61 protein-coding genes and 1 pseudogene are annotated in these 54,740 nt (G+C 66.3%); 28 read left to right on the top strand and 34 right to left on the bottom strand.

The window, feature by feature from the left end; genetic code table 11:
- Positions 1–193 precede the first annotated feature (193 nt).
- Positions 194–481 (top strand): HU family DNA-binding protein, encoded by a 288-nt coding sequence (locus B9Y86_RS13910; protein WP_044443721.1) that lies wholly within the window; start codon positions 194–196, stop codon positions 479–481.
- Between the two features lie 57 nt (positions 482–538).
- On the opposite strand, the gene B9Y86_RS13905 is transcribed toward B9Y86_RS13910, so the two are convergent.
- A complete protein-coding gene (locus B9Y86_RS13905) occupies positions 539–1,354 on the bottom strand; it encodes a TetR/AcrR family transcriptional regulator (protein WP_085487078.1) in 816 nt (271 codons plus the stop codon).
- Between the two features lie 104 nt (positions 1,355–1,458).
- Here B9Y86_RS13905 and B9Y86_RS13900 point away from each other — a divergent pair, with 104 nt between their 5' ends.
- The gene (locus B9Y86_RS13900) at positions 1,459–3,417 is read left to right on the top strand and encodes a bifunctional copper resistance protein CopD/cytochrome c oxidase assembly protein (RefSeq protein ID WP_244894769.1); all 1,959 of its coding nucleotides are present in this window, start codon (positions 1,459–1,461) and stop codon (positions 3,415–3,417) included.
- Here the strand turns inward: B9Y86_RS13900 and B9Y86_RS13895 are convergent.
- The gene (locus B9Y86_RS13895; protein WP_085487076.1) at positions 3,414–4,478 is read right to left on the bottom strand and encodes a hypothetical protein; all 1,065 of its coding nucleotides are present in this window, start codon (positions 4,476–4,478) and stop codon (positions 3,414–3,416) included. The genes B9Y86_RS13900 and B9Y86_RS13895 overlap by 4 nt on opposite strands.
- Before the next feature lie 104 nt (positions 4,479–4,582).
- Between B9Y86_RS13895 and B9Y86_RS13890 the strand changes: the two genes are divergently transcribed.
- Entirely contained in the window at positions 4,583–5,854 is a 1,272-nt protein-coding gene (locus B9Y86_RS13890; RefSeq protein WP_085487074.1) for an ATP-dependent DNA helicase, read from the top strand.
- A 133-nt stretch (positions 5,855–5,987) separates the two neighbouring features.
- Positions 5,988–7,019 carry a hypothetical protein gene (locus B9Y86_RS13885; RefSeq protein WP_139824914.1) on the top strand — a complete coding sequence of 344 codons (1,032 nt, stop codon included), beginning with the start codon at positions 5,988–5,990 and terminating at the stop codon, positions 7,017–7,019.
- Between the two features lie 217 nt (positions 7,020–7,236).
- Here the strand turns inward: B9Y86_RS13885 and B9Y86_RS13880 are convergent, their stop codons facing one another.
- From B9Y86_RS13880 to B9Y86_RS13850, 7 genes are all read right to left on the bottom strand, one after another.
- Complete coding sequence (locus B9Y86_RS13880; RefSeq protein WP_085487070.1) at positions 7,237–8,376, bottom strand: cysteine desulfurase family protein; 1,140 nt, start codon at positions 8,374–8,376, stop codon at positions 7,237–7,239.
- Positions 8,377–8,472: 96 nt separating this feature from the next.
- Positions 8,473–9,327 carry a carboxylating nicotinate-nucleotide diphosphorylase gene (gene nadC / locus B9Y86_RS13875; RefSeq protein WP_085487562.1) on the bottom strand — a complete coding sequence of 285 codons (855 nt, stop codon included), beginning with the start codon at positions 9,325–9,327 and terminating at the stop codon, positions 8,473–8,475.
- A gap of 4 nt (positions 9,328–9,331) precedes the next feature.
- Positions 9,332–10,999 (bottom strand): L-aspartate oxidase, encoded by a 1,668-nt coding sequence (gene nadB / locus B9Y86_RS13870; protein WP_085487068.1) that lies wholly within the window; start codon positions 10,997–10,999, stop codon positions 9,332–9,334.
- A 1-nt stretch (position 11,000) separates the two neighbouring features.
- The gene (gene nadA / locus B9Y86_RS13865; RefSeq protein ID WP_085487560.1) at positions 11,001–12,317 is read right to left on the bottom strand and encodes a quinolinate synthase NadA; all 1,317 of its coding nucleotides are present in this window, start codon (positions 12,315–12,317) and stop codon (positions 11,001–11,003) included.
- Positions 12,318–12,394: 77 nt separating this feature from the next.
- Positions 12,395–13,072 (bottom strand): NUDIX hydrolase, encoded by a 678-nt coding sequence (locus B9Y86_RS13860; protein ID WP_139824913.1) that lies wholly within the window; start codon positions 13,070–13,072, stop codon positions 12,395–12,397.
- Between the two features lie 94 nt (positions 13,073–13,166).
- Complete coding sequence (locus B9Y86_RS13855; RefSeq protein WP_139824912.1) at positions 13,167–13,607, bottom strand: hypothetical protein; 441 nt, start codon at positions 13,605–13,607, stop codon at positions 13,167–13,169.
- An 89-nt stretch (positions 13,608–13,696) separates the two neighbouring features.
- Positions 13,697–14,350 carry a biliverdin-producing heme oxygenase gene (locus B9Y86_RS13850; protein ID WP_176223381.1) on the bottom strand — a complete coding sequence of 218 codons (654 nt, stop codon included), beginning with the start codon at positions 14,348–14,350 and terminating at the stop codon, positions 13,697–13,699.
- Between the two features lie 222 nt (positions 14,351–14,572).
- Here B9Y86_RS13850 and B9Y86_RS13845 point away from each other — a divergent pair, with 222 nt between their 5' ends.
- The 5 genes from B9Y86_RS13845 (at position 14,573) to B9Y86_RS13825 (ending at position 19,103) form a co-directional block, all read left to right on the top strand.
- Positions 14,573–15,691, top strand: coding sequence for a CaiB/BaiF CoA transferase family protein (locus B9Y86_RS13845; RefSeq protein ID WP_085487062.1), 1,119 nt, complete (start codon positions 14,573–14,575; stop codon positions 15,689–15,691).
- Entirely contained in the window at positions 15,688–16,890 is a 1,203-nt protein-coding gene (locus B9Y86_RS13840; protein ID WP_085487060.1) for an acyl-CoA dehydrogenase family protein, read from the top strand. Before B9Y86_RS13845 ends, B9Y86_RS13840 begins: the two co-directional genes overlap by 4 nt.
- 80 nt (positions 16,891–16,970) lie before the next feature.
- Positions 16,971–17,489 carry a hypothetical protein gene (locus B9Y86_RS13835; RefSeq protein WP_139824911.1) on the top strand — a complete coding sequence of 173 codons (519 nt, stop codon included), beginning with the start codon at positions 16,971–16,973 and terminating at the stop codon, positions 17,487–17,489.
- 5 nt (positions 17,490–17,494) lie between these two features.
- Entirely contained in the window at positions 17,495–18,298 is an 804-nt protein-coding gene (locus B9Y86_RS13830) for a hypothetical protein (protein WP_085487056.1), read from the top strand.
- Between the two features lie 4 nt (positions 18,299–18,302).
- Positions 18,303–19,103 (top strand): LysM peptidoglycan-binding domain-containing protein, encoded by an 801-nt coding sequence (locus tag B9Y86_RS13825; protein WP_085487054.1) that lies wholly within the window; start codon positions 18,303–18,305, stop codon positions 19,101–19,103.
- Between the two features lie 26 nt (positions 19,104–19,129).
- Here B9Y86_RS13825 and B9Y86_RS13820 read toward each other — a convergent pair whose 3' ends face one another.
- Positions 19,130–19,429 carry a DUF2470 domain-containing protein gene (locus tag B9Y86_RS13820; protein WP_085487052.1) on the bottom strand — a complete coding sequence of 100 codons (300 nt, stop codon included), beginning with the start codon at positions 19,427–19,429 and terminating at the stop codon, positions 19,130–19,132.
- 99 nt (positions 19,430–19,528) lie between these two features.
- Between B9Y86_RS13820 and B9Y86_RS13815 the strand changes: the two genes are divergently transcribed.
- Positions 19,529–20,050, top strand: coding sequence for a DinB family protein (locus B9Y86_RS13815; RefSeq protein ID WP_085487050.1), 522 nt, complete (start codon positions 19,529–19,531; stop codon positions 20,048–20,050).
- A gap of 74 nt (positions 20,051–20,124) precedes the next feature.
- On the opposite strand, the gene B9Y86_RS13810 is transcribed toward B9Y86_RS13815, so the two are convergent.
- A complete protein-coding gene (locus B9Y86_RS13810; RefSeq protein ID WP_085487048.1) occupies positions 20,125–20,961 on the bottom strand; it encodes an SDR family NAD(P)-dependent oxidoreductase in 837 nt (278 codons plus the stop codon).
- 118 nt (positions 20,962–21,079) lie between these two features.
- Between B9Y86_RS13810 and B9Y86_RS13805 the strand changes: the two genes are divergently transcribed.
- Positions 21,080–21,688, top strand: coding sequence for a TetR family transcriptional regulator (locus tag B9Y86_RS13805; RefSeq protein WP_176223367.1), 609 nt, complete (start codon positions 21,080–21,082; stop codon positions 21,686–21,688).
- 6 nt (positions 21,689–21,694) lie between these two features.
- Here B9Y86_RS13805 and B9Y86_RS13800 read toward each other — a convergent pair whose 3' ends face one another.
- The 6 genes from B9Y86_RS13800 to B9Y86_RS13775 all read right to left on the bottom strand — a co-directional run bounded on the left by B9Y86_RS13800 (position 21,695) and on the right by B9Y86_RS13775 (position 26,978).
- Positions 21,695–22,300: a response regulator transcription factor gene (locus B9Y86_RS13800; RefSeq protein WP_085487044.1), complete on the bottom strand. Its 606-nt coding sequence runs from the start codon at positions 22,298–22,300 to the stop codon at positions 21,695–21,697.
- Complete coding sequence (locus B9Y86_RS13795) at positions 22,297–23,520, bottom strand: sensor histidine kinase (protein ID WP_085487042.1); 1,224 nt, start codon at positions 23,518–23,520, stop codon at positions 22,297–22,299. The genes B9Y86_RS13800 and B9Y86_RS13795 overlap by 4 nt, the downstream gene beginning before the upstream one ends.
- Before the next feature lie 61 nt (positions 23,521–23,581).
- On the bottom strand, positions 23,582–24,436 hold the full coding sequence (locus B9Y86_RS13790) for an ABC transporter permease (protein WP_085487040.1): 855 nt from the start codon (positions 24,434–24,436) through the stop codon (positions 23,582–23,584).
- Complete coding sequence (locus B9Y86_RS13785; RefSeq protein WP_085487038.1) at positions 24,433–25,335, bottom strand: ABC transporter ATP-binding protein; 903 nt, start codon at positions 25,333–25,335, stop codon at positions 24,433–24,435. Before B9Y86_RS13785 ends, B9Y86_RS13790 begins: the two co-directional genes overlap by 4 nt.
- Positions 25,336–25,442: 107 nt before the next feature.
- The gene (locus B9Y86_RS13780; protein WP_085487036.1) at positions 25,443–26,090 is read right to left on the bottom strand and encodes a dienelactone hydrolase family protein; all 648 of its coding nucleotides are present in this window, start codon (positions 26,088–26,090) and stop codon (positions 25,443–25,445) included.
- A 186-nt stretch (positions 26,091–26,276) separates the two neighbouring features.
- Entirely contained in the window at positions 26,277–26,978 is a 702-nt protein-coding gene (locus B9Y86_RS13775) for a hypothetical protein (RefSeq protein WP_085487034.1), read from the bottom strand.
- A 196-nt stretch (positions 26,979–27,174) separates the two neighbouring features.
- On the opposite strand from B9Y86_RS13775, the gene B9Y86_RS13770 reads away from it, so the two are divergent.
- Genes B9Y86_RS13770 through B9Y86_RS13760 form a run of 3 tightly spaced genes read left to right on the top strand, consistent with a single transcriptional unit; the run spans position 27,175 to position 28,747 of the window.
- Positions 27,175–27,849, top strand: coding sequence for a nucleoside/nucleotide kinase family protein (locus B9Y86_RS13770; protein ID WP_244894768.1), 675 nt, complete (start codon positions 27,175–27,177; stop codon positions 27,847–27,849).
- Positions 27,846–28,247, top strand: coding sequence for a ribosomal maturation YjgA family protein (locus B9Y86_RS13765; protein ID WP_176223366.1), 402 nt, complete (start codon positions 27,846–27,848; stop codon positions 28,245–28,247). Before B9Y86_RS13770 ends, B9Y86_RS13765 begins: the two co-directional genes overlap by 4 nt.
- Positions 28,248–28,258: 11 nt before the next feature.
- A complete protein-coding gene (locus B9Y86_RS13760) occupies positions 28,259–28,747 on the top strand; it encodes an SRPBCC family protein (RefSeq protein ID WP_085487030.1) in 489 nt (162 codons plus the stop codon).
- A gap of 99 nt (positions 28,748–28,846) precedes the next feature.
- Here B9Y86_RS13760 and B9Y86_RS17835 read toward each other — a convergent pair whose 3' ends face one another.
- The 3 genes from B9Y86_RS17835 to B9Y86_RS13745 form a co-directional block, all read right to left on the bottom strand.
- On the bottom strand, positions 28,847–30,376 hold the full coding sequence (locus B9Y86_RS17835; protein WP_085487028.1) for a chaplin family protein: 1,530 nt from the start codon (positions 30,374–30,376) through the stop codon (positions 28,847–28,849).
- Between the two features lie 110 nt (positions 30,377–30,486).
- On the bottom strand, positions 30,487–31,485 hold the full coding sequence (locus B9Y86_RS13750) for a hypothetical protein (protein WP_085487026.1): 999 nt from the start codon (positions 31,483–31,485) through the stop codon (positions 30,487–30,489).
- Between the two features lie 256 nt (positions 31,486–31,741).
- A complete protein-coding gene (locus B9Y86_RS13745) occupies positions 31,742–32,386 on the bottom strand; it encodes an RBBP9/YdeN family alpha/beta hydrolase (RefSeq protein ID WP_085487024.1) in 645 nt (214 codons plus the stop codon).
- A 105-nt stretch (positions 32,387–32,491) separates the two neighbouring features.
- Here B9Y86_RS13745 and B9Y86_RS13740 point away from each other — a divergent pair, with 105 nt between their 5' ends.
- Positions 32,492–33,568, top strand: coding sequence for a Gfo/Idh/MocA family protein (locus B9Y86_RS13740; RefSeq protein ID WP_085487022.1), 1,077 nt, complete (start codon positions 32,492–32,494; stop codon positions 33,566–33,568).
- Between the two features lie 31 nt (positions 33,569–33,599).
- Here B9Y86_RS13740 and B9Y86_RS13735 read toward each other — a convergent pair whose 3' ends face one another.
- Positions 33,600–33,920 (bottom strand): DUF3072 domain-containing protein, encoded by a 321-nt coding sequence (locus B9Y86_RS13735; protein ID WP_085487556.1) that lies wholly within the window; start codon positions 33,918–33,920, stop codon positions 33,600–33,602.
- A 165-nt stretch (positions 33,921–34,085) separates the two neighbouring features.
- Here B9Y86_RS13735 and B9Y86_RS13730 point away from each other — a divergent pair, with 165 nt between their 5' ends.
- Positions 34,086–34,742, top strand: a complete 657-nt coding sequence (locus tag B9Y86_RS13730; RefSeq protein WP_085487020.1) for a TetR/AcrR family transcriptional regulator — start codon at positions 34,086–34,088, stop codon at positions 34,740–34,742.
- A gap of 11 nt (positions 34,743–34,753) precedes the next feature.
- Here the strand turns inward: B9Y86_RS13730 and B9Y86_RS13725 are convergent, their stop codons facing one another.
- The 5 genes from B9Y86_RS13725 to B9Y86_RS13705 all read right to left on the bottom strand — a co-directional run bounded on the left by B9Y86_RS13725 (position 34,754) and on the right by B9Y86_RS13705 (position 38,781).
- Complete coding sequence (locus B9Y86_RS13725) at positions 34,754–34,960, bottom strand: hypothetical protein (RefSeq protein ID WP_139824910.1); 207 nt, start codon at positions 34,958–34,960, stop codon at positions 34,754–34,756.
- 107 nt (positions 34,961–35,067) lie between these two features.
- Positions 35,068–36,723: a RecQ family ATP-dependent DNA helicase gene (locus B9Y86_RS13720; RefSeq protein ID WP_085487016.1), complete on the bottom strand. Its 1,656-nt coding sequence runs from the start codon at positions 36,721–36,723 to the stop codon at positions 35,068–35,070.
- A gap of 92 nt (positions 36,724–36,815) precedes the next feature.
- Positions 36,816–37,166, bottom strand: a complete 351-nt coding sequence (locus B9Y86_RS13715) for a DUF2834 domain-containing protein (RefSeq protein WP_085487014.1) — start codon at positions 37,164–37,166, stop codon at positions 36,816–36,818.
- Entirely contained in the window at positions 37,163–38,158 is a 996-nt protein-coding gene (locus tag B9Y86_RS13710; RefSeq protein ID WP_244894767.1) for a hypothetical protein, read from the bottom strand. Before B9Y86_RS13710 ends, B9Y86_RS13715 begins: the two co-directional genes overlap by 4 nt.
- Positions 38,158–38,781, bottom strand: coding sequence for a MerR family transcriptional regulator (locus B9Y86_RS13705; RefSeq protein ID WP_085487012.1), 624 nt, complete (start codon positions 38,779–38,781; stop codon positions 38,158–38,160). Before B9Y86_RS13705 ends, B9Y86_RS13710 begins: the two co-directional genes overlap by 1 nt.
- 87 nt (positions 38,782–38,868) lie before the next feature.
- Between B9Y86_RS13705 and B9Y86_RS13700 the strand changes: the two genes are divergently transcribed.
- Positions 38,869–40,368: a SulP family inorganic anion transporter gene (locus B9Y86_RS13700; RefSeq protein ID WP_085487010.1), complete on the top strand. Its 1,500-nt coding sequence runs from the start codon at positions 38,869–38,871 to the stop codon at positions 40,366–40,368.
- Between the two features lie 9 nt (positions 40,369–40,377).
- A complete protein-coding gene (locus tag B9Y86_RS13695; RefSeq protein WP_085487008.1) occupies positions 40,378–41,355 on the top strand; it encodes an NAD(P)H-quinone oxidoreductase in 978 nt (325 codons plus the stop codon).
- Positions 41,356–41,364: 9 nt separating this feature from the next.
- Here the strand turns inward: B9Y86_RS13695 and B9Y86_RS13690 are convergent, their stop codons facing one another.
- From B9Y86_RS13690 to B9Y86_RS13675, 4 genes are read right to left on the bottom strand one after another with little or no spacing between them, the layout of a single operon-like run.
- Complete coding sequence (locus B9Y86_RS13690; RefSeq protein WP_085487006.1) at positions 41,365–42,048, bottom strand: cyclodeaminase/cyclohydrolase family protein; 684 nt, start codon at positions 42,046–42,048, stop codon at positions 41,365–41,367.
- Positions 42,049–42,076: 28 nt separating this feature from the next.
- The gene (locus tag B9Y86_RS13685; RefSeq protein ID WP_085487004.1) at positions 42,077–42,343 is read right to left on the bottom strand and encodes a hypothetical protein; all 267 of its coding nucleotides are present in this window, start codon (positions 42,341–42,343) and stop codon (positions 42,077–42,079) included.
- Between the two features lie 56 nt (positions 42,344–42,399).
- Positions 42,400–42,990 carry a hypothetical protein gene (locus tag B9Y86_RS13680; RefSeq protein WP_085487002.1) on the bottom strand — a complete coding sequence of 197 codons (591 nt, stop codon included), beginning with the start codon at positions 42,988–42,990 and terminating at the stop codon, positions 42,400–42,402.
- A gap of 52 nt (positions 42,991–43,042) precedes the next feature.
- A complete protein-coding gene (locus B9Y86_RS13675; RefSeq protein ID WP_085487554.1) occupies positions 43,043–44,119 on the bottom strand; it encodes an alpha/beta hydrolase in 1,077 nt (358 codons plus the stop codon).
- Positions 44,120–44,200: 81 nt separating this feature from the next.
- Between B9Y86_RS13675 and B9Y86_RS13670 the strand changes: the two genes are divergently transcribed.
- From B9Y86_RS13670 to B9Y86_RS13650, 5 genes are all read left to right on the top strand, one after another.
- Entirely contained in the window at positions 44,201–44,731 is a 531-nt protein-coding gene (locus B9Y86_RS13670; protein WP_085487000.1) for a hypothetical protein, read from the top strand.
- Positions 44,732–44,762: 31 nt separating this feature from the next.
- The gene (locus B9Y86_RS17590; protein ID WP_085486998.1) at positions 44,763–45,383 is read left to right on the top strand and encodes a PH domain-containing protein; all 621 of its coding nucleotides are present in this window, start codon (positions 44,763–44,765) and stop codon (positions 45,381–45,383) included.
- Between the two features lie 96 nt (positions 45,384–45,479).
- A complete protein-coding gene (locus B9Y86_RS17585) occupies positions 45,480–46,049 on the top strand; it encodes a hypothetical protein (RefSeq protein WP_176223365.1) in 570 nt (189 codons plus the stop codon).
- A 36-nt stretch (positions 46,050–46,085) separates the two neighbouring features.
- The gene (locus tag B9Y86_RS13655) at positions 46,086–46,610 is read left to right on the top strand and encodes a hypothetical protein (RefSeq protein ID WP_085486996.1); all 525 of its coding nucleotides are present in this window, start codon (positions 46,086–46,088) and stop codon (positions 46,608–46,610) included.
- On the top strand, positions 46,607–47,353 hold the full coding sequence (locus tag B9Y86_RS13650; RefSeq protein ID WP_228515853.1) for an SDR family NAD(P)-dependent oxidoreductase: 747 nt from the start codon (positions 46,607–46,609) through the stop codon (positions 47,351–47,353). Before B9Y86_RS13655 ends, B9Y86_RS13650 begins: the two co-directional genes overlap by 4 nt.
- 64 nt (positions 47,354–47,417) lie before the next feature.
- On the opposite strand, the gene B9Y86_RS13645 is transcribed toward B9Y86_RS13650, so the two are convergent.
- Entirely contained in the window at positions 47,418–47,888 is a 471-nt protein-coding gene (locus B9Y86_RS13645) for an Lrp/AsnC family transcriptional regulator (RefSeq protein WP_085486994.1), read from the bottom strand.
- Between the two features lie 98 nt (positions 47,889–47,986).
- Here B9Y86_RS13645 and B9Y86_RS13640 point away from each other — a divergent pair, with 98 nt between their 5' ends.
- Positions 47,987–48,643 (top strand): YitT family protein, encoded by a 657-nt coding sequence (locus tag B9Y86_RS13640; RefSeq protein WP_410372042.1) that lies wholly within the window; start codon positions 47,987–47,989, stop codon positions 48,641–48,643.
- 26 nt (positions 48,644–48,669) lie between these two features.
- On the opposite strand, the gene B9Y86_RS13635 is transcribed toward B9Y86_RS13640, so the two are convergent.
- Entirely contained in the window at positions 48,670–49,746 is a 1,077-nt protein-coding gene (locus B9Y86_RS13635; protein ID WP_085486990.1) for an NYN domain-containing protein, read from the bottom strand.
- 137 nt (positions 49,747–49,883) lie between these two features.
- The gene (locus B9Y86_RS13630; protein WP_085486988.1) at positions 49,884–50,306 is read right to left on the bottom strand and encodes a VOC family protein; all 423 of its coding nucleotides are present in this window, start codon (positions 50,304–50,306) and stop codon (positions 49,884–49,886) included.
- An 86-nt stretch (positions 50,307–50,392) separates the two neighbouring features.
- Here B9Y86_RS13630 and B9Y86_RS13625 point away from each other — a divergent pair, with 86 nt between their 5' ends.
- Positions 50,393–52,540 carry an acyltransferase family protein gene (locus tag B9Y86_RS13625; RefSeq protein WP_244894766.1) on the top strand — a complete coding sequence of 716 codons (2,148 nt, stop codon included), beginning with the start codon at positions 50,393–50,395 and terminating at the stop codon, positions 52,538–52,540.
- A gap of 59 nt (positions 52,541–52,599) precedes the next feature.
- Entirely contained in the window at positions 52,600–53,196 is a 597-nt protein-coding gene (locus B9Y86_RS13620; protein WP_085486986.1) for a DUF998 domain-containing protein, read from the top strand.
- A gap of 14 nt (positions 53,197–53,210) precedes the next feature.
- Here B9Y86_RS13620 and B9Y86_RS13615 read toward each other — a convergent pair whose 3' ends face one another.
- Positions 53,211–53,618 carry an arsenate reductase ArsC gene (locus tag B9Y86_RS13615; protein WP_085486984.1) on the bottom strand — a complete coding sequence of 136 codons (408 nt, stop codon included), beginning with the start codon at positions 53,616–53,618 and terminating at the stop codon, positions 53,211–53,213.
- 113 nt (positions 53,619–53,731) lie between these two features.
- Here B9Y86_RS13615 and B9Y86_RS13610 point away from each other — a divergent pair, with 113 nt between their 5' ends.
- Together B9Y86_RS13610 and B9Y86_RS13605 are read left to right on the top strand one after the other, a co-directional pair.
- The gene (locus B9Y86_RS13610; protein WP_085486982.1) at positions 53,732–54,109 is read left to right on the top strand and encodes a PLDc N-terminal domain-containing protein; all 378 of its coding nucleotides are present in this window, start codon (positions 53,732–53,734) and stop codon (positions 54,107–54,109) included.
- Positions 54,110–54,327: 218 nt separating this feature from the next.
- A pseudogene (locus B9Y86_RS13605) lies at positions 54,328–54,740 on the top strand (hypothetical protein); the annotation flags it as partial.

The raw sequence follows: 54,740 nt of genomic DNA, 5'->3' as shown, positions 1-54,740 counted from the left end.
GCCCATCGGGTCGGCATCCTTTTTCACGTTTCACAGGTCACGCAGAGCCTCAGAGGCGCGGTAATCCGCGAAATCCCGCCGATCTCTGATACATTCGTCACGGTCAACAGACCAGACGTGTGGCCTACTGAAGGTTTCCACCGTTTCGTTTCTAGAGCTGCTTCACGCAGCACAAGGTCCGAGGAGGACACCCATGGCTGATAAGTCACTCAACAAGACCGAGCTCGTCGCCCAGGTCGCCGCTGCATCCGGCCAGACGCAGTCCGCTGTCAACGAGGTTCTCGACGCCCTCTTCGCGACGCTCGCGGAGTCGGTCGGCAACGACGTCAAGGTCACCATCCCGGGATGGCTCGCTGTCGAGCGCACCTCGCGTGCAGCCCGCGCCGGTCGCAACCCGCAGACGGGTGAGGCCATCCAGATCGCCGCCGGTCACTCGGTCAAGATCTCCGCTGGCTCGAAGCTCAAGGCTGCCGCCAAGTAGTCTTTTCGATTCTTCATCCTCAGGGGTGCCCGCTTCATGCGGGCGCCCCTGAGGTGGTTAACGGGCGAGCGGGCGGCGGGGGCGCATCGGCGTGCGAGGTGCGACGCCGGTTGCTACGCCAGCGGGTGCCGCGCCAGCGGGTGCTGCACCGGATGCCCGCGCCGGCGACGCGGGTGTGCGCCTGACCGCGGGGGCCAGTGGCTGTCGCGACGGTTCACCCGGCTGCCGCCGCGGTGCGAAGCTCTCCACGCGGGCGACGGCTGCGTCGAGTGCCGATTCGAGGGGCGCGGTCTGCTCGTGGAGGCGACTGATCAGCAGCCCGCCCTGCAGTGCGGCGAGCAGACCGACCGCGAGGCTTCGTGGGTCGGCGTCGTCGCGCAGCGCTCCCGCGGCGCGCATGGCTTCGAGGCCGTTCTCGACCGGGGTGAGCCAGAGGCCGAAACCCTCGACCAGCCCGGCCCGGGCATCCGGATCGGTGTCGATGAGCTCGCTGGCGAGCGAACCGAGCGGCGACCAGCCATGCGAGGCGCGATCGCGAGCCTGAGCAACGACGGCATCGCGCCACGTACGCAACGACTCGATACTGTCGAGCGAGTCGAGGTGTGGTTGCTGCTCGGCGACGGCGACGGCCGCTTCATGGGCCACGACCGCGCGCACGAGCTCTTTCTTGTCAGAGAAGTAGTGGTAGAGCTGCGATGCGCTGACCTTGGCGTCGGCACGGACGTCGTCGATGCTGGTGCCGGCGGCGCCGCGAGCCCGGATGCGTGCGGCAGCCGCCTGGATGATCCGGAGCCGGGTTGCCGCCCCCTTCGCTGTGAGCGCTGGGCGGTTCGTCGCGGCTGTGTCCGTGGGTGGCAACGTGTCAGTGCTCATGGGTGACGAGTGTAGGTCGAGTGGAATACAGCATCCATTTGCCACGCCGCGTGCGCGCAGCCTGAACGGGCGGGGCGCCCAGGAATGCCGCGTAAAGTTGACGGGTGCCGAGAGTAGTCCGAATCGTTGGTCCCGCCGTGCTTCTCGCGGTCGGTTTCGTGATGCTGCTCGTCGGCCTGCGTATCGCCGGCGGTGCGGATGCGCAGCTGCTGCAAGATCCCGGCCCGGTCGTGCGCTACGGCATTCCGGTCACGAAGATGATCGTGAACCTCGGGGCCGCGGGCGTTCTCGGCGCGCTTGTGCTCGCCGTCTTCGCCCTGCGTTCCGACAAGCCGGAGTTCAACCGGGCCCTCGATGTGGCAGCGGGGTCGGCAGCCCTACTCACGGTGGCCTCCGCGGCAACAGGGTTTCTCACCTTCATGCAGCTCACGGTCAAGTCGGTGCGGTTCGACAACTCCTACGGCGACCTGCTGGGTCAGTTCTTGACTCAGGTCGAGATCGGCCAGGCGTGGCTCATCACGACGCTGATCGCTGCAGCCGTCACGGTGCTGTGCTTCGCCGTGCGCAACGTCACGGCCCTCGTCTTCGTGGGTGTGCTCGCGGTGGTCATGCTCGTGCCCATGGCGCAGCAGGGCCACGCGGCAGGAACGACCGGGCACGATGCCGCGATCACCGCGCTCGGGCTGCACCTCGTCTTCGCCGCGGTCTGGCTCGGTGGTCTCCTCGTGCTGGTGATCATCTCGCCACAGCTCGACAACGACCGCATGCTGTCGGTCATCTCCCGGTATTCGACCGTGGCGCTGATCGCGTTCATCGTGGTCGCGGCATCCGGTTATGTCAGCGCCGAGTTGCGCATCGGCAGCCTCGATCGGCTACTCACTCCATACGGACTGCTCGTTCTCATCAAGGTTGGTGCGCTGATCGCGCTCGGCATCTTCGGCGCCGCCTATCGTCGCTCGCTCATCGCTCGTCTCGCCGAGTCGGGTCGGCGCTACTTCTTCTGGAAGATCGCTGTCGTCGAGTTGGCGTTCATGGGCATCGCCTCTGGCGCCGCGGCGGCTCTCGGTCGTTCGGCGCCCCCGGTAGACCAGACGATCCCCGCCGTGCAGACTCCAGCGCAGATCCTCACGGGCGAGCAGCTGCCTCCCGAACTCGAACTGTCGAGATACTTCACCGAGTGGAACTTCGATCTGCTCTGGATTCTTCTCTGCGGCTTCGGCATCGTCTTCTACCTGGCCGGCGTTCGTCGTCTGCATAAGCGCGGAGACACCTGGCCGATCCATCGGAGTGTGCTCTGGGTCGCCGGTATGCTGCTGCTGTTCTATGTGACGAACGGCGGCGTGAACGTCTACGAGAAGTACCTCTTCAGCGTGCACATGCTCGGACATATGACGTTGAGCATGATGGTGCCGCTGCTGCTCGTTCCGGCGGCTCCGATCACCCTCATCATGCGCGCCGTCGCCAAGCGGCAAGACGGCACGCGCGGCGGTCGCGAGTGGGTTCTGCTTGCGGTGCACTCCAAGATCGGCTCGTTCCTCGCGAACCCGATCGTCGCCGCCCTGCTCTTCGCCGGCAGCCTCTGGCTCTTCTACTATTCGCCGCTGTTCCGGTGGGCGACCGTCGATCACATCGGCCACGAGTGGATGATCGCCCACTTCCTCGTGACCGGGTACCTGCTTGTTCAGGCGCTCATCGGCGTCGACCCCGTGCCCTACCGCTTCCCCTATCCGTTCAGGCTGTTGCTCCTCCTCGCGGTCATGGCCTTCCACGCGTTCTTCGGACTCGCGATGATGACCGGCAACGGGCTTCTGCTCGCCGACTGGTACGGCGCCATGGGAAGGCCGTGGGGTCCGACCGCGATCGAAGACCAGCAGACGGGCGGTGGAATCGCATGGAGCGTGGGCGAGATCCCGACCGTGATTCTCGCGATCGCCGTCGCCATCCAGTGGAGCAAGCAGGACAAGAAAGAGACCACCCGCCGCGACCGCACGGCCGACCGCACGAACGAGGCTGAGCTCGGCGAGTACAACGCGATGCTCGAGCGCCTCAACTCTCGCCGCTAGTTCAGCTGCGCGACGTTCTGCGAGCGAGGGGTAAAAGTGATCTGGCCCGCGTCGTCGAGTGAGATCGCGTAGTTCAGCGAGAAAGGAACGTCCTCGCTCAACCCCGACACGGTGCCGTCGAACAGCGACTTCACCTGCACGTCGATGTGGGCCGTTCCTGTGTTGTCGGCCAGGAGCCACGATGAAGGACCCGCGACGACCTGGATCTGCGGATACGTGACGATCGACCAGCTCGGATCGCCGTCGATGCGATCGCTGATGCTCTTCGAGAACGGGCAGCCCACCGGGTACAGCACCTTCTGCGCGGCGCAGTCGTCGAGAAAATCGGTGAGCTGCTTGGTGACGGCCTGAGTGAAGAGATCATTGGGAACGGCCTTGACCATGCCGCTCTCCGTCTCGCCCGGAGAGGCGAGGGCCACCGCGACGGTATCGCTGGTGAGGTAGTGGGACTTGTGCGAAAGAACGACCAGCGATGGCACCAGCACGGTGAATCGCCCTCCGGCTCCGAAGGCGCCGGCGCCGGCGCCGAGATCGGATGAGTCGAGCTCGGCGCTTCCCACGGTCACGCTGGTCGTATTGGTCACCGCGAGCGAGAGCGTCGCCACGGGGGACTCTTTGAAGCGCCACTGGCTGAAGATGCCGAAATTCATGGAGTCGTGTTCGACCACGAACTCGCTCTGCGTTCGCGACGACTCACGACCTGCGCCTTCGAGCGTGTAGCTCGCGGTCACGCGATGAACGCCCGAGCCGAGATCGGTGTCGTCGGTGATGCGGATCTTGCTGATGGTTCCGAGCGTGTCTCGCTTCAGCAGAGCCGCGCCCGCGGAATCGGGCGTGAGGTCGCTGGGAAGCTCGACGCCGGGCATGGAGAGAGCGCCGTCGACGTCACGCGCCCCGAGCGTCTGCAGGTAGGTCGTGACGAATCCACTCGGGCCGAACACGGTGAGATTGAGTGCGACCACCCCGCCGCCGAAGACTCCGATGAGCAGCAGAAGCGAGCCGCACCAGGCAAGCGCGACCTGCCTCGATGAGATGCGCCTCTTCTGCACATGCACATCCATGGGGCCAGTCTAGGCAATGCCGCCGTGGGGCCCGCCGTGCCGGGTGACACGCCCGGTAGATTGGATGTCCTCCCCTCGTCGCCGTGTAGAGAAAGTCGTTCCGCGTGTCCCTTCCCGATCTGTCAGCCGAGCAGAAGCGCGTCTTCGATCTGATCGAGTCGACGAAGAAGCACGTGTTCGTCACGGGCCGCGCTGGCACAGGAAAATCCACGCTCCTCAATCACCTCAGCTGGAACACGGAGAAGCAGCTGGTGATCTCGGCTCCCACAGGGGTCGCGGCCCTCAATGTGGGCGGGCAGACCATCCACTCGCTGTTCCGTCTGCCGATCGGAGTCATCGCCGACTCCGACATCGAGCAGAACGGCGATGTGCGCAAGATGCTCAACACCATCGACACCCTTGTCATCGACGAGGTCTCGATGGTGAACGCCGATCTTATGGACGCCATCGACCGCTCGCTGCGCAAGGCCCGGCACAAGCCGACCGTTCCGTTCGGCGGGGTGCAGGTGGTGCTGTTCGGCGATCCCTACCAGCTGGCCCCGGTGCCGGGCGATTCCGACGAGCGCGCCTATTTCACCGATCACTATCGGTCGATGTGGTTCTTCGACGCGAAGGTGTGGAGCGAGGTGTCGCTCACGGTCGTCGAACTCACCGAGATACACCGACAGCACGACGACGACTTCAAGTTCATGCTCAACGCGGTGCGTCACGGCCAGGTGACGAAAGAGATAGCGGATGCGCTCAACGGTGCGGGTGCCCGAACTCCTCCCAGCGACGGCACGATCACCCTGGCCACGCGCAACGACGCCGTGAACCGCATCAATGCCGAGGCGTTGAAGCGACTGCCCGGCAAGGTTCGCACGGCGAATGCCGAGGTCTCGGGCGACTTCGGAGGCCGCAACTATCCGGCCGAGGAGGCGCTCGAGCTCAAGGTCGGCGCGCAGGTCATGTTCCTGCGCAACGACTCCGAGCAGCGCTGGGTAAACGGTTCGGTCGGTGTGGTCTCGAAGATCAGCAAGGCGGGCTCGATCTGGGTCGAGATCGATGGCGAGGTGCACGAGGTCGACCCGGTGAGCTGGGAGAAGCATCGCTACTCGTACTCGGCCGACGACAAGAAGCTCACGAAGAACGTCATCGGTGAGTTCACGCAGTTTCCGTTGCGCCTCGCCTGGGCCGTGACCATTCACAAGAGTCAGGGCAAGACCTACGATCAGGCCATCGTCGATCTGGGCCAGCGGGTGTTCAGTGCGGGGCAGACGTACGTGGCCCTGTCGAGGCTCACTTCGCTCGAGGGGCTCTACCTGACCAGGCCGCTGCGCCCTGCCGACATCTCGGTCGACCCTGCCGTCAAGCGCTTTATGTCGCGCGGTCAATAGGCCTCGAGAAGAGTCGACGAAACATAGAACGAATCGTCATGTTCTGATACTGTCTGTGAATCTGCTTAGAATGGCAGACTTTGTGTTCGATCCCCTCTGCGTGGGTCGTCAAATCACTCAGGGGGATTCACCAGTGCGTAAATCGCGCCTTCGGGCAAGGCTGGCCGCAAGCATCGCGGTGTTCACCGTCGGTCTCGTGTCGATCGGGGTCGTCGCCACTCCAGCATCGGCGGCAGACGGCCGCGCACTTCCTAACGGTTCGTCGCTGTACGCGATCTCGTGTTCTGTCGATCTCGCGCTCGCTTCCATCGACGGCGCGACGGCTGTCGCGAAGCGAGTGGGCGACGGCGCCCCCGAATTGGAAGCCGAGTGTGCGGAGCAGGGCGCCTGGAATCCAGTGACCTCGACCGCTTACTACTCGGCTCGGCGTGTGGAGCCGGCGATCCTCAGCACGATCGATCTGACGACTGGAGAATCGACTTCGGTCGGTATCTTCACGCTGAACGGCGAACGCAACGGCATCGATTCGATGGCCATCGGAAACGATGGTGCGGCGTATGCCATCCAAGACGACACGCTCTACTCGCTCGCCCTCGACAAGGCTGCGCTGACCAAGATCGGCACGTTCACCGCGCCCAACGCATCCGCCCTGCTCGGATTCTCGGTCGATCCCGCAACCGGCCTGTTCTATGCGGTCAATCCTCGGGGATACGTCTTCCAGATCGACGTCAAGGCAGCATCCGCGACGCCGGTCGGCCGTGTCGGTCTCCGCGGTATCTTCTCGCTGCAGATCGACACCGCGGGAGTTCTATGGATGCAGGTCGACTCCAGCGATGGCGACTCCGGCGAGCCGACCTCCCTCCTCGAGAGCGTGAGCCTCAGCGATCTGGCCGGCAGTGCGGTCTCGTCGGGCACGGTAGCCGATGCCGACGGACCTTTCTACACGACGTCGTTCCTCTTCGTGCCGGGTCCTGATGTGGCTGCTCCCCCGATCATCGATCCCGCTCCTCCGGTCCCGACGCCAGAAACCACGCCGACCCCGGCTCCGAAGCTCGCGAACAGCGGTATCGACGCAGCTCCGATCGCCGCGGGTGGAGCCCTCGTCGCCCTGCTCGGCGTCGCGCTGCTGGTTCCGACCATCCGTCGCCGTCGCACCGCGGCGTAACATCGCAAGACCGAACGGGGCCCCCGGCACTTCGCTGGGGGCCTCGTGGTTGTGGCGCAGACTGCGCTCCTATTCAGGACAAAACTCCCGAACATCGGCTTCTCGCACGCGGAACCCTCGTCGTTCCTGAGTCAGAGCGGCAGCTCGTGGAAAGCGGCGACGCTCGGTGGGTAGGCCGGCCACGGCCGTATCGAGACCGGATGCGCGCGGGCGAACGTCAGCGCAGCTGCCTCAGCGCGCGCACGGCCTCGACGGTCGCGGCGGCGGCAGCCTCCACGTCGGCGGCGGTCGTCGCGGTCGACAGGCTGAACCGAACGGCGGTCTGCGCATCCACCGGATCGACGCCCAGCGCGAGCAGCACGGGCGACGGCTCATCGCTGCCGGCGGCGCATGCCGAGCCGCTCGACGAGACGATGCCGCGCTCCTCGAGCCCGAGGAGCACTGCCTCGCCGCTCGTTCCCACAAACAGGAACGACGCGATCGACGGCAGTCTCTGCTCGCGTGACCCGGTCAGCCTCGCCGCGGGGAGCGCCGCCTCGATTCGAGCGATGAGGTCGTCGCGCAGCGTGGCGACCCGTTCGGATGCTTCGGTGCGGCCGTCCGCGGACAGCTCCGCCGCAAGGCCGAGCCCCACCGCCGCGGCCACGTTCTCGGTGCCCGACCGCCGCCCGCGCTCCTGCCCGCCGCCGTGCAGGAGCGGCTCGAGAACCAAGCGGGAGCGCGCGGCCAGAGCGCCCACGCCCTTCGGCGCACCCACTTTGTGACCCGAGATCGACACGGCGTCGGCACCGAGCGCATCCAGACTCACGTCGAGCCAGCCGGCGGCCTGCACGGCGTCGACGTGCATGACGGTGCCGGCTTGGTGCGCCAGTGCGCCGATTGCTGCTGTGTCTTGCACGGTGCCGATCTCGTTGTTCGCCGCCATCACGCTCACGAGTGTGGTGTCGTCGCGCAGCAGGCCGGCGAGAGCGGCGAGATCGACGCGACCCGCGGCATCCACCGGCACGAACGAGACCTCGAAACCGTGCACGCGGCGCAGAAAGTCGACCGACTCGAGCGTGGCCTCGTGCTCGATCGGGGTCGTCACGATGTGGCGCCCCCGGGGCTGGCCGAGTGCGATGCCCTTGACGGCGAGGTTGATGGCCTCGGTGCCGCCCGAGGTGAAGGTCACCTCGCTCGGGCGCGCGCCGAACCAGCCCGCGAGGCGAGCGCGGGCGTCGGCCAGAGCGCGAGAGGCGGAGTCGCCCAGGGCATGATGGCTCGACGGATTGCCGAACTCTCCCGTGAGGTACGGCCACATCGCCTGCAGCACTTCGGGCCTGACGGGCGAGCTGGCCGCATGGTCGAGGTAGATCACGCGGTCACCGCAGTTGTCGCCGTTGCGGACAGTAGTGACCGGTGTGCCGGTACATAGTGTCTGTAGCGGTACCTGCTGGCGCTCATCGGGGCTCGCTCACGCCTCGATAGAGAGGTCGAGGCCCAGATCGAGAGCGCGTGCGCTGTGGGTGAGCGCGCCGACCGAGATGATGTCGACTCCCGTCTCGGCGATCGCCCGCACGGTGTCGAGGTTCACTCCTCCGCTCGCCTCGACAAGCGCGCGCCCGGCCACGATCGCGATTCCCTCACGCAGCTCGTCGAGCGAGAAGTTGTCGAGCATGATCGTGTCGACCCCGCCCGCGAGCACGGGTTCGATCTGGTCGAGGCGGTCGACCTCGACCTCGAGGTGGGTGGTGTGCGAGATGCGGGCTCGGGCGCGAATGATCGCGTCGGTGAGCGAGATGCCGGATGCCGTGAGCACCGCCAGGTGATTGTCTTTCGCGAGCACGGCGTCGCTCAACGAGAAGCGGTGGTTGCCGCCCCCGCCGCTGCGCACGGCATGCCGCTCGAGGGCGCGAAGCCCCGGAGTCGTCTTGCGCGTGTCGACGATGCGGGCTCGGGTGCCCGCGACGGCCTCGACGTAGCGCGCGGTGACGGTGGCGATGCCGCTCATGCGCTGCACGAGGTTGAGGGCGACGCGCTCGCCGAGCAGAACTCCGCGCGCTGGGCCAGAAACGGTGGCGAGCACCGCGCCGGCTTCGAAGTGTTCGCCGTCGCCCTGCAGAACCGCGGTGGTGATCGACTCGTCGGCCTGGAACATCGTTCTCGAGAAGACCTCGCCGCCCGAGAGAACCCCCGCCTCGCGCGCGACCAGTTGAGCGCTGGCGGTAGCACCATCGGGAAGGAACGCGTCTGAGGTCGCGTCGCCCCACGGGGCGTCCTCGGCGAGAGCGGCGATGACCACGCGGTCGATCGCCTGGGGTGTGAGCAGCATGTCAGTGTCCTTGGGTCTGAAGCGTGGGTGCGGTGTCGGGTGAGGCACCGCCGGATGCGTTCGCGTCTGTCGCGCGTGAGATTCGTCGAGACGGCTCACGGTCAGCCGACGCGTCGGTCTGAGCGAAATCGCTGCGGGCGTGGGCGCCACGCGACTCGCGCCGAGCCTGCGCCGCATCGATGAGCGCCCGCGCAACGACGAGCAGATTCGCGGTCTCGATCTGCTGCCGGTCGTCGGTGGGTGTTGTGGATGCCTCGGACCAGACCCGCAGGCGGGCTGCGGCCGCGGCAAGCCCCGCGCCGGAACGAGTCAATCCGGCATAGCTCCACATGAGCGCCTGCAGCTCGCTGCGCTGGTCGAGTAGGCCGCCCGCGGCCGTACCGAGACCGACTCGCGGGTGGTCTCGATACGCCGGCTCCTTCGTCGCGCGGCTACTCGACCGGCGCAGATGGCTGTCGACTTCTCGCTGGTCGAGTAGGCCGCCCGCGGCCGTATCGAGACCACCCAGTGCAGCCGCCACGCGCCGCGCGAAGACAGCACCCTCGAGCAGACTGTTCGAGGCCAGACGGTTGGCCCCGTGAACTCCGGTGCACGCCGCCTCGCCCACAGCGAAGAGCCCGGCGTGCGAGGTGCGGCCGTCTAGATCGGTCGCGATTCCACCCATGTAATAGTGCGCTGCCGGAACAACCGGCACGAGTCCGCCGGCAAGGTCGAAGCCGGCTGCCGCGCACGCCGCCATGATCGTGGGAAAGCGGGCGGCGAGCGTGTCTCGGCCGATGCCCCGGGCATCCAGAGTCACAGGATCGCCATTCTGCTTCGCCATCTCGGCGGCGATCGCTCGGGCGACGACATCGCGCGGAGCGAGCTCGGCGTCGGGGTGCACGCCGAGCATAAAGCGCTCGCCGCGCTTGTTGCGAAGAACGGCGCCCTCGCCGCGCACGGCCTCGGAGACCAGGAAGTTGCCGGGAGCCGCGAGCGTGGTCGGGTGAAACTGGTAGAACTCCAGATCGGCGGTGGCCACGCCCGCACGCAGCGCTGCAGCCAGCCCGTCGCCCGTGGCGATCGCAGGATTGGTCGTGTGCGAATAGAGCTGCCCGGCGCCTCCGGTGGCGAGCACCACGGCGTCGGCGAACAGCACCTCGCGCCCGCCGTCAGCCCGCAGTACCTCGATGCCGACGACCCGCGCGTCGGCGAGCACGAGGTCGGTCAGCATCGTGTGCTCGCGGATGGCGACCCCGCTCGCTCGCACCGCCGTCACCAGTGCAGTCTCGATCGCAGCTCCCGTCGCGTCGCCGCCGGCGTGAAGCACTCGGGGCCGTGAGTGTGCCGCCTCGAGCGCGCGATCGGGTTCGGAGCTGCCCGGCCGGTGGTCGAACAGCACGCCCCATTCGATCAGGCTCTGGATGGCCGCCGCTCCCTCGTCGGCCAGCACGCGCGCGGCCGTCTCGTCGGTCAGCCCCGCGCCCGCCCTGATCGTGTCCTCGGCGTGCAGGGTGGCGCTGTCGTCGAGCGCGGTCGCGGCCGCGATGCCGCCCTGCGCATAGCGGGTGTTGCTCTCGGCGAGCTCGCCCTTCGTTACGAGAGTCACCTCGTGCCCGTGCTGCCGCGTGGCGTGCAGGGCGGTGGCCAGCCCGGCGATGCCGCTGCCCACGATGATCACGCGTGCCATGTCAGCGCACCGTGTCGGCAACAGGTGTCGATGCGGGCGGCCGGGCCGCGAGCATCCGTTCGAGAGCCACGGTCGAGTCGGCGATCACCTCTGCTGCAACCTGGATGCGATTGTGCACGACCCCGTCGACGAGGCCTTCGAGTACCCAGGCGAGGTAGCCCGGGTGGATGCGGTACATCGTGGAGCACGGGCAGATCACGTCGTCGAGGCAGAAGATCGTGTGCTGCGGGTACTCGGCGGCCAGGCGGTTCACGAGGTTGATCTCGGTTCCGATGGCGAAGGTCGATCCGGCGGGAGCGGCCTGGATCGCTTTGACGATGAAGTCGGTCGAGCCGGCAGAATCAGCCGCGTCGACGACGGCCATCGGGCACTCGGGGTGCACGATCACCTGAACGCCGGGGTGCTCGGCGCGTGCCTTCGTGATCTGCGCGGGCGTGAAGCGCTTGTGCACAGAGCAGAAGCCGTGCCACAGCACGACCTTCGCGTCGACGAGCTCGTCGGACGAGTTGCCGCCGAGCGGCTTGCGCGGGTTCCACATCGGCATGAGCTCGATAGGGATGCCCATCGCTTTTGCTGTGTTGCGACCGAGGTGCTGGTCGGGAAAGAACAACACCCGCTGCCCACGCTCGAACGCCCACTCCAGCACCGTGGCCGCGTTCGACGAGGTGCACACGATTCCGCCGTTGCGACCGCAGAACGCCTTGAGCGCGGCCGAGCTGTTCATGTAGGTGACCGGAATCACGGGAACCCGGCCATCGGCATCCGGCGCCGTGCCGTAGATCTCGGTGAGCTGCGCCCACGCCTCTTCGACCGAGTCGATGTCGGCCATGTCGGCCATCGAGCAGCCGGCGGCGAGGTTCGGCAGGATGACCGCTTGCGAGGGCTGCGACAGGATGTCGGCCGTCTCGGCCATGAAGTGCACGCCGCAGAAGACGATGGCCTCGGCATCGGGCTTGGCCTTGGCGGCGTTGGCCAGCTGAAAGGAGTCGCCCACGAAGTCGGCGTACTGCACGACCTCGTCACGCTGGTAGAAGTGGCCCAGCACGACCACCCGCTCGCCGAGCGTCGCCTTCGCGGCCCGGATGCGCGCATCCAGTTCGTCGGCGCTCGCGGTCGTGTACTCGACGGGCAGGCGGCCCTGTACGGGCGACCCGGTGGGGATGACGTCGGTCATGGATGCGCCGGGCCCGTAGTTCGGAACGCCCGCATCGAATGCCCAAGGCTGCAGGGCGAGTTCGGGCGTGCAGGTGCTGTTCGCTGCGGAGCCGGCTGCCTGTTCGCGGGTCAGGAGCTGGATGGTGGTGTCGACGGATGTCATGGTGGTCTTCTTCGTTCGCTGAGCCTGTCGAAGCGGGTTCACCGTTCCCCCTCGACAGGCTCGGGGAACGGCGTCTTCTACTGGAGGGGGCCGCTGTCGGCGAGGTCGATCGACCCGTCGTAGCGGTAGAGGCGAGCGGGGCGATGCCTCGCGCCGGTGACGAATTCGCCCGTGGGCACGACCGTCTTGCTCGACTCGATCGTGCGGCGGAAATTCGCCGGGTCGAGGGGTTTCTGCCTGACGGCCTCGTGCACCTCTCGCAGCTGGGCGAGGGTGAACGTGTCGCCGAGAAAGGCGTGCGCGATGCGGGAGTACTCCATCTTGGTGCGCAGCCGCCAGAGGGCGTAGTCGACGATCAGATTGTGATCGAAGGCCAGCTCGGGCAGCTCGTCGGTCGACAGCCAGGTCACGTTCTCGCCCACGGTCGCACGCGCGGCCTCGTCGCTCTCGACGAGCGCCCAGTAGACGATCGAGACGACCCGGGGGCCGGGGGAGCGACCGACCTTGCCGAATGCGTAGAGCTGCTCGAGGTACTTCGGGGTGAGACCGGTGGTCTCGAGAAGGTGACTGCGGGCCGCCTCCTCGAGGTCGTCATCGACTCTGAGTGGGCCGCCCGGCAGCGCCCATCGACCCTCGTGGGGTTCCCGGATGCGTCGGACGACCGGGATCCACACGGTGCTGATTCCTGTGGTCGGGTCGGAGCGCAGGGCGAAGATCACGGTGGATACCGCGAGGACCGCCTGTTGCTGGCTCATGCCGTGCCGTTCGTGAGTGACTTAGGGTGACGATGACTCTAAGTGCTGGAATCAGCTTAGTGTCACTCTGACCCGAACGCAAACGGCGCGAGAGCTACCGGAATGTGGAGAGGGACCTTTTGGCCATGAGGGGCGCTCGCACCAGTCTGACGATCCCCATGATGATGCGGAGGAGTCCGACGAGGATGAGGCCCGTGAACACGAAGAATCTTCCTCCGCTCGACGCCATGGATTCATCGACGATCGTCGCGATGATGCCGAAGAGAAACATGGCCGCCCCGACTCCCATGGTCACGAGCGCTTTTTTCGTGAGCGTTTTCGTCGCTGCGGCGAGAAGGATCGGGTTCGGAACCCAGAATTGCCATCCGGCTGGTGCGGGTCGAGCGTCCGGCACTCCGGGAGGGATCCAGTCGGCGGTGGGAGGCTGCCAACCGATGTTCTTGGCCTGCCACGAGACGAGCACCTCGTTCCACCCGGGCGGAGGGTTGAATACGCGTGGAAGTGTATTCGAATCAAGACCATAGGCGTCAGTCACGAAGTGAGCTTAGGCGGGTCGTCTGCTCAGTCCAAGTCTTTCGTGTCTCGGCCGTCATTCGGTGGCCGACAGTCTTGCGGGCAGCGGCGTCAGGCGGCCGCGGTCGCCTTGGCGTTGGCCAGATCGACGAACAGCTCGGTGTTGAAGCGGTACGCCACCAGGACCTCGTCGATCACGCGGTCGCGCTCGGCGTCGTCCCAGCCCGTCGCATCCAGCTGAGCGCGGTAGGTCTCTTTGAACTCCTTCGGCTTGGCGATGTCGCCGAAGAGGTAGAAGCCCACGCCATTGGTCTCGAAGCCGAACTGGCGCTGCATGAGAGTGCGAATGATCTGGCCCCCCGAGAGGTCACCGAGGTAGCGCGTGTAGTGGTGGGCGACGAAGCCGCCGTTCCAGGTCGCGGCCACCTCGTTGATGCGGGCCACGTAGCGCGCGGTCGTCGGCAGGGGAGTGATCTGCTCGCGCCAGTCTTCGCCGATCAAGAAGCGAAGGTCCTCTTCGATGGCGGGGAGGCGGGTGAGCTTCGAGGTGATGAAGGGCGCGGCGACCGGGTCGTTCTTCATGCGGTCGGCGGCGGCTTCTATCGCCTCGTAGATGAAGAAGTGCTGCGCGACGAGCGCGATGTAGTCGTCTCGGGTGCCCTTTCCGCTCATCAGGTCGCCCATGAAGTTGGCGCCCTCGCTCTCGCTGTGGCTTGTCCAGGTGCGCTCGCGCAGCGCTTGTGAGAAGGGGATGACGTTGCTCACCATGACGACTCCAAAAAAGAGGGATGCCCCAACCGTGAGGTTAGGTTGCCCTTACTTTATCTGACGCGCGGCTGTGGCCGCTATAGGGAGTTGAGGTTGCTTCGCCGACGACCTCGCGCCCGCCTCGGTTGCGGTAGATTCATCGACATCGGAATGTCGCATATCAACTCAGGGGCTGCAGGTGCCGATCCACACGACCACGGTCCATCTCCGCGGGGCCCGATGACGGCGGCGCTGAGCGGCATTCGGATCGTGGACTTCACGCGTGTGCTCGCCGGCCCCTACGCCACCATGATGCTCGCCGATTTCGGGGCGACGGTGACGAAGATCGAGCGGCCGGGCATCGGTGACGAGACGCGAGCGTGGGCACCGCCCGTCGACGCCTCGACCGGCGCCTCGACGTACTTCACCTCGGTGAACCGCAACAAGGGGTCACGGGTGGCCGATCTCGCTGACCCGATCGACCGGGCGGCGATCGTGGAGCTCATCCGGGACGCCGACGTGGTGGTCGAGAATTTCCGTGATGGCACGATGAAGCGGCTCGGCCTCGATTATGAGACTCTGCGGCAGAGCAACCCGGGTCTCGTCTACTGCTCGATCACCGGCTTCGGCGCCGCCGGGGGCGCGGGGCTACCCGGCTTCGACCTGCTCGTGCAGGCCGTCGGCGGGCTGATGAGCATCACCGGACAGCATCCGGATCAGCCGACCAAAGTCGGGGTGGCGGTCGTCGACGTGATCACGGGCCTGCATGCAACCACCGGTATTCTCACTGCCCTGTTCGCCCGAGCTGGCACCGGGCGCGGGCAACGCGTTGAAGTGAACCTGCTCTCGAGCCTGCTCTCTGCGCTCGTCAACCAGGCCTCGGGATATCTCGGGGCAGGCGTCGTGCCGCAGATCATCGGCAACGCGCATCCGAGCATCGCCCCCTACGAAGTCTTCCCGACGGCCGACCGGCCGCTCGTCGTGGCCGTCGGCACCGACGGACAGTTCCGCTCCTTCTGTGCGGCGCTCGGCGTGCCCGAGCTCGCCGCCGACGAGCGTTTCGCCGACAACGCCTCGAGGGTGGCCCACCGCGACGAGCTCGCGGTGTTCATCACTCGGCAGCTCGCCGGCCGTAGTGCCGAGGAGTGGTTTGCCCTCATGAGCGAGTACGACGTGCCGGCTGGTCCGATCAACACGATCGACCAGGCCTTCGAGTTCGCCGAAAAGCTCGGCCTTGACCCCGTAAGGCAGATCGACGGTGTGGCGCAGGTCGCCAACCCTATTCGCCTGAGCGAGACCCCCGCCGAATACCGCAGCGCACCACCAGCGCTGGGCCACCACGAGAAAGAAACCCGATGACCCACACGACGTCGCCCGATTCCTCCGTAAGCAACCCCGTTGAGGCACTCGCCAGCGTCTTCAGTATCGACTCTCTCCTCACATCTGATGAGCGGGAGTGGCAGCAGAAAGCCCGTGCATTCGCGCAGGAGCGCATAACGCCTGTCATCGAGGACGACTTCGAGAACAAGTACTTCCGACGCGAGCTCATCGCCGAGCTCGGGGCTACCGGATTCCTTGGTATGCACATCACGGGTTACGGCTGCGCCGGTGCGAGCGCAGTCAGCTACGGGGCCGTGTGCCTCGAACTCGAGGCGGCCGACAGCGGCTGGCGCACATTCGTCTCGGTGCAGGGCTCGCTCGCGATGAGTGCCATCGCGAAATTCGGCTCCGAGCAGCAGAAGAACGATTTGCTGCCCCGTATGGCCAGGGGAGAGGTGGTCGGTTGCTTCGCCCTCACCGAACCGGATGGTGGCAGCGACCCCGCCGGGATGCACACCACCGCCGTGCGTGACGGCGATGACTGGGTGATCTCCGGCGCCAAGCGATGGATCGGACTCGCGAGCGTGGCTGATATCGCGATCGTGTGGGCCCAGACGGAGGACGGTGTGCGCGGCTTCATCGTGCCGACCACGAGCGAGGGATTCACCGCCACGCCCATCGACGGCAAACTCGCCATGCGCGCATCGATCCAGTGTGACATCGAGCTCGACGGCGCTCGGGTGTCCGAAGCGATGCGTCTGCCGAAAGCCCTGGGTCTGCGCGGCCCATTCTCCTGCCTGAACGAGGCTCGCTACGGCATTATCTGGGGTGTTATGGGTGCTGCCCGCAGCTGCCTCGAGGCCGCGCTCGGCCGCTCGATCGAGCGCGAGGTGTTCGGCGGGCCGATCGGTCGGTTCCAGCTGACCCAGGACAAGCTGGCCGGAATGCTTCTGGAATATCAGAAGGGGGCGTTGCTGGCGCTGCACATCGGTCGGCAGAAAGACGCCGGTACCCTCGATCCGGCTCAGATCAGCGTGGGCAAGTTGAACAATGTGCGCGAGGCCATCGCGATCGCGGGCACCGCGCGATCCATTCTGGGCGGTGACGGCGTGACCAGTGAATTCCCGGTGATGCGGCACATGGCGAATCTCGAGGCGGTACGCACCTACGAAGGCACCGACGAGATCCACACGCTCGTAATCGGTCGGGCACTGACAGGGATCGCTGCCTTCAAGTAGACCCGAGTTGCGCTGCAGGTGAACCTCCCGTTCCCCCTCCGCGCGGCCACACCCCGTGAGGGCTCACCTAGGCTGGCGTTATGAATGGTCTGGCCACGGATGCCGCAGCCACGTTGCGGCAGCGAGAACGGCGTCGTTCGTCGAACGCGCGGCGCTGGGTTCCAGCCCTCCTGGTGCTTATGCTGGTGGTCTCCGGCTGCGCGACGGAGCCGCAGCCGGCCGTGCGCTCCGGCTCTGGCGAGATCCGGCACGAGCTCGCCCCGCTCACCGATCGCTTCCCGCAGCTGAGCGAGGCGGCAGAGGCGACATGGATGTCGGGGACGATGGGCGATGATCGTGCGCCCGGTCCGAGCACCTACTGGATCGACGCGATTGTCACCTTCGATGAGAACGGGTATGCCGCGCTCCGCTCCCAGTCGAGTCTGGAGTCGACTACCGAGCTACCAACGCTGGATTCCGGTCTTGACCCCTCGTTGCCCGCGGGGCCGTTCCTCCGCTCCGACACCTTCGACGCCGAGTTCTCTCAAGATGGCCGCCGCACGACCGTTTTCCTCGATGACGAGTCGCGGTCGCTAGTGCTCACGAGCTGGTTCGAGTAAAAGCGGTGCAGCACTTCGATTGGCATACACCGGCGCGTCGCGCTGCCGCCGAGGCCATGCACTTGCGGCTCGAGCACGACACCCAGACACTGCGCGGCTTCCGGCGTCGTGTGCGCACCGATCACAGATCGTCACTACAGGCCTCCGTCCTCGGAGTTCCCATGCTGGTGTTCGCCTTTATTGATCCGGTGGTCAACCTCGCGAATGCCCCGTTCGACGTGGTATGGAAGTGGTTCGTACCGTCACCCAATATCTGGGCGGCTGCGGCGGGTGTGGCGCTCATCGGTGTCACGGTAATTACGACACAGGTGCAGATCCGGCGCGATTTCGCGCTGTTCCGGCAGAGCGGATGGGTTGCGTACTCCGCCCCGACGGGGCTCGTGCGGCTCACCTCGGATGGCTCGAATTCGATCGAGTACGACCATCGGGTGGTGGGCGGAAGCGCTCGCTACTCGGAGCGGGATATGGGCGATCCGCTGGTCGTCCTGTCGGCCGCACAGATGCCCACTTCTTCGTTCATCGCGGCGGCGGATGCCGTGCGTTCGAGTGTGTTCCGTAGAACCCCCGGCGAGAGATCCCTTTATGACATAAGGCAGCAGACGTCACTACTGGATGCCGTGCCAGCTGAAGCATGGTTCCCTGACGCCAGTGGATGCTTCCTCGGGGTGACGAGGGAAGCGCCGTTGACGGTCGCGATCCCGCGGCGCCTGCGTGACGGAAGATGGCGCATCCGGATCGGGCGCATTCGATTCACGCCCGCCGAGAAGGAGGCTCTTCTGTCGCAGAGCCTCCCGACTGACTTAGGCTGACGGCGTGTGCTGGAAGAGACGCACCGGGGCCATCGCGGCGACCTCTGCGCTGCTGATGCTGTTGACCGCCTGCGTATCCTCGGCTCAGCCAGAGCCTGTCGCGACTCAGGGAGCCACCGTAGCGCCCGCTCAGAACGGCCCGACCTCTGCGCCGGCCGCTCGGATCGAGCCGGGAACGGAGGTGGGGTCTGCCGTTTTCGCCCCACGGTCGGGCGCGCAGGCCTCCGGCTCCTTCACCATCATCGCGAGCGAGGATCCGGGAACGTACGAGATCGTCACGCACGACCTCACCGCACCGCCGGGCAGCGTGCTCACTTTTCTGCCCTATACGATCGACGCCTCGCAGCCCTGCGCCGACAGCGGATTACGATTCTCGCTCGGTGACATCGATTCCATGGGGTCGGAACCGCATTATCTGCCGCCCGATCTCGGCCAAGGCGATCCGACCTTCTTCGGCTCGGCCGTGCTCACTCAGTTCAGCGAGGTCGATCGAGAACAGAACGACTGCGGCGCCACGGTGATCGCCGCCGCCCCCATCACGTGGACCCTGAGCCCCCGGCGGCCAGACCTCAAGGTGGCAGATTCCGGGGCGACAGCCGGTGCCTCGGGGGTCGTCGCGGTCGACGGCTCGGGCGCGGCAGTCAGCTACACGGTCGCTCGCGGAGACACCCTGAGCAACATCGCCGACAGATTCGGCATTTCAGTCGACGACATCTTCTACCTCAATCCGACTCGGCTTCGGGGTCCCCAGGACCCGACTGCGTACACGGGCGAGGTCCTGAACCTCTCTGTCGCAGATCGCTGAGGCGGCGGCTCCGCCTCACCGCAAATTCAGTGCGGGCGCGGCTCGACACCCAGGCGAGTGCACGCGGCGTCGTAGAGGGCGACGACCTCGCGGCGCACCTCGCCGCGCTCGGTGATCGGGCCGGCGGGCCACGCGATGCGAACCTCGCTCGTGACGCCCGCGGCGGTCGCATCCCAGGTCGCGACCGAGCCGTCGAAGCCCGTCATCACGGCGGCGGTCGCAGCGGGGTTCGCGAACGCCCGCACGATGAGCAGGTTGTCATCGGTGTGGTCGCCGTTCATGTGGTTCAGGATGGCGGACACGACGTCGGGGCTGAAGGTGCTCATCCGTCGAGCGTATATGCCCGACGCAGCTCGGCACGAAGTCGACGATGCCTGGCGCAAATGGCCTGGCGGGGCCGCTCGAGGCATCCATAAACTCGGCCCATGCCTATCGTTCCCGAGACCAAGAGCTGGACCTGGGTGCTCGACAAGCCGTGCCCCGAGTGCGGTTTCGACGCATCCACCACCGACGCTCGCGAGGTTGCCGAACTCGCCCGTCTGAACGCGGCCGCCTGGCCTGCCGTGCTTCGACGCGCCGACGTGCGAGAGCGACCGGATGGCGACACCTGGTCGCCCCTCGAGTACGCGGCGCATGTGCGCGACGTGTTCACGGTCATGCGTGGCCGTCTCGAGCTGATGCTCGTCGAGAACGATCCGCTGTTCGCCAACTGGGATCAGGACGCGACCGCCGTCGAGGAGCGCTACAACGAGCAGGACCCCGCGCTCGTGTCCACCCAGCTGATCGAGGCGGGTCACGCGATCGCCGACGCCTTCGACGCCGTTGGGTCGGATGCGTGGGGTCGGTCGGGCAGGCGCGGTGACGGGGCCAGCTTCTCGGTCGAGACGCTAGCGCAGTACTTCATCCATGATCCCGTGCATCACCTGCACGACGTGTCGAAGGGCTAGGGCGAACACTTCTCGTTCACCGATTCTGCGCCGTCGCCGATTCTGCGCCGTCGACGATTCTGCTCAGACGCCGATCACCCGATTCCGACGAGAGCCGCACTGCGTTGCCAGAGGCCCTCGACCAACGAGTCGTCGTGCACCTGCGGGTTGACCTTCGTGCTGTGCTTCTTCTCGTCGTAGTACTCGCCGGAGCGCCAGGTGACGTCGGGTTCGCCCTCGACGAACCAGGTCATGTTGTCGCCGCCCTTTTCGGAAGAGATCAGCAGCCTGCGAAGCGGAGTTCTGTAGACGAAACGCATGGCACTGCTGGTGTCAGAGGCGAAATTGGTCGCGACATTGCCCGGGTGAAACGCCACAGCCGAGATTCCCGTGTCGTGCAGACGTGCGTGCAGGCCGCGAGTGAAGAGGATGTTCGCGAGCTTCGCGTCGCCGTAGGCCTTGTTCGGGCTGAACTTCTTGTCGTTGTGCAGATCGTTGAGATCGATATTGCCGAACAGGCGATTGCCGACGCTCGAGGTGTTGATGATCGATGCCCGATCGGCTGCGCTCGCGCGCAGCTCGTCGAGCAGAAGGTGGGTGAGGAGAAACGGCGCGAGGTGATTGACCTGGAAGGTCTTCTCGTTGCCGTCGATCGTTCGGGAGCGGTCGCCGAAGAGCCCACCGGCGTTGTTTGCGAGAACGTCGAGCCCGCTTCCGTCGAGCTCGTCTCGCACCTCGTCGGCCAGTCGCCTGACATCGTCGAGGCGCGAGAAGTCTGCAACGAATGCCGTCGCCCCGGTCTCGCGTGCGACCGCTCGGGTCTTCTCCTCGGAGCGGCCGGCGATCAGGACGCGGTGGCCGTCTGCGCTGAGCTGGCGAGCGGATGCCGCGCCGATTCCGTCGGAGGCTCCGGTGATGAGCACTGTCTTCATGGTGTGCGACCTACTTTTCTTGTGCCTCGGGTGAGAGGGCTTTGGACGGCCCGATGAGACTCTACGCCTTAAGTGGCACTTGGTGTCAAGTGTGGCCCTCAGGGTTAGGATGAAACATATGACCACCGAAACTCCTGAGCCGATGCGTGATCGCACCCGGCGGCTGGCGCAGATGGAATTGACGAACGTCGCCCAAGAGCTGTTTCTCGAGCGAGGCTACGAGGACACGACCGTCGACCAGATCGCGGCGGCTGCGGGCATGTCGAGACGGACCTTCTTCCGCTACTTCCCCTCGAAGGACGACCTCGTGATCGGAAAGTACGATCTCTTCGGCGACCGCCTCGCCGACGCCTTCGATGCGCGGCCGCACGACGAGCCGGTCTGGCAATCCTTGCGTCGTACGTTCGACATCACGCTCGAATATGTGCAGGACGAGCGTCAGCGGGCGCGCAGCGACGCCATGGATCGCATCGTTGAATCCAGCGCTCAGCTCAACGCCCGATACCTGCAGAAGATGCAGCGAATCCAGGAGATCCTGGTTGGTCGGGTTGCAGATCGTCTCGCGTTGCACGGCCTCTCCACCGCCGGCGCGCAGCCCGCTGCGATCATCGGCGCCGCTTTCGCCTGCCTCCAGGCAGCCCGAAGCACCTGGCTCCAGTCTGAGCAGCAGCGCCCCTTCAGCGACTATCTCGACGAGGCGATGTCTGTCTTTCGCGTCATCGACTAGCGCCGGCTAGAGCCAGCCGTTCGACTCGGCGATGCGCGCCGCATCCGCTCGATTGCGCGCCCCGGTCTTGCCGATGACGGCCGACAGGTGGTTACGCACCGTGCCCTCGGAGAGATGCAGGATGCGCGCGACATCGGCGATAGATCCGCCGGTGCGGGCGGCCGCGAGTACGTCGGTCTCCCGTTCGGTGAGCGGCGAGTCGCCCTGCGCGAGCGACTCGGCGGCGAGCGACGGGTCGACGACGCGGAACCCGTTCGCGACACGACGAACGGCGTCGGCCAGCTGTGCTGACGGAGTGTCTTTGACGACGAAGCCCGAGGCGCCCGCCTGCATCGCCCGCACCAGGTAGCCCGGGCGGCCGAACGTCGTCACCATCAGCACTCGACAGTGCGGAACCGCCTCGCGGAGCTCGGCTGCTGCGGCGATGCCGTCGATGCCGGGCATCTCGATGTCGAGCAGAGCCACATCGGCGGCGGACGCCCTGGCGGCATCCACGACCTCGTCGCCGCGCCCCACCTCGGCCACCACCTCGATGTCTGTCTCGAGTGAGAGCAGCGCGGTGAGTGCACCGCGCACCAATGCCTGGTCATCGGCGATCAGCAGCCGGATCATGAGTGTGCGCCTGTCTTCTCAGTCGTCAGGGTTGCCTTGGCTGGCAGGCTCGCGGTGAGGGTGAAGCCGCCGAGCTCGCCCGTTCCGACTCGAAGAGATCCGCCGGCCGACTCGACGCGTTCGCGCAGACCCTGAAGACCTGTCGATGACGTCGATCCTGCGAGAGTGTGTGTTCCGGGCCCTCGACCATCGTCATCGATCGTCACGTCCTGCTCTGAGATGCGGATGCGGCAGTGCGATGCCCCCGCATGTCGGATGACGTTCGTCACGCCCTCGCGGATCACCCAGCCGACGAGCTCGCGGTGCTCCATCGGAACGGTCTCGGTCGACGACGGGAGCTCGGCTTCGACGCCCGCCGCGGCAAGCGCTCGCCGCACGGCCGCGAGTTCTCCACTCGCGGTGACACCGCGCACGCCCGACACGGTGGCTCGCACATCTGCCAGCGCACCGCGGGCGATCGTCTCGACATCCCCTATCTCCGCGCGTGCCCGCTGAGGGTCGGCATCGATCAGCCGCGCCGCCAGCTCGGACTTCACGGTGATGACGGTGAGGGAATGGCCGAGGATGTCGTGGATGTCTCGCGCCACCCGGCTGCGCTCGCGCTCGGCGGTCACCGCTTCGAGTTCTGCCTGGGTGGCACGCAGCTCGTTGATGACGGCGATGGTGCGAGCGAATGCTGCCATCATGAGCGGGATCGACAAGATGATGACCGGCTGAACCAGAACTGCCTCGGACCACGGCTGTGTCAACGCTCGAACAACGAGCGCGAGTACCGAGAGCGCGCCGATCGCCGTCGAGGTGAGCGTCCACGAGAAGACGCACATTCCGACGATGACGCCCGGATAGGTCCACAGCCCGACGGTGCCGGTGCCCAGCCAGGGCACGAAGACGAGGGTCAAGGCGAACATCGCCCCGCAGACCAGAAGCCGACCACGGGTCGAGAGCGTCCAGGCCACGGGTGCCGCTGCGAGAAAGCAGAGGCTGAATGCCACGACCAAGACGATGCCCGCGGTGCTTTCGAGGGCCGAGCCGGAGCGTCGCACGATGTCGGGGATGGTCGAGTAGACCCAGAACAACGAGAATGTCGCCCCGATGTACCAGCTGTACGCACGTGGCGACATCAGCGCCGAAGGCAGAACCGTCGTCGGATCCGGTCCCGCGCTCGCCGGACGGATCGGCCACCCGGGGCCGAACCGGCGCGGTTCCTCGATCTTCCTCACCCGCCCACCCTAGAGGCCTCGGGCGACGACTGGCCCGTGCACTCGACGAGCCGCGCCATCCTCATACCCGCTTGGTGTCGCGCCGGAAGAAGACGACCGTGCCGACGAGGAACACCGCGAACCACACGAGCGCGTTCGTCAGAGCGGCGAGGTCGAAGCCGGCGCCGGTCAGAGGGGCGCGGGCCAGTTCGCTGATGCCGTAGACCGGTGTGAAGGCGGCGATCGTCTGCATGAAGTCGGGCATGCTTGAGACGGGGTAGAACAGTCCGCCGATGAAGGCGAGCAGCACGATGGCGAGGCTCGTGACCTGCGCCGCGTTCTCGCCCGGAACGAGGTAGCCGACCATCAGCCCGAGGGTCGTGAACACCGCGCTGGCGAGCAGCCACCCCACGAGGCCCGTCGAGATCCACTGCGCAGCCGAGAGTTGGATGCCGCTGATCGCGCCCACCAGATAGGTCGCGGCCACCGCCACGAGCCCGAGCAGCATGCCGGCGATCATCTTGATGAGCACATTCACCAGCGGGTTCAGGGGCGTGAGCCGCAACTGCCTGCTCCACCCCTGGGCTCGTTCGACGGCGACGGATGCGCCGGTCTGGGTCGCCGACATCATGGCGCCGTACATCGCCATCGACACCATGATGAAGGCGGCGACAGACGGTCCGCCGTCGGCGATGGCCGTGTCGGTGAGAGGCACGTCGCGCATGGGGTAGCCGACGATGAAGAACATCATGACGGGGAAGATCAAGGTGAAGAGCAGTGTGCGGCGGTTGCGGAGCTTACGAGCGAGCTCGATGCGCAGGTAGGTCAGGGTGAAGCCTCCGAGTGGAGGAACACGTCGGTCGAGTTGAACGCGGCCGGCTGACGCCCGTTCGGTCTGGCCGGCGTTCACGGCGGTGGGAACGATGGGGGTTGTCATGCGGAGACTCCTTCTGAGGTGAGGGCGAGGAAGACGCTCTCGAGGTTCTGGCTCGTGATCTCGATATCGCGAGCCGCCGTGTACGTGAGCAGGTGTCGAGCGAGAGCATCCGAGTCGCTCGTATGCAGCGTGACGCGATCGCCCTGCACCGATACGTCGTCGACCGACGGCAGGGCCGAGAGTTCGGAGGCGTCGGCATCCGGCAGTGTCGCCCGCACGATGCGCCCTGAGACGAGGTTCTTGATCTCGGCGGTGGCGCCGTCTGCCACGATCGTGCCCCGGCTCATCAGCACGATCCGGTCGGCGTACTCGTCGGCCTCGTCGAGATAGTGCGTGGCGAAGAGCACGGTGCGGCCGCGGTCTGCGTCGGCGCGGATAGCGTTCCAGAAGGCTCGTCGCCCCTCGACATCCATGCCGGTCGTCGGTTCGTCGAGAATGAGCAGCCCTGGGTCGGAGAGCAATGCCATAGCGAAGCGCAGACGCTGCTGCTGGCCTCCGGAACACAGACCGACTCGGCGGGTGGCGATGTCGGTGATGCCCGCGCGATCGAGCACCTCGGCCACGGGCCTGGTGTCGGCGAAGAGGCTGGCGGTCAAGTCGAGCGTCTCTCGAACGGTGAGGTCCTTGAGCAGCCCGCCGGTCTGCAACACGGCCGAGACGAGGCCTCGCGAGATGGCGGCGCGCGGGGAGAGCCCGAAGACCTTCACATCACCGCCGTCGGGAGGTGTGAGGCCGAGCATCATGTCGATCGTCGTGGTCTTGCCGGCGCCGTTCGGTCCGAGGAAGGCAACGATCTCACCGGGTTGCACCGTGAGGTCGACGCCGGAGACGGCGCGTACGTCGCCGAAGCTCTTCACGAGCGCCGTCGCGTGGATGGCGGGGATAGAGGGAATGGTCATGGCTCCAGCCTGGCGGGGCGAGCCATCGTGTACGTCTGAGGACTGTCACCTTCGTCCTATGACATCCGTCACCCCTCGACGCGGTGTGGACAGTGCTGCGGTGAAAGTCAGTCGACCAATTGACCCTGCATGAAATACGTCGATCGAGCGAAAGCGAGCGCTGCGGCGTTCTTGTCGAGCACCGTCGAGATCGTCGCGTTCGCGAAGTAGGTCGACGTTCCGATGTAGTTGTGGCGGGTCACCGGCGTGCCCACCTCCTTGAGGCGACTGATGAAAAGGTCGGCCTCCAGGCCGGAGCCCCACTGATCGAACTCGGAGTAGTGCAGAGCGACGGGGCACGGAACAATGCCGCCTTCCGCGTCGTTCAAGCCGGCGTAGTACGCCACGACCGCGTCGACCGCACCCTCCTGAGCGCTGCGCAGAGCCAGTCGGCCGCCCATTCCCATGCCGATGATGCCGATTCGCGCCGCGCCGGAACTGCGACCGAGGGCGAGGGCGTCAGACAGCGTTGCGCTGGCGAAACCCTCGTCGAGGCGCGATCGAAGCACCTCCACGCCGTCGGCATCGACGGCCGCGACACCATTGAAGAGATCGGGTACGACGACGAAGAACCCCTGCTTCGACAGCGCGGTCGCGTAGGCCTCGAGATAGGGCAGCCGCCCGTAGTCATCGTGCACCAGCAGCACGGCGGGCAGGCCCTCTGTGCCGAAGACGAGGGGCCATCCGGGGGAGGGGATGTCGACGAGCTCTGTCACGAGGAATCCTTCTTTGGCTGCTGTCGAAGTCTAGCGAGCGAGTCCGTGCGTCTGCGGAGTCGATCGGTCGAGTACTGTTCGTCGGCAGCGACGGAGAGATACGCTCCGCTCGCAGAAAAGCCCCGGATCCGAGAGGGATACCGGGGCTTTTGTGTAACCGGGTGAGTGTACTGTGTCAGGTCAGCGTCACATGGGGGCGACGATGTCTTGTGACTTGTTCCATTCGGTTACCTCAAGGGTGGAATCGACCGACTGACCGTTTACCTCGGTGTGTCCGGCGGTCGCGAGGATGATGTAGTCCTTGGTCACCTCGAAAGTGGTTTTGATCGTCGCGCCCGACTGCTCGGTGGTGCCGGTCACGATGAAGACCTTCTGGCCCAGGCGTTCGCCGGTTCCGGTGACGGTGAACTCGCCCGTGAGAGCCGCGGCAGTGGCTGCCGGATCCTGGGAGTTCGCGCTAGCGGCAGCGGTGCTGAGGGCCGAGATGATGGGGTCGGTCGACTTCGGGTCGGCGACCTGCCACTCGCTGGTCGACGACTTGACCCAGGCGTCGTCACCGATAACGATCAGGGAGCCGGCGCTGGAGATGATCTCGACGGACTTGGTGGGAGGGTTGAAGCGCGCGGTCGATTGCAATCCAAACGAGGTCGACGTCGCGGCGTATCCTTTGGACTTTTTCATGCTGTCGGCGGCGCACACGCTCATGGCCTTGATGTCGACCGTGGCGCCCTCTGCCAATTCAGGGCAGTCGGACGACGGCGCGGCGGCTTCTTCGGAGCTGGCGTTTGACGGCTTCTCATCGGCAGGCTTGCTGGCCGGACCCGCGCATGCGGTGAGCATAATGGCGGCGGCGAGTGCGACGCCGATGCCCCATTTGTTGACGCGCATGGCGTCCCCTTTCGATCGATTGCCGATGAGTCTCACCTGCGCCCACCAATCATGCCAAGTCGATTAAGGTGCGGCCAAGTCGCCATTGAGACATGGATTCCCGATGATCTTCCGGGTCGATCGCACGATGACATCGCTGCCCTCGCAGCGAGCGACGTTGCGGCAGCGTGAGGAGGAGGTGCGTACGGTAGTCACCGTGACCAGACCCGCACCCATCGTTGTCTCCTCCGTTGATGCTCAGCTGACCGCACTCGTGAGGGAGCTTCCGCGCGGAACGAGCGGGCGCGTAATCGTCGGCATCTCCGGATCGCCAGGATCGGGCAAGTCGACGCTGGCGCGTGAACTCGTGCGAGCGATCGGACCGGGAGCCGCGTATCTGCCGATGGACGGTTTTCATCTCGCCGACGAGCAGCTCGCGCGACAAGGCCTCCTCGAGCGCAAGGGCGCGCCAGAGACCTTCGACGCGTTCGGGTACGCACGCCTCCTCGAAACTCTGCGTGCCAGGCCTCAGCACACGATCTACGCTCCGGACTTCGATCGCCGCCTCGAGCAGCCGCTTGCAGGGGCTCGCGCCATCGAACCGAGCGACGACGTCATCGTGACCGAGGGCAACTACCTGATGTTGCCGGGTGATGCCTGGAGTGCGGTGCGCCGGCAGCTCGACACCGCGTGGCACGTCGTCACCGAGTCGTCGCTCCGACAGCGAAGGCTCCTTGCCCGGCACGTGGCCTTCGGCAAAACGCCGGATGCGGCGGTCGAGTGGGTGCGGGCCGTCGACGAGCCGAACGCGCGGCTCATCGAGTCGCGAGAAGGCGCAGCCGATCGCATCCTCGATCTGACGGGGTGGGAGCCCGGCACCCATTCGCCGTGAAGCGACGCGTCACACTCGTCATCGCAGCCTGCGCCGTCGTCGCGACAGGGCTGTTCGTGCACGCCCTCGATGGTGAGGTGGCGGCATTCGTCTCAGACTCGTTGTACACGGTGCTCGTGTACCTGATCCTTCGCATGGTGTTCGTGCGGGCGCGGCTCGTGTGGCCCGCGCTCGCGGCATTCGCCTTCAGCGCGATGATCGAAGTGCTCCAGCTCTCCGGGCTGCCAGAGCAGTGGGGAAACGCGTTTCCGCCCGCGAGGCTGGTGCTGGGAGCATCGTTCTCAGCCATGGATCTCGTCGCGTACGCACTCGGTGCGCTCGTGATCGGGCTGGCAGATCTCGTGGTTCTTCGTACTGTCGAATCACGAGCGAGTCGATCTGCGCGTCCGCCCGCGTGACAGGATGAGGCATGCCCGTCGTTGAGTCCCGCTGCGTTGTTCCGGTCGATGTCGAGACAGCTTTCGCCATCTCTCAGACCACGGGCGAGATTCGCAAGCGCTGGGATCCGTTCATCAGAAAGCAGTACTTTCTGCACGGGGCCACAGCGCCGGCGAAGGGTGTGCACACCTACACGGTGCAGCGCTTCGGGTTTCGAATGGAGAGCGAGTACGTCTCGTACAAGCCGCCGTCGAACGTGGGCATGAAGATGACCAAGGGCTCGTGGTTCTTCGAGAAGCTCGGCGGCGGGTGGCGATTCGCTCCCGTCGACGGCGCTCCCGGCACCACGCTCGCCGTCTGGCGCTACAACTTCACGTGCCAACCGAAGTGGCTCGCGCCTCTCGCGGAACGCATCGGGGCCATCGTGCTGCAGCGTGACATCGATCGCCGTATCCGTGGTTTCGCCCGGGGGTGTGAAGACCCGGTGGTGCTGGCCGCCGTCGACGGTCACACTCCCTAGGAGCAGCTGCGTCACCGCGTGTGCTCGGATGCGCGCGCCTGAGCCGGGCGTCGCCTGCGAGGAGACGACGCCCGGCTCGGGCATGGCGGGCTGTGACTGCTAGACGCGAGCGCCCTTCTTGCGAGACACGATCGTCAGAGCGAGTCCGGCCAGCAGCAGCAGCGCGATCGCTCCGGCGAGCGGTGCAGCGGAGATGCCGGTGAGGGCGAGGCCCGATGCGGTGGTGCCGGCGGTGTAGCCCGAGGCCGAGTAACCCGCGGCGGTGACGCTACCGGCCGTGACCACGCTCGAGGTGGTCGTGGTCGGCGTAGCGGGGTCCGTCGGGTCGGTCGGAACCGTCGGGTCGGTCGGGTCCGTGGGGTCCGTCGGGTCGGTCGGTGTCGTCGGTCCGGTGGGGACGACGGTGGGGTCGCCGATCACCGTGATCGCGTTACCTCCCAGGTCGATCGGAAGATCGATCACCGGAACGATCTGCGTTCCGCCTCCGACGCTTCCGTCGCCGCCGGTCGTGTTCTCAGACGAGCCGTCGGTGCTGCCGCCGGTGACGTCCGATCCCGCGGTGGTCGGGTCGCCGACCAGCGTGATGGCGTTGCCGCCGGCGGTGATGGGTGCACCGATGACGGGAACGATCTGCGTTCCGCCGAGGATGCCGTCATTGCCGGAGGTGGTTGCGCCGGTGCCGGAGGTGCCGGATCCGGTTCCGCCCGTCGCCCCACCGGTGACGGCGGAGTCGGTGGACTCTGCATCGCCGATCAGGGTGATGGCGTTGCCGCCCACGGTGACAGGTGCTCCGACGTCGCCCACGACCTGGGTTCCGCCGAGAACGCTGTCGGTTCCGTCGGTGGATGCGCCGGACCCGGTTCCGCCGGTCGTGCCGCCGGTCGTCGTGGAGTCGGTGGACTCCGCGTCGCCGATCAGCGTGATCGCGTTGCCACCGACGGTGACGGGCGCTCCGACGACGGGAACGACCTGCGTTCCGCCGAGGATGCCGTCGTCGCCAGAGGTGGTGGCGCCGGTGCCGGCGGGAGCGTCGGGCGCCTCACCCGCTGCGCCTGCACCACTCGTGCTGTCGGTGCTGCTCGAGTCGCCGACCACGGTGATGGCGTTTCCACCGACGGTGATCGGAACATCGATGTTCACCAGACCCTGCGTTCCGCCGAGCAGCGAATCCGTTCCCGTCGTGGTGACGGGGGCGGGCTCGGCCGGCGCAGCCTCCGGAGCGGGTGCGGCCTCGGCTGCACCGGACTGCTCCGAGTCGCCGATCACGCTGATCGAGTTGCCCGACACATCGATCGGGATCGCCACATCCACGATCGCCTGGGTGCCGGATGCGATCCCGTCGTCGCCCGAGGTCGTCGCCTCTGCTGCGGGCTCCGGAGCCGGTGCCTGCTCGGCCGCCGGAGCGGCTGGAGCCGCCTCAGGAGCCGTCGACGTGGCATCCCCGAGGATGCTGATCGAGTTGCCCGAGAGGTCGACCGGAACCTCGAGGCCGATTCCGGCCTGGGTTCCCGAGAGCAGGCCGTCGTCGCCTGATGTGGTGTCTGCAGCGTTCGCTGCGGCTACGCCGAGGCACGAGAGGCCTCCGACGAAGAGGGTGAAGTACAGCCCTCTCTGAATGAACTTCTTCATGATGATTCAACTCCAAAAGATGGGTGAGACTGATGAGCTCCAGCCGCGCGGATGGCGGGGGAGATGGTTCGCTGGGTCTGCCCACAGAGATCGGGCAGGTGCGAACTCAGTCAGTCAGGAGTTGAACCGAGGTCGAATGTCGGTGAAGACGGAAGCGCGTCGTCAGATGCGAGGGCGCGAAGGGTGAGAGCCGCGTGGCCGAAGATCGCGCCGGTGACGGATTCGAGTGCTGCGGGCGCGCCAGAACCGGCTCCGCCGCCCATTCCCTGGCCGCCACTTCCCGACGGAGCGGGCAAGACCACGGGAGAACCCTCCGGATGCCCGGCCGGTGCAGGGGAACCCGGGGTCGGAGGCGTTGAAGAGCTGACGGAACCGGCCTGCCCCGCGGCGGGGAGACCTGATGTGTGACCGGATGCGGCTGCGCCCCGGAACGGCCCATGTGCCGCGCCGTCTGCCGGTGCCGAGGTGGCAGCGGCTGTGGAGGCTGCACTGGGTGCCTCAGCGAAGGCCGTCGGATCGGAGGCATCGGGGAGATCGAGGCCGGGAACCGCTGGGACGACGATGCCGGGACCGATCGGATCGGATGCCCCCGGGAGCGCTGGGGTGACGGCGACGACGGTGTCCGTGACCTGGCCGACAGTGGTGTCGACGAGGGTCACGACCGGCGCCGTAACGGCCGCTGTCGGGGTGGATCCCAGAATGTCGCCGACCACGGGAACCGCCGCGACGACGGGGTCGACGAGGTCGGTGACGGGCTGAACGATCTCGGATACGGGAGCCTCGGGCACTGCCTCGACGACAGGCACAACCACCTGCTCGACGACAGGCTGAACCACGGGCTGAACGACCTCGGCCACCGGCTCCGGAACGACGGACGTGACGCTCTCGACAACGGGAACAACGGGCTGGACAACCGTATCGACGACCTGGCTGACAGGCTGAGTGACCTCGGAGACGACGCCTCCGACGCCGTCGAGGAGCCCGCGGTCGGCGTGGGCCGGCGTAGCCGAAAGGAGAACTCCACCGACGACGAACCCCGCGCCGACGAGTCCGCCGAGCAAAAGAAGCCGCAGGCGATTGACGGGTCGGTGCTCTTCGATGGCATCCACGTCAATCACCCCCAAAGCGGCTGAGTACCCCCAATGTAGGCACGTCATTGCTGCCTCGTAAAGACGCTCGAATATTTCGGGTGGGCGAGCTTTCGTGACGAATCAGTGCGTTCCGTGGGGCTGAATCGTGTCGACTCTGCGTCGCGCACGCGCCTCGATCCCCACGTTTTCGGGGATCGAAAGTCCATCGAAAACTTAATTCGACACGCGAGTTAATAATGGTCGGATATGCGATCTACGAGCGCTCGATGCGTGGTCATCGCTCCGATGGCATGCCCACGATGCCGGTTTCTGTCGCAGTCGGTGGAGCGCCGCTTCGGATGCTCGTGCTCGGGTCGACGCACCACTCGAGCAGCGATGGCCACTCGCCGTATCCGGAGTCGACCGTGAAGTGACCCTGACCCGACAGGATCGTCGTCGGAATCTTGAGCGGCACACCGAACTCTGCTTTGGCCCCGTCAGGAGCGAACGGGTCATCATCACTCGCGATGAGAGTGGTGTGCCCGACATCGTGCGGCGAGAGGGTGAGTGGCAATGCTGCGAAGGCCGCGATCTCGTCGAAGCCCGCGACCACGTGACGTGACGGCGGTGCCACGAGGAGAACACGCGACACGTCGAGCGGAGAGTGTGGCCGCGCCCCCAGCCACAGCAGAGTCGACAGGCTGTGGGCGATGACGACCACGTCGTCGACGCGGCCGCTGTCGTGAAGCCGGCCCAGGGCATCCAGAATCGAGGCCGACCACGCGTCGACCCGCGGCGAGTGGGGCGACGGGAGCTGCGGGTACTCGACGAGAGTGCCCCGCTCGCGCAGAGCGAGAGCCGTGCGGTGCTGCCAATGCTCGGGCGGTCGCTCGTTCTGCCACCCGTGCAGAATGAGGAATGCGGTGCGTGACTCGGACATGCTGCCGATTCTCGTGGCGCGGGTCGCCCGTATACAGCGAGACGAGCGAGTGTTACTGCCGATTTCCTCTCGATTACCGCCAGTGCGTGCCGGTAGCCTCGAGGAATGTCGACCGTCACTCCCTTCTCTCGCCCCATTCGCACCGGAATCATCGGATTCGGCCTGTCAGGTCGCGTGTTCCACGCACCGTTCCTCGCCACCAACCCCGACTTCGAGGTGTCGCTGATCGTCACGTCGAATGCCGAGCGCGCCGCCGAGGCCGCGCAGCTGCATCCGGACGCCGTCATCGTCGACTCGGTCGACGAGCTGTTCGAGCGCGCGAGTCAGGGGCAGCTCGACCTCGTCGTGATCGGTTCGCCGTCTGGCACGCATGCCGAACTCGCCGACAGAGCCTTGGATGCCGGGGTCGCCGTCGTGGTCGACAAGCCCTTCGCCGTCACCAGTGCCGAGGGCCTCGCCCTCATCGAGAAGGCCGAGCGGCTCGGCCTTCCGTTCACCGTCTTTCAGAACCGTCGGTGGGATGGCGACTTCTTGACCCTGGCCTCGCTGCTCGAGGCCGGGCAGCTGGGCGAGGTGCGCCGATTCGAATCCCGCTTCGAATGGTGGAAGCCGGTGCAGGCGAAATCGTGGAAGGCGGAGGCGACCCCCGCGGAGGGAGGAGGCATTCTCTACGACCTCGGGGTTCACCTGATCGACCAGGCGCTGCAGCTCTTCGGTGATGTCGAAGGCGTGCACGCCGAGGTGCTCACTCGTCGAGAGGGTGGAGCGGCCGACGATGACACCACCGTGCTGCTCGAGCACCGCTCGGGAGTGCGCACCCAATTGTGGATGAACGGCATGGCGGCCCAGGTCGGCGCGCGCTTTCACGTGCTCGGCTCAGCCTCGGCGTACACGAGCTGGGGACTCGATCCGCAGGAGTCGCAGCTGCGTGACGGCGCGCTGCCCACCGACGACGGCTTCGGTGTCTATGGAGAAGACCGCTGGGGGCTCCTCGGCGTCGACGGCGAGGTCGTCGCTCTGCCCACGCAGGCGGGCAAGTACGCCACGTTCTACGAGTTGCTCGCGGAATCGCTGCTGCGCGGAGGGCCGCTGCCGGTTGAACCGCGCGATGCCATGCGATCGCTCGAGATCATCGAGCTGATACACACGGCCGTCGGTTCATACGGCGACGCGAACGAGTAGCTCGCCCGTGTGGGGCGAGCCCCTCTATCGTCTATTGGCCGCGGCCGGTGACCTTCTGCAGACGATCGATGTGCTCTGATGCCTCGGCCTTGGTGAGCGTGGCCGGAAGCTCTTCGCCGGCCTCGCGCGCGAGCGTGTCGAGGTAGCTCTTCTGCGGACCGGTCATCGGCTCGTCGCCGGTGACCCAGTCTTCGGGATCTTTCGCAGCGGAGGAGGCGTCGCCCTCGGGGCGAGGCGCGCCCAGTGTCTCGCTATCGCTGCCGGTGGCAGCGCTTTCGGGGGAGGAGTCGTTCTGAGTGACCGACGGCGTCGCCGGCTCGACGGACGCGTCGTTGTTCTGGATGTCTGACATGCTCACCACGCTACGGGTGACGGCCGACACGGGGTCGGGGGTGGCGCATCCGGCCTCGGCAGAGTAGCGCCGGCCGGCCGCGGCTACGCGAAGCTGCGGACAGGCTGAAAGTTCGGCGTGTCACCCCAATTTGAGGGTCAGTGAAACTGGGTAGTGTTATGCCTTATGCCTCATGAAACCGTCGATGTCGCGCGCGCCGCGCTGCGCCGCAGCCCGCGCCAAGATCGCAGTGCCCAGCGAATCGAATCCATCCTCGACGCCACAGCGGCCTTGATCGATGAGGTCGGCTACGGCAATGTATCTCCGACGCTCATCGCCAAGCGCGTGGGCATGTCCGGACCGGGCATCTACCGCTACTTCGACGGCATGACGGCCATCGCCGCCGCGCTCGCCACTCGCAACCTCACGCGTCTGATGCAGGTGTCTCATGATGCGCTCGAGAGCAGAGACGCCGAGTGGCAAGAACTGCTCGGCCGGGTCATCGCGGCATACTGCACTCTGTACGAGACGGAGCCGGGATTCCGCTGGCTGCGGCTGGGTGACGCTATCGACCGCAACCTCATCGACAACAACGACAGCAATCGAACGGTGCTCGCTCACCAGCTCGGAGAGTTGTTCTTCGAGCGCTTCGAGGTGTCGCGCAAGCGACCCGATCTCCTCAAACACGTCGAAGTGGTGATCGAGATCGTCGACACCCTCACCGCCAAGGCCTTCGAGACCGATCCGACGGGCGATCAGTTCTTTATCGACGAGTGCACGCGTCTGGCTATCGGATATCTCGAGGAGTACCTCGTTCGCACGCAGAGCTACCTCGACGACTGAATGTCGCCTGACTAGTCGGCCTCGGTCGACCCTGCTCCCGGTGAGCGCAGGTCGAGATCGTCGTCGCGGACCCCGTCGCTGGGCACCTGCTCCTCGACGGCTCCGAAGGAATGCGAGACCGCTTCGGCGGCCGCGACCCCTTCGGTCTCGACGCCGGGAACGATCTGCTCGCCCTCGTCGACCTCTTTCTTGTCGAACTCGCTCTGCTGGTCACTCATGCTGTCGTCCAATCCGGCAGGCCTCGGCCATGCCTAGAATCGTCGCCGTCTTCGACGGCGCATCCAGGCAAGCACGTCTGACTACCGGGCGCCAGCCCCTGGCGGGGTCAGACGGGAAGCACGGTCAGCAGCCGATTCTGCTGCACCGCCTCGACCGAGAGCACCTTGTAGCCCTCGTTGTCGAAGAAAACGGTGATGCGGTCGTCTTCGACGCGCATCACGACGCCGACGCCCCACTTCGTATGCTTCACGCGGGCATCGACGACGAAAGTCGCCGCCATGTCGTCGCGGTGCTCGCGCGCGAACTCCTCATAGGAGACTCCCGATGTGCACGTGTCGCAGTTGCCGCAGGGGCTCGGCAGATCTTCGCCGAAATAGCCCAGCAGAAAGATGCGGCGGCACTCGAGCGTCTCCGCATAGCCCCGAACCATCTGCACCCGGGACTTCTCGACGCGGTGCTGGGCCTCGGCACGCTGAGCCGCGATGCGAGCGGCCGTCGCGGGTGAGCGGCGACCGATGGCGGTGAGCCCCGCAGCTGTCGCGGTGAGAAGCGAGGCCTCCTCGAGCAGGTTGACCAGGCCGCGGCAGGTGCGCGCCGACAGATCGAGCCGACTCGCCAGGTCGGAGATCGAGATCGACGGTGACTTCTTGACCACCTCATAGAGGCGGGCGATCGATTCCTCCGACGGCACTCCCGACGCGAAGAACGTGCGCAGGCCCAGGTCTTCGGCCCGGTAGTGCAATGTCGCCAACGAGTCTTTGCCGTCGCGACCCGCGCGACCGACCTCCTGGTAGTAGCTGTCGATCGAGTCGGTGACCGCCTCGTGCACCACGAAACGCACATCGGGTTTATCGATCCCCATGCCGAACGCGCTCGTCGCCACCACGATGTCGAGCGTGCCGTCGGTGAAGCGATTGTGCACGTCCTCCCGATGGGCGTCGGGCAGACCCGCGTGATAGGCGTCGGCAGGGATGCCTTCGGCTTGGAGGGCCTCGGCGTATCGTTCGGCATCGGCCCGAGTCGCGACGTACACGAGGCCGGGACCCGTCGCATCCCTCACCTGACGCACGACGGCGCGACGCTTGTCGTCGTCGCTCTCGTGGCGAACGACCTCGAGCCTGATGTTGGGCCGGTCGAAGCCTCGGGCGAGGATCAGAGCGTCGCGCATTCCGAGACGTTCGACGATGTCGGTGCGCACGGGCCCGGAACCGGTCGCGGTCAGGGCGATGACGGGAGGACGCCCGAGCCGTTCGATGACCTCGTCGAGCCCCAGGTAGTCGGGGCGGAAGTCGTGCCCCCATGACGACACGCAGTGCGCCTCATCGACAGTGAACAGGGTGACGCCGCGCGCCGCCAGCCGAGAGACGACGGAGGTTTTGGCGAGCTGTTCGGGCGAGAGAAAGACGAAGCACTGCTCGCCACCCTCGACCTCGGACCACGCTTCTTTGGTCTCTTTGTCGGAGAGTGACGAGTTGATGGCGACGGCGGAGCGTCCGTGCACCTCTCGAAGCGAGCGCACCTGGTCGTCTTGCAGGGCGATGAGCGGTGAGACGACCACGGTCACGCCTCCGAGCAGGATGCTGGCGAGCTGGTAGACGGCGGACTTGCCGTAGCCGGTGGGCATTACCGCGAGTACATCCTGACCGGATGTCGGAGCCTGCACCGCCTCGATCTGCCCCTCGCGCAGACGGGCCCAGCCGAAGACATCCCGCGCCGCGGCGGCGATGTCGGGCTTCGGCGGTGCGGATCGTGCTGTGGTCACGCGACTACGAAACCACAGATGAGACTCATTCGCGCACTGAGGTGCGGGATACGGCCGCTTCGTCGCGCATGAAAGCGGCCATATCCCGCACCTCAGCGCTCAGCAGCTCGCTGGCGGGTCAGGTGGCGCTCGCGGGCGCAGAGGAAGAGGGGGAAGGCGAAGGCCAGTGCCACAACGGGGACGAGCACGATGTAGACCACGATCCCTCGCAGACGAAGCCTCCGAGCCTCCGCCACCATGAAGACGATTGCGGCCACGGCTACGACCGCGAGGTCGACCCCGAGGGAGTTCACCGATGGGCCGCTTCCGAACCACTCGCCCAGAAAATCTCGCTTCTCGACGATGGAGGTGATGTTGAAGGTCCACGTTCCGACCAGCCCGACGATGGCGAGCACGAGGTAGAGAACAGCTGCCGCACTCCAGTTGCCACGAAATCGACTCATGATCGAACCTTCTCTGTTGTCTCGGCGAACGGTGACGTCTCGGCGATCGGGCGCCGTTCGGTCTGCAGCGGATGCCGCGCGGCGGCAACGAGGACGATGGCGGCGGCGGTCACCGAGGCTGCGCCCACAGCCCAGCCCGCTATGAGGATCGCGCCATCCGGTCGCACGATGGACTGCCCGATCAGGGCCTGGGTCGTCAGCACGGCGAGCATCGCCGCGAAGGCCGACGCGGCAACGATCACCAGTCGGGTGCGCACGCGGTCGTCGGCGAGAATCCGGATGCGCCCGGCCAGCGCACCGAGTGCGATGGCGAACAGCGGCACGAGCTGCAGTGCATGCATGCCGACGAAGTGTGGAATGCGCAGATCTCCCGCGACGGTGCTCCACCCCAGGAGCGGCAGGCCGGGGCCGCCATCCGAGACGCCCACGGTGTGAGCTCCCACGATGCCCTGATAGTTGTCGAGCTGCTCTGCCGTCGGGCCTGTCATCAGGAAGGCCAGTCCGAGGCCGACGAGCGCGAGAGCCGCGCCGGCGCGAACGGCCACGGTCAGCGAGACGGTGGGAAGCGGCATCCAGAACAGCAGCACGGTGGTGACGAACGTCGCCACATAGAGAACGGTGATCGAAACAGCCATGACGCCCCAAAGGGCCGTGGCGAATGGCGTAGAGACGTTGAAGTGGCTCGTCGTCGCCGAGGCGGCCGCGCCCACGATCGCGATCTGCTCGACGGCGACGGCGACGGCGATCACCGTGCCGGCGGTGTGGGCCATCTTTCTGAACCGCGGCAGGTGCGCGATCAGCCAGGCCCAGGTGACGCAGTACAGCAGGATCGACAGCGAGAACTTCAGCGGCTTGAGCCACACCTCTGCTCCGCCCACGTTCCGGGGGTCGATCGCGGCGCCGACGAGGCATACTGCGGTGCACAGCACCATCAGCGCGGCCACCGTCATAAGTGGTCGGTGCCAGGCGTAGGCGCGTTTCAGAGACGACATCACAGGTTCCGTTCTGCGGTTCGGTGAGCCTGGGCGATGCGCCGCAGACCTAGTGAGAGGGAATCGCCGAGCACGGTGCCCACGACCATGAGTTCGGTTCGTTCGGAGGGGTCGGCGATCGCGCCGACGGCGTCGAGGTCGGCGGCGGCCACGATGTCGGCGGCCGCCGCGTAGCGATCGAGATACTCGTCGCTCATCGTGTGGCCTGCTCTGGCGAAGCCGTCGATGGTCTGCGCCAGGATGCGCCGCCCCACGTTGTCGCGGCAGTCGTTCCACCCGGCGCGGTCGATGACGCCGTCGGCGCGCTCGAAGCTCTCTTCGGACGGCTCGCTAACATCTGCGACGGCATCGCGGGCGAGCGCGTTCTGCGCCACCTCGAAGGTCTCTGCGATCGGCTTCGACGTGTCGTCGAGGGCCGCGAGCACGGCGGTCGCCGAACTCACCGACAGCTTGCCCACCTCGAGCATGGCCCGGATGAGCCGGAGCCGCTCGACGTGTGACTCGTCGTAGCTGGTGCGGTTCTCGCCGCTCCGCGTGCCGGCGGGAAGGAGACCACTGCGCACGTAGTACTTGATGGTGGCTGCAGGGGTGCCGGAGAGCTGAGAGACCTGAGAGATGAGCACCCACTGATAGTAACACTACCGATAGCTGCGATATCAGTAAAATCGCAACCAGCGAGTTAACAACATCGGCCAACGTAGGCTGTTCCGGTGCCCGCGCTCCCCGGATCTACCGCCCCTCAGCTCGAAGTCACGACTCTTCAGGCTCTCCGCTCTCCTCGGCTCCTGAGTCGCGAGGTGCTCGCCGGAATCGTCACGACGCTGGCTCTGATTCCGGAAGTCATCTCGTTCTCGGTGATCGCCGGTGTCGATCCCAAGGTGAGCCTCGTCGCATCCATCGTTCTCGCCATCACGATGTCGATCCTCGGTGGGCGACCCGCGATGGTCACCGCCGCTGCGGGTTCGGTGGCGCTGGTCGTCGCACCCCTCGTCAAGGATCACGGCGTCGAGTACCTGCTGCCGGCGATCATCTTGGCCGGCATCGTGCAGATCGCGTTCGGCGCGCTCGGTCTGGCCCGACTCATGCGGTTCATTCCCCGGTCGGTGATGATCGGATTCGTCAACGCCCTCGGGATTCTGATCTTCGTCGCCCAGGTGCCGCACCTCCTCGGCGTGCCGTGGCTCGTCTACCCGCTGTTCGCCCTCACCGTGGCGATCATCCTGATCCTCCCGCGCCTCACGACGGCGGTGCCAGCGCCCCTGGTCGCCATCGTCGTCGTCACGGCGATCGTGATGATCGCGCACCTGAGCGTTCCCAACGTGGGTGACGAGGGAGAGATCGGTGGGGCGCTGCCCGGCATCACGCCGTTCCTGGCTCCGCTGAACCTCGAGACCCTGCAGCTCATCTGGCCCACGGCGCTCAGTGTCGCGTTCGTGGGTCTGATGGAGACGCTGCTCACGGCGAAGCTCGTCGACGACATCACCGAGACCCGCTCTCACAAGAGCCGTGAGTCGTGGGCGCTGGGCGTCGCGAACATTCTTGCCGGCTTCTACGGCGGAATCGCCGGATGCGCCATGATCGGCCAGACCGTCGTGAACGTCAAGATGGGGCGCGCCCGAACTCGCATCTCGACCTTCGTCGCCGGTCTTGTGCTTCTCGCTCTCGTGACCCTGCTCAGCGATCTCATGGCGCAGATCCCGATGGTGGCGCTCGCGGCGGTCATGATGATCGTTGCGATCACCACCGTCGACTGGCACAGCCTGCGCCCCGCAACGCTGCGCCGGATGCCCGTGCCCGAGACCCTCGTCATGGTCATCACGGTCGTGGTCGTCGTCGCCACCGGCAATCTCGCCCTCGGTGTGCTCGTGGGTGTGGTTCTCGCGATGGTGCTGTTCGCGCGTCGCGTGGCCCACGTCATCCGGGTCGATCGCGTCTCTGCCGACGACGGTGCTTCTGTTCGCTACACCGTGCACGGGCCTCTGTTCTTCGGCAGCAGCAACGACCTGGTCGAGCACTTCTCGTATGCGATCGATCCGCCGAGCGTGGTGGTCGACTTCGGAGCGGCCCAGATCTGGGATGCGTCGACCGTGGCCGCGCTCGACTCGGTCGAGAACAAGTACCGCCAACACGGCGTGACGGTCGCGTTCGAAGGGCTGGATGGGCGCAGCCGCGCGCTGCACACGCGCCTGTCGGGCCGCCTCGGCTCGTAGACTCGCGGCATGCGAGCCATCACACTTCCTCGATTCGGTGATCCGTCAGTGCTGACGATCGCCGAGGTCATCGAGCCTCCCGTCGGACCATCGGATGTGCGCATCGACGTCGTGGGAGCCGGCCTCAACGGTGCCGACATCTCACAGCGCCGAGGCAGCTATCCGCCACCCTCCGGCGCCCCGCTCTGGCCCGGGCTCGAAGTGTCGGGCATCGTCAGCGGAGTTGGCGACGACGTCTCGGAGTGGCGAATCGGCGACGAGGTGTGCGCGCTGCTGCCCGGTGGCGGTTACGCCGAGCGCGCGGTCGTCGATCAGAGTCTCGTCCTTCCGGTGCCCGCTGGTGTGTCTCTTCTCGAGGCCGCGGCGCTGCCCGAGGTGGCCGCCACCGTCTGGTCGAACGTGTTCATGAGCGCCGAGCTGGCACCGACCGAGGCCTTTCTGGCCCACGGAGGGTCGAGTGGCATCGGGGCCATGGCCATCCAGATCGCCGCTGCTCGAGGATCGCGCGTCTTCGCGACGGCGGGGTCGGCCGAGAAGGTTGCGTTCGCCGAGGGGCTCGGGGCCATCGGTATCAACTATCGCGAGCAGGACTTCGTGGAGGTCGTCAACCACGAGACGGGAGGAGTCGGCATCGACGTGATCCTCGACATGGTGGGCGGCGATTACATCGGCCGAGACATCCGGGCCCTGTCGATCGGTGGCCGCATCATGGTCATCGCGAACCAGAGCGGCGAAACGACGTCGTTCAATGTGGGCTCGCTCATGGTGAAACGCGGTCGTATCTGGGCGACGACGCTGCGTGCCAGGCCGCTGGCCGAGCGCGCCGCGATCATCGCGTCTGTGCGTGAGTCGGTGTGGCCGCTCATCGAGCAGGGGCTCGTGAAGCCGACCGTCGACAGCGTCTTCACGCCCGACGAGGCGGCCGATGCTCATCGACGAATGGAGTCGAGCGCCCACATGGGAAAGATCCTGCTGCAGTTCGGCTGATACGCGGCTTTACTCGTGGTCGGTCGGGGCTGCCCGGTCGTCGACCGCAGCCGTGATCGCGTCGATGCGGTCGCGAGCCTGGTCGAAGAGTGTCACCGAGCTCCAGACCTCGGGGTTCTCCTCCCGAACCTGCTCGGGCGACTCCCCAGCGCGAGAGACCGCGGCGAGGTCGAAGCTCACATTCGTGCGTGCGCCTGTGATCGCAGCTCTCAGTGCGCCGAGGGCGACGACCACATCGGCGATCAGCGCGGGGTTTCCGTGCAGCGCCAGCAACTCGAGGTCGTCGACGGCTTCGGACGCGCGACGGCCCAGAATGCTGGATGCGCGGGCGGCGTCGACCGAGGCCGCGCGCACGGCGGCGTCTCGCTCCGGGCCTTTCTCGAGGCGGTAGGCAGCGCCGAATGCCGACGACGCCGCCGAATCCTCGTCGGCGAGGCGCAGGGCGTCCTCGCGGAGTGAGTGCGCACGAGCGCGCAGCTCTGAGAGATCGCTGCTCTCGCCGCCCGCGCGCCGCTCGCTTTGCCCGTCGGCGCGTTCCGAATAGCCCGCGACCATCGACATCAGCGATGCGGCTATCGCGAGCATCACCCCGGCCCCCGCGCCCCCGCCCGGCGAGCCGTTCGTTCCGGCGAGGGCACGGGTCCACTCGTCGACAGTCGAGGTGCGAGTGGTGACGTCGGAAGAATCGTGCATCGGTCTAGTGTGCATGGCCTGGTCGTCGCTAGGAGATGACCCGCCACTCGCGAAAGAACTCCATCACGGTCTTCGAGTGCAGGTCGTCGTGCACCCGCGCGAGCAGGCGGCCCGCCTGTTCGGGTTTGCCGGCATCGATGCGCAGCTCTACGGCTCCGGTGTCATGTCGTGTGACGACCAGCTCGTGACGGCGCCGCAGTGTCCAGGTGCGCACCGTGTCGATGCGCGCATCCAGATGATTGGATGCTGGGTCGAAGGCGTCGGACTGCATGCTCGCGGCGGGATCGATGGCCATTCATCGAGGCTAGAGGCGCCGCGAACGAGGCGACAACCCCCTCGGCCATGTCGGGACTACAGCTCGTCGGAGCCCGACTCCTCGCCCCATGACGAGATGGCTGCTGGGATGCGCAGCTCGCCGTCGGCGGCACGTGCCACCACGTCGACGTGGTTGAGGCGGCTCGCAGGAACTCCGTTGCGGGAGACGAACCACGTGCCGAGCATCAGCGATGAGCCGGGGGCGGCGACGCACGCGCCCATCACGGTGAACGCGCCGTAGGCGAGCTCGAAGTAGCGGGCCGCGATCACGTCGCCGTGCTGCAGTGTCGGAACGACGTCGGCCGGGTCGCCGGAGGGGAGTGCCGCGAGCTCCTCGTCGCTGAGCGCCGCGACGCCGTCGTCGGCCAGGGCCGCCTGCGGGTCGATGATCTCGAGAAGCTGCAGCGATTTGTCGGGCTTGAGGTTCGCATCCAGGGCCCGGCCCGCGATCATGAACGAGTTCGTCGTCTTCGAGAAGTGAGCCCGACCTTCGATCGAGACGACGCCGTAGCGCGGGGTCGAGAACACGGCTTTGACGAGCTCGCCTGACTTCAGCTCGGCGATGGATGCCGTGAGTCCTTTGACGTTGCGCTTGCTGGGGATGATCAGCTCGGAGATCGACGGCACGGGGCTTCTCTCGTTCGGTGGGTGTCGACATCCATTGAAGCATCTGCGCCGCTTAGGGGGCGTCGGTGTGTGTCGTGAGAAACGCCAGTGTGCGGTCGAGGGCGGTGTGCGCATCGTCGTAGTCGAGGTGGAACTGGTACTCGTGGGGGAGCGCGGGCTCGTGGTCTGCGGCCCAGAACAACTCGTCGACCTCGACGCCGGCGGCCTTCAGCGCGTTCGACATGGGAACCGACTCGACCCAGGTGAGGGCGTCGCCGTTGCCGCCCGAGATGTAGGTCGCTGGAAAGTCGGAGGTGACGAAACCCAGGCTCGACATGGTCGCGCCCGCAGAGGTGTCAGACCAGTCTTTGGTGCCGGTGTAAGCCCAGAGCGAGATCTTGAAGCCCCACGCCTCGATGCCGTTCAGCTCGGACATGCGCTGCAGGTCGTAGACGCCGCAGTTCAGAATCGTGCCCACGAGTTGTGTCGGCGACAGCGCCGGGTCGATGCCCACGACCGTTGCATACGACGGGTTCGTGGTGATTCCGGCGAGCTCACTGGCGAGTTGAGCGCCGGCCGAATCGCCGGCCAGCACGATCTGCTCGGGGTCGACGCCGAGTTCTGCCGCGTGCTTGTCGATATAGGCCAGGGCGTCGTTCAGCTGAAAGATCGCCGTCGGGTAGATGGACTCGGGTGCTATCGAGTAGTTGAGTCCGATCGTCGTGTACCCCTCGGCCGCGAGGATCTTCAGGTAGGGCGCGACGTTGCTCTTGTCGCCCGAGATCCACGCGCCGCCGTGAATCCAGACCACCGTCGGAAGGGGACCGTTCGCGGATTCCGGGCGGAACGCATCCAGAGTCGTCGCGGCGCCGGCCGTGCCGTCGCCGTATTGCACGTCGAGCGTCTCGGTGACTCCGGATGCGGGAACGTACGGAAGCATCTCGGCCACCGTCTCGCGGCCGCCTTTCTCGAAGACGGCGCGGATGAGCATGCTCGACGCCCACGGAGAGCTGGATGTGACAATCGAGATCACGAGCGCCACAGCGACCACGCCGCTGAGAATCGAGATGACGCGGCGTGCGCGTCGAGAGAGCCTGCGTGGAGTGCCCCAGGTGGGAACGTCTATGTCTATACCGGTGCGCCTGGTCATGATCCCCCGATCCGCGACCAGTCTCGCAGCACCGAGGCCGCGCCACAATACACTGTGTATCGAACCCCGCTGGAGGCAGCCATGTACCTGACCGAACTGCGCGGCCTGATCGCGAACACACCGAGCACCGACTGGCTCGTCGTCGATGGCCCGCTCTTTCACGAGGCCACCAGCGTCAAGCCCTCGAACATGACCGGGCATCCCGTCGTCGACCGGCCTGCATCGCGGGCCATCCTCGTGAGCAACATCGATGTCGCGCTCGAGTGGGGTCTGCAGGCGAGGGTGGGCGAGCATGCGAAGAACGCGCGCGAGTGGACCCGCGACGCGGGCTTTTCGAGCAAGGCGGTGCTGCCCATTTATGTCGACGTCTTCTTTCGCGGCTCCCTGGTCGATCGCGTCACCGCGATCTGGGTCGACAACCTGACTGCGCTTCTGCCCGCGCCACAGCTCAAGCCGCAGGATGCGGTGAGTGATCTCGGCTTCACGAACGTCGCGGCGTGGAGAGTGGGGCGGTGGAGCCACGCGCTCTGCCGACTCGTCGATGCACTCGAAGAGGGAACTCACTTCGACGAGTACATCGCGGCTGCGGGCTTCGTGGTGGAAGGGGCCTGAGCGGTTTACGCTCGGGTGGGGGTAAAGAGCTATGACTGATGTCGCTGCAGGATGGTACGACGACGGATCCGGCGGAAAGCGCTGGTGGGACGGCCGCGCCTGGACCACGAGGCAGGCGGATATGCCGAAGCCGACGGCCTCCTACGCTCCGAAGCCCAAGCTGCCCGAGGGCACGCGCTGGGCGGCCGTGGGCAACCCCATCTCGAAGGTGGGCGCCGGGCGTTACCTGGTGATCCACGATCACCTCTTCGTGCACCTCGGCGATGCGGAACGCACCCTGCACGATGTCGCCGTGATCGATATCACCGAGGTCGACGTCGTCCAGAGCACTCTGCAGAAGACACGTGGGCTCGCAACGATCCGCGTCACCGTCGGTCACGGCGATGACACCAACCTCCTGACTCTCGACGACGTGCGCGAGTTCCGTGAAGGGGTCGCCGCCATAACCGGCGCGATCGCCGACGCGCGGCTCGCTGCCAACGGCTCTCTCGCATCCGCTCGGCCCGAGCCTGTCGCTGAGCGGGCCCCGGATGCCGCGGCGCCGGCTCGCGACTTCATCGCCGAGCTGGGTGCGTTGGCCGCTTTTCATCGCGACGGAGTGCTGACAGACGACGAGTTCGCCGCTGCCAAACGGAAACTGCTGGCCCTCTAGGCGTCGCTTCGGCCGGATGTTGATCGGATCGCGTGCGCTGACGACCTCGCCGCCGCCATACTCTAAGCACACCCCAAGCGAGCACAGAGGACGATCATGACCTTCGAACCCCCGGCCATGCCGCAGCAGCCGCAGCCGCAGCCGCAGCAGCAACCTCCTGCTTACCAGCAGCCGCAGCAGCAGCAACCCAGCTACGCGCAACCGCAGCCGCAGCAGCCCAGCTACGCGCAACCGCAGCCGCAGCACCCGGGCTACGGTCAACAGCCACAGCAGGGTTATGCCCAGCCCCAGTCGCCACAGCAGCAGGCGTACCCCGGCTACGGGCAGCAGCCACAGCAGAGCAAGCCGCCGCGTGCGAAGAACACGATGGGCCTGGTCTCGGCGATCCTCGGAGCCTCGAGTATCGTGCTCGGGTTCATTTTCTCGTTCATTCAACTCAGCATCTTCGGGTCGGGTAACCCGTCGTTGTACGCGGTCGTCAACGGCACTCAGACGGTGCTCAACGCGCTGCTCGGCCTCGGCGCCGTCATTCTCGGCGTGCTCGGCTACCTCAAAGGCGGCCCATCGAAGCTCCTCGCGATCGTTGGTACGACGCTGGGCGTTTCACTCCTGATCGGCGTGCTCAACGGTCTGCTCTACTCGTTTGCGGCGCCGCTCTTCTACTGATCCGCCCGCCTCTCCCGTTTTTCGAAAGGATCAGTCGTGCAGCTGCCCCAGATCTACCTGTCGATAGAGCCGACCGGCCCTGCCCAGTGGAACGCCATCACGTTCGGACCGATTTTTCACCAGAACCTCTCGGCCTCGAATACTGGTCAGGGCGGATCTGTCGTGAGGGTGACGCAGCACGGCAGCCGTGCGGTGCTGAACGACGACGTCGACATTTCGGTCGAGTTCGGAATGGAAGCGGACGACATCCAGATCGACGCGCTGCTCGACTGGGTGAAGCCCGCCAACTTCCAGTACGACAACGCGCGCCCATTCTTCGTCGACCTCTTCTACGGCGGCAATCTCGTCGACCGGGTGATCGCGGTCTGGATCGACCAATACAGGGCTGCCCTGCCGTTGCCCTACTCGGTCACGGCAGACGGGGGCGTGCCGGGTGCGGTGCCCACCTGGCATGTGTCGCGACGCAGCTTCTTGCTCGTGCGCCTTGTCGACCAATTGCGCGGAGGGCTCGAGTTCGACCGCTACTTCGCTCTCTCCGGTCTCTCGCTCGACCGCGCATGATGCGTTTCGCGTCCACGCGCGTCGTTGTCGTGGGCGGAGGCGGCGGCATCGGCAGTCGCATCGCGGAGCGATTCATCGACGAGGGCGCGCGCGCGATCGTGCTCGACCTTCCGCGCGGCGACTCGTCTCGCGAGTCTGACGCTGAGACGGAGCCGGCCCGTCGCATCCTGCACTGTGACCTGGTCGATGTCGCGAGTGTCGAGGCGGCGTTCGCGGCGGCGCGGGCCGAACTCGGCGGTATCGACGTGCTGGTCAACAGTGCGGGAATCCTGGCGCGGGGAAGCCTGCTCGATCTCACGCCGGAGCGCTGGGATCTCGTGATGGACGTCAACGCCCGTGGCACACTCTTCGCCATGCAGCACGCCGCTCGCGCCATGATCGAGCAGGGCACCGGCGGCACGATCGTGAACATCGCCAGCATGGCGGCCAAAGCCGGAGGAGCAGACGAAGGCGCGTACGCCGCGTCGAAGGCCGCGGTCGTGGGGCTCACCCGGGCGGCCGCTCTCGAGTGGGGCGAGCACCAGATCAGGGTGAACTCCCTGCTGCCCGGCTACGTGCTCACCGATATGGGCAAAGACACGCGCACTGACGAAGACGTCGCCACCTGGTCGAAGAAGTCGCCGCTCGGGCGCCTCGGCACACCGGATGACGTGGCCGGGTTCGCCCTGTTCCTCGCCTCGACCGATGGCGAGTACCTGACCGGCCAGTCGTTCAACGTCACTGGCGGAATGATCATGCACTGAGTGACGACGTCGAGTGTGCAGTTGTTGTGCGTGCGATTCGATCGAACCGACAACTTCTGCTCACTCAGGCCTCGGCTGCGCGCTCCAGAAGTGGGCGCAGGCGCAGGGGCATCGTCTCGACCAGGGAGATCGCGGTGTTCGTGCGCACCACGCCCTCGATCGCGAGCATCGCCACTGTAATGCTGCGCAACTCTTCGGTGCTGCGCGCGAGCACCTTCACGAGCAGATCGGCTTCGCCTGTCGTGGAGTGGATCTCGACGACCTCCGGCAGCTCGGCGAGTCCGGCTTCGGCGAGATGACCCGTGGCCTGGCTGATCGCGATCGAGACGAAGGCCACGAGGGAGTAGCCGAGCGCGGCCGGATCGATGCGTCGACTCGGCTCCTTGAGTGCCCCGATACGGGCGAGCCGGGCGAAGCGCGCGTGAACCGTGTTGCGGGCAACACCGAGGGTGCGCGACAACGAGAGGATCGTCGCATCCGGGTCGTCGTCGAGGGCAAGCAGAAGCCTCGCATCGAGGGTGTCGAGTGGGTTCATCTGAGCATTTTGCCACTATTGATGGCATACAGGCTGCAGAATGTAAGGTCTGAGTAGCACGTCTTGCGCCGATGTGCAGCCCCTGCGACTATTCGACAGTGAATTCGCCTTCTGCCGTGCTGCCCGAACCGACGACCACGCACGCGACCCCGCTCGTCGGGCCTCCTCGGCACACCATCGTCGAAGACATGCTCGCGATCCTGACGGGCACCATCACCACCTCGCTCGGCCTGTTCCTGCTGAAGAGCGCCGGAGCCGTGACCGGCGGAACCGCGGGGCTCTCGCTGCTCATCAGCTATGCCGCCGCTCTGCCGTTCCCCGTACTGTTCCTACTGGTGAATGCGCCGTTCTTCGCGCTGGCGTTGTGGAAGAAGGGTGTGGCCTTCACGGTACGCACCATCATCACGGTCGGGCTCGTGTCGCTGTTCTCGTCGATCATCCCGTCGCTCGTGAGCTTCGAGCACCTCGACGCGGTCTACGGAATCCTCGTCGGCAACCTGCTGGCCGGGGTCGGCATGCTCATCCTGTTCCGCCACGGATCGAGCCTCGGCGGCTTCAACGTGCTCGCACTGCTGATGCAGGAGAAGTTCGGCTGGCGTGCGGGCTACGTGCAGATGGGCCTCGACGTGGCGGTGGTGATCGCCGCCTTGGCCGTGGTCTCGCCGACGATCGTTCTGATCTCAGCGCTGGGCGCCGCCGTTCTCAACGTGGTGCTCGCACTCAACCACCGCCCGGGCCGCTACGTCGCCGGCTGATCCGCGCCCCGTGCGGCCCCCGCGGCTCAGCGCTTGGCGTCGGCCGAGGAGAGCAGGCGGATGAGGCGCTGCTGCCCCTCTTCGGCCAGCTCCGCCACGTCGTCGCGCGAGGCGAGAAAATCGGTGAACGAGCGGTAGCCCAGGGGCTTCTCGTTGAACGACGGGTCCATGCGTCGCATCTGATTCTTCACCGATCCGGTGTTGAGCCACTCGTCGGCGTCGCCCTTGGCGTGGCCGATCTGCAGTGCACGCACGAGCAGCTCGGTTGCCACGGTCTGCGCGTCTTCTGGCTCTGGCTCGGGCTCTTCGAACGGCACGTCTTCGGTGTGCGAGAACATCGGCACCGTGACGCGGCGCGAGCGTGCTGCCGCCTTCTTCGGCTCGGCCTCCGTCTCGGCCGGGCCTGAACCCGCGCTGTCGGAACCGGCCTCGACGACGCCCGCAGCGGCATCCGGGGTCTTCTTCGAACCGCGGCGCGACGAGGTCGAGCCGGCCGGAGCGACGACCTCTGGACGCTTCTCGATGCCGGGCAGCGAGTCGTAGTCCTCGAACTCGTCGCAGGCTGCGGCGAGCGACGTACTCGTCGAGCCGGCCACGCCGATGCCCACGACGAAGCGGCCGAGACGCTTGGCCTTCTGCGCGAGTGCGATGTAGTCGGAGTCGCCCGCGACGATGATCACGTGTGTGAGGTCGGGCAGGCGGAAGAGATCTTCGACCACGTCGACGGCGAGGCGGATGTCTGCCCCGTTCTTGGTGCCGCGGGTCGTGGTCGTGAAGAGCTGTGTGAGGTCGACCGCCCGCGACATGAGCTGGCGCTGGTAGCTAGCGTTCACCGGAACCGACCAGTCGGCGTAGGCGCGGTTGACCACAGTGGTTCCGAAGCTGGCGGCGAAGTCGATGATCGCGCTGAAGTCGACGGTCGCCGCGGCGAGGCGTGCGGCGATCTCGGGGTCGTTGTTCGGGTCGGTCTTGTCGAAGTCGCGAATACCGTCGCGCTGAAAAGCGTTGCGGCCGTGCAGCTGCTGGTAACGAGAGATGACGATGTTGTCGAAGTCGATGTAGAGACCGACGCGGGCGTCGATCGGCTCGGTTGTTTCAGCCATGGTGAGCTCCTCGGTCGGCGGAAGACTCAGTAGCGATCCGGTGTGGACTTCCAGTCTCCCGCGGCGGGCGTGCCCAAGGCAAACACGCATCGGCGTAGCGGATCGGTCGGGTGGCGGGTCGGCCAGGATCGGTCGGGTCAGTCAGCGGTCACGAAGATGCAGAACGGATGCCCCGCCGGGTCTGCCAGTACGACGAGTGCCTCGTCTGGGTCGTCTATGCGGTCGTCGAGCAGGGTCGCACCGAGGCTCAGGGCCCGGATGTTGTGGGTGCGGAGTTCGTCGAGGCTCGGAACACTGAAATCGAGATGGAGCTGCTGCGGTCTCGGGCCTTCGGGCCACGTCGCCCGCTCGAGTTTCTCGACCTGTTGGAACGCGAGCAGACGGCGCGCGTCTGATCCGAGCAGCACCAGCCAGTCGGCGCCGGAAGGGTCGGGCTCACCCTCGGCGGGTGCCTCGTCGCCGGGTTCGTAGCGGAGGTCGAGAAGCTGGCGGTAGAACTCGGCGAGTTCGCGCGCGTTCTCGGAGTCGAGCACGACCTGGCGAAATGCGGGATGAGTCATGCCTCGATTCTGCCCCTGTTGGAGAGCGCTTTCAACGGCGGCGCGATAGGCTCTGCACGGCTCAGACCGGGGGAGACGAGTAGTACGTGACGCAGCAGAACAACGCGACGATGCCTGAAGCAGATGACGCGACCGAGGTGACGCACCCGCGGGTCATCCGTGCAGACATCCAGGGCCTTCGAGCCGTGGCCGTGATCGCGGTGATCGTGAACCATGTGATCGCGTGGCCGAGTGGCGGATTCGCCGGCGTCGACGTGTTCTTCGTGATCTCCGGCTTTCTCATCACGGGGCTGCTGCTGCGCGACCACGAGCAGCACGGCGCGATCTCACTCGCCGGCTTCTATGCCCGCCGCATCCGCCGCATCGTGCCCGCCGCCCTCACGGTGATCGTGGTCACAGCGACGGTCGGCTATTTTCTGTTCAACCGCGCGCGCGGACTGTCGACCATCTGGGATGGCGTGTGCTCGCTGCTCTTCGTGGCCAACTGGCGATTCACGGCTCTCGGTACCGACTACTTCCACGCCACAGACCCCGCGTCGCCGCTGCAGCACTATTGGTCGCTGTCGGTCGAGGAGCAGTTCTATCTGGTCTGGCCGTGGCTCGTGATCATCGTGCTCGCTATCGCGACGAGGCTGCTGCGTTCCCCCGCTCGGGCCCGCGTCGCGCTCGCCGTCGTGATGGCGGCGCTCGTGGTCGTGTCGTTCCTCTACGCGGTGCAGCAGACGGCATCCAGCCCTGCGGCCGCCTACTTTTCGACGTTCTCGCGCGCCTGGGAGCTCGGCGCCGGAGCCCTGCTCGCGATCGCCGCGCCGGTGCTGGCCAAGCTGCCCGCCGGCATCCGATTCGTTGTGGGATGGCTCGGCCTGCTCGCCCTGCTCTGGTCGTTCGTGCAGGTCACCGACGAGACGCCGTTCCCGGGCCCCGGAGCCGCGCTCGCGGTCGGCGCGACGATGCTCATCATCGCCGGCGGAATCGGGGGGCGCCAGCGCTCCCTCTTCGTGCTCGACAACCCGGTGAGCGTCTACCTCGGCAACCTGTCGTACTCGCTTTATCTGTGGCACTTTCCGGTGCTCATCTTCGTGCTGCTGCTGATGCCTGAACAGACTCCGACGGTCACGGCGATCATTCTGGGGCTCACCCTCGCCATCTCGATGATCTCGTTCTATCTCGTCGAGCAGCCGTTCCACCACTCGCCGCTGCTGCGGCGCTCCGGCTCGCGCGCTGCGAGGCGTGAGGCGTGGCAGGCGTGGCGTGATCGCTTCGGAGCTCACGCGATCCTCGCGACCGTCGCCCTGATGGTGGTCGGCGTGATCGTCGGACTGAGCTCGTTCAGCGTGCTGCGCGATCACACGCCCATGGCGGCTCCCGTCGCGGCACCTGTGGTGGCCGAGAACCCCGAAGTGCAGTTGCAGGCAGACCTCGCTGCGGCGCTCACCGCCACAGCCTGGCCCGACAACCTCTCGCCCTCGATCGACGATGCGATGTCGCAGACCTCGAACACCAACCCCGCCCGGCGCTGTTTCGACATAGGCGACACCCCGAACGTCGACGACTGCACCTGGGGCAACCGCAGCGCGCCGAAGCACATGTACCTCGTGGGCGACTCGACCGCCATGGCCTACGCCCCGGCGTTCAAAGCGATGGCCGAGGCCAGCGGCGACCAATGGCAGATCACCACGATCGGGTTGTATGGATGCCGCTTCACCGACGTGCTCGTACAGAACGACGGCGACGGCGTGATGGATGCGTGCCCGCAGCGCAAGCAGGACGTGGCCGATCGCATCCGGGCCGACGCGCCCCAGCTCGTCGTGATGTCGAACGCCTTCGCGCTGGGGCAGTCGACCGACCGCCGGCCGCTGTCGACCGGCGACCTCGTCGCATCCACGCTTGCCGAGGCGGCGAGCTACAACGCGCCGGGTCGGATCGTGTACCTCGCGCCGCCGCCCCTGGGTGCACCGCTCGGCCAGTGCTACTCGACGGTGTCGAGCCCGATCGATTGCGCCGTGAACGTCGATGCCGTCTGGAATGACTTCGAGTCGGCGTTCGAGGCTGCTGCGCCCGCCACGGGCGATCACGCCGTGAGCTCACTGCCGTTCAGCTGCGTCGACGGGCAGTGCCCCGCCTTCGCGGGCACGCTGCCCACCAAGTACGACCAGGTGCACATGACGGTGCAGTACTCCGAGCACGTGGCCCCGGCCATTCGCTGGGCGTTGATCGCGCAGGGGGTCATGTAGTGGTGCATGATCGACAGTGACCGCCGCCGTCGTCTGAACGGGGCCGAAGGAGGACTCGAATGGTGACCGCAATCGCTGTGATCGCGTTGCTGGGTGTGGTCGTCTGTCTCGGCTGCCTGGTCTATCTGCACGTGGCGCCCACCGGCCTGAATCCCGTGCGCGACCCCGTGAGTCAGTACGGAATCACGGACTACTTCACCTTCTACCGTGCTGCGGCCCTGTCGCTCGGCGTCGCGGCGCTCATGCTCGCAGTCGCTCTCATCGAAGCTCTGACCGAAGCCAATGCGGCGGGCATCGTGTTCCTCGTCATTCTGGGCTTCGCGCGCCTCACGATCGGGTGGGTGCCGATGGATGCGCCGGGCGCTCCGCGCACCTCAACCGGCCTGCGGCACAACCTGCTCGCCACCGCGTTCTTCGCGTCGGCCACCGTGGCAGCGTTCCTCTTCACGGGTACGTTCGCCGGTGACGCAGGACTTTCGGGTATCGCGCCGGCGTCGGGCGTGCTCGCCTGGGCGATGGCGGTCTTCAGCGCGCTCATTCTGTTGACCAGCCTCGTCGGCCCGCTCAAGCGATTCTTCGGACTCGTCGAGAGACTGCTCTACGTGGCCGTTCTCGCCTGGATCGCGACGGTGGCGATAGCCCTCGTCGCCGCCTGACTAGGCGAGCATGCTCAGACCTCGGGCAGGAGTTCTGACAGAAGCGCCGTGACGCGACCCTTGATCGAGTCGCGGATGGCGCGTACCTCGTCGATGCCCTTGCCCTTCGGGTCGACGAGCTCCCAATCCTCGTAGCGTTTGCCGGGAAAAATGGGGCAGACGTCGCCGCAGCCCATGGTGATCACCACATCAGACTCGCGAACGGCCTCGGTCGTCATGAGCTGAGGTACGGCGTGAGAGATGTCGATGCCCTCTTCGGCCATGACCTGGATGGCGACGGGGTTGATCTCGTGGCCGGGTTCGGAGCCGCCCGAACGCACGATGACGGCGCCGCCGGAGAGGGCGGTCATGTAGCCGGCGGCCATCTGTGAGCGACCCGCATTGTGAATGCAGACGAAGAGAACGGTGGGTGTGGAGGGCATGGGCACACAGTACTGGGCGGGGTGAATCGGTGTGAGGCGAGCTTTGCTCGGGTTTGACTCAATCTGTATCGAAAGCTCGATTCCCGATGCGTGGCGTGGCTAGACTGACGCGCATGCCGGTCATGACTGCTGTTCTCCTCGCGCTGATGATCGGTGCGCTCGTCGACATCATCCTTCGACGCGACGATCAGGTGAAGCATCTACCCAAGGTCGTGTGGGTGCTGTTAGTCGTCTTCCTTCCCCTCATCGGCAGCATCCTCTGGTTCACGATCGGACGGGAATACAGTCAGTCCGTCAATCTCGGCGGTTTCGGAGATCCGCGTCGCCGGGAGAAGGCGGCGGGCACGATCTCGTCGACGCAGACGACGCGAGTCAAGACCACCGAGGAGGAGCTGGCCGATCTCGAACGCGAGATCGAGTTCCACAGGCAGCAGGATCGCATCCGCCAGCTCGAGGCTGAACTCGACCAGCGACGCGCCAAGCCGGAGTAACACGACGCTGGTCGAGTAGTCGGGCGGTCTGCGCTGGTCGAGTAGTCGGGCGAGGAACGAGCCCGACGTATCGAGACCACCCCGACAGGCATCTCGATGGTCTCAATACGTTCGTTCCTCACTACTCGACCAACGAGTTTCGTCCGTGACCAAACCGTCTTCGTGAGGGTGCCGAATCATTCGTGTCTGCAACACCACCCAGCGAAGGAATCAACACCATGCGCAACATCACGAAAGCAACACTCGGTCTCCTGACCGCCGGCATCCTGACCATCTCGATGGCCGCCTGCTCCAGCTCGTCCGAGTCGACCGACTCGACGTCGTCGTCGCCCACGTCATCGGCCGAATCGACCCCCACACCGGTCGCATCGATCCCCAGCCTCACCGGAGTCGACACCGCCGTTCTCCTCGACTCGGGCTTCGCCGCCGCTCTCACCAGCCTCGGCCTCACCCCCGGCACCGTCGGAACCGCGACCCTCACCGACGGATCGCTCCACTTCCCCATCACCGGCGGAAACGTCGACTACTACGACCCCGCCCAGAAGTACCGCCCCTACGTGCAGGGCACCATCAAGCACGAAGGCTCCGGCTTCTCCCTCACCGCCGGTGACACCGTCGTCGACCTGACCAA

The organism is Agreia pratensis (assembly GCF_900177685.1).
Taxonomy (GTDB): domain Bacteria; phylum Actinomycetota; class Actinomycetes; order Actinomycetales; family Microbacteriaceae; genus Agreia; species Agreia pratensis.
Note: the sequence above shows the minus strand (reverse complement) of the source record. Positions and strands in the feature narration are given on the sequence as shown.

Coding starts and splice junctions, on each gene's coding strand:
- B9Y86_RS13910 (WP_044443721.1), top strand. CDS start 194: ATGGCTGATAAGTCACTCAACAAGACCGAGCTCGTCGCCCAGGTCGCC.
- B9Y86_RS13905 (WP_085487078.1), bottom strand. CDS start 1,354: ATGAGCACTGACACGTTGCCACCCACGGACACAGCCGCGACGAACCGC.
- B9Y86_RS13895 (WP_085487076.1), bottom strand. CDS start 4,478: ATGGATGTGCATGTGCAGAAGAGGCGCATCTCATCGAGGCAGGTCGCG.
- nadB (WP_085487068.1), bottom strand. CDS start 10,999: ATGGCACGCGTGATCATCGTGGGCAGCGGCATCGCCGGGCTGGCCACC.
- nadA (WP_085487560.1), bottom strand. CDS start 12,317: ATGACATCCGTCGACACCACCATCCAGCTCCTGACCCGCGAACAGGCA.
- B9Y86_RS13860 (WP_139824913.1), bottom strand. CDS start 13,072: ATGAGCCAGCAACAGGCGGTCCTCGCGGTATCCACCGTGATCTTCGCC.
- B9Y86_RS13845 (WP_085487062.1), top strand. CDS start 14,573: ATGACGGCGGCGCTGAGCGGCATTCGGATCGTGGACTTCACGCGTGTG.
- B9Y86_RS13840 (WP_085487060.1), top strand. CDS start 15,688: ATGACCCACACGACGTCGCCCGATTCCTCCGTAAGCAACCCCGTTGAG.
- B9Y86_RS13835 (WP_139824911.1), top strand. CDS start 16,971: ATGAATGGTCTGGCCACGGATGCCGCAGCCACGTTGCGGCAGCGAGAA.
- B9Y86_RS13820 (WP_085487052.1), bottom strand. CDS start 19,429: ATGAGCACCTTCAGCCCCGACGTCGTGTCCGCCATCCTGAACCACATG.
- B9Y86_RS13815 (WP_085487050.1), top strand. CDS start 19,529: ATGCCTATCGTTCCCGAGACCAAGAGCTGGACCTGGGTGCTCGACAAG.
- B9Y86_RS13810 (WP_085487048.1), bottom strand. CDS start 20,961: ATGAAGACAGTGCTCATCACCGGAGCCTCCGACGGAATCGGCGCGGCA.
- B9Y86_RS13805 (WP_176223367.1), top strand. CDS start 21,080: ATGACCACCGAAACTCCTGAGCCGATGCGTGATCGCACCCGGCGGCTG.
- B9Y86_RS13800 (WP_085487044.1), bottom strand. CDS start 22,300: ATGATCCGGCTGCTGATCGCCGATGACCAGGCATTGGTGCGCGGTGCA.
- B9Y86_RS13790 (WP_085487040.1), bottom strand. CDS start 24,436: ATGACAACCCCCATCGTTCCCACCGCCGTGAACGCCGGCCAGACCGAA.
- B9Y86_RS13785 (WP_085487038.1), bottom strand. CDS start 25,335: ATGACCATTCCCTCTATCCCCGCCATCCACGCGACGGCGCTCGTGAAG.
- B9Y86_RS13775 (WP_085487034.1), bottom strand. CDS start 26,978: ATGCGCGTCAACAAATGGGGCATCGGCGTCGCACTCGCCGCCGCCATT.
- B9Y86_RS13760 (WP_085487030.1), top strand. CDS start 28,259: ATGCCCGTCGTTGAGTCCCGCTGCGTTGTTCCGGTCGATGTCGAGACA.
- B9Y86_RS17835 (WP_085487028.1), bottom strand. CDS start 30,376: ATGAAGAAGTTCATTCAGAGAGGGCTGTACTTCACCCTCTTCGTCGGA.
- B9Y86_RS13745 (WP_085487024.1), bottom strand. CDS start 32,386: ATGTCCGAGTCACGCACCGCATTCCTCATTCTGCACGGGTGGCAGAAC.
- B9Y86_RS13740 (WP_085487022.1), top strand. CDS start 32,492: ATGTCGACCGTCACTCCCTTCTCTCGCCCCATTCGCACCGGAATCATC.
- B9Y86_RS13735 (WP_085487556.1), bottom strand. CDS start 33,920: ATGTCAGACATCCAGAACAACGACGCGTCCGTCGAGCCGGCGACGCCG.
- B9Y86_RS13730 (WP_085487020.1), top strand. CDS start 34,086: ATGCCTCATGAAACCGTCGATGTCGCGCGCGCCGCGCTGCGCCGCAGC.
- B9Y86_RS13725 (WP_139824910.1), bottom strand. CDS start 34,960: ATGAGTGACCAGCAGAGCGAGTTCGACAAGAAAGAGGTCGACGAGGGC.
- B9Y86_RS13715 (WP_085487014.1), bottom strand. CDS start 37,166: ATGAGTCGATTTCGTGGCAACTGGAGTGCGGCAGCTGTTCTCTACCTC.
- B9Y86_RS13710 (WP_244894767.1), bottom strand. CDS start 38,158: ATGTCGTCTCTGAAACGCGCCTACGCCTGGCACCGACCACTTATGACG.
- B9Y86_RS13695 (WP_085487008.1), top strand. CDS start 40,378: ATGCGAGCCATCACACTTCCTCGATTCGGTGATCCGTCAGTGCTGACG.
- B9Y86_RS13690 (WP_085487006.1), bottom strand. CDS start 42,048: ATGCACGATTCTTCCGACGTCACCACTCGCACCTCGACTGTCGACGAG.
- B9Y86_RS13685 (WP_085487004.1), bottom strand. CDS start 42,343: ATGGCCATCGATCCCGCCGCGAGCATGCAGTCCGACGCCTTCGACCCA.
- B9Y86_RS13675 (WP_085487554.1), bottom strand. CDS start 44,119: ATGACCAGGCGCACCGGTATAGACATAGACGTTCCCACCTGGGGCACT.
- B9Y86_RS13670 (WP_085487000.1), top strand. CDS start 44,201: ATGTACCTGACCGAACTGCGCGGCCTGATCGCGAACACACCGAGCACC.
- B9Y86_RS17590 (WP_085486998.1), top strand. CDS start 44,763: ATGACTGATGTCGCTGCAGGATGGTACGACGACGGATCCGGCGGAAAG.
- B9Y86_RS17585 (WP_176223365.1), top strand. CDS start 45,480: ATGACCTTCGAACCCCCGGCCATGCCGCAGCAGCCGCAGCCGCAGCCG.
- B9Y86_RS13650 (WP_228515853.1), top strand. CDS start 46,607: ATGATGCGTTTCGCGTCCACGCGCGTCGTTGTCGTGGGCGGAGGCGGC.
- B9Y86_RS13645 (WP_085486994.1), bottom strand. CDS start 47,888: ATGAACCCACTCGACACCCTCGATGCGAGGCTTCTGCTTGCCCTCGAC.
- B9Y86_RS13635 (WP_085486990.1), bottom strand. CDS start 49,746: ATGGCTGAAACAACCGAGCCGATCGACGCCCGCGTCGGTCTCTACATC.
- B9Y86_RS13630 (WP_085486988.1), bottom strand. CDS start 50,306: ATGACTCATCCCGCATTTCGCCAGGTCGTGCTCGACTCCGAGAACGCG.
- B9Y86_RS13620 (WP_085486986.1), top strand. CDS start 52,600: ATGGTGACCGCAATCGCTGTGATCGCGTTGCTGGGTGTGGTCGTCTGT.
- B9Y86_RS13615 (WP_085486984.1), bottom strand. CDS start 53,618: ATGCCCTCCACACCCACCGTTCTCTTCGTCTGCATTCACAATGCGGGT.
- B9Y86_RS13610 (WP_085486982.1), top strand. CDS start 53,732: ATGCCGGTCATGACTGCTGTTCTCCTCGCGCTGATGATCGGTGCGCTC.